Here is a 54,776-nt window from a genome sequence, read left to right on the forward strand (position 1 = left end):
GCACTGACTCGTGGTCAACTGGCCGCCGTGGCGGTGTCTGCCGTCGATCCAGGGGTGCAGGGCATAGGCGTGACCGCCGACGACGGCGACCGTACGGCCGTCGCGGGCGGGCAGCGGGGGTGCCACGGGGACGCCGAGGTCGGCCAGCCGACGGGTCGCGGTGTGCTGGCGGGCGATCGCCGCCGGGTCCGCGGTCTCGGGGTCGAAGTGGTGCTTGAGGAAGTAGCGGCCCCGGGTCGTGCGGAGCCGGTAGCCGCGGTTCAGCAGGCCCTGCTCGACGGGTTCGCAGGCGACGGCGGACCCGGCGGCGTACTGGCGGAGGAGGGCGCCCAGCGGGGGCGCGTGGGGCACGGGGGGTGGTACACGTAAGGGCGGCACGCGGCCGATGCTAGGGCACGGGACGGGGCCTTGAGCTGCGGTTTGTCACAGAAAGTCACCGCTCGGTCGTCGATGGTCGCTTTCGGTCACAGGGTGGGCCCGAAGTGCCGTTCCAGACCGCCGTCGGCCGAGTGCACGGTGCTGAGCCGGGGGTCGATGCGCAGGTACACCATCGCGTCCCGGGCCGGGCCGAACCGCTCGACCTGCTCCGCCGTCGGCTCATGCGGCTCGCACGTGCCGATCACCTGTACGGACCACAGGTCGTCGTCCGGCCCGCCCGAGTCCAGGTTGTCGGCGCCGTACGCGACGACACGGTCCACGCACGCGTGGTGGTGGCCGTGGCTCCGGGGCATCCGCAGCAGCAGCCGCTCGTCCGCCACGATGTGCCGGGCGGGGGCCAGGAAGGGGAGCGCCCCCAGGGTGGTGGCCACCCGGCCGTGGTCGGTACGCGCGAGCAGATCGACGGCGAGCCGTTCGTCGGTGGGCATGCCCTTACTGTCGGACGGGCGGGCCCTCCGGGGGAGGGGTCTTTGGTCCCTAATGACGCGGAATCGGTCCCCAGGGGCTCTCAATGACGCTGCTGCTCGGCCTGTCTCCGCGCCACATAGGCCGCCGCCTGGGAGCGCCGCTCCATACCGAGTTTGGACAGCAGACTCGACACGTAGTTCTTGATGGTCTTCTCCGCGAGGTGCAGCCGCTCGCCGATCGCGCGGTTGGTGAGCCCCTCCCCGATCAGGTCCAGGATCCTGCGCTCCTGGTCGGTGAGGGAGTCGAACTTCTCGTCCTGCTGGGGGCCGCCGTTGCGTAGCCGCTCCAGGACGCGGGCGGTCGCCACCGGGTCGAGCAGCGACTTGCCGGCCGCCACGTCCCGTACGGCACTCAGCAGCTCGTTCCCCCGGATGGCCTTCAGGACGTACCCGGAGGCGCCCGCCATGATCGCGTCGAAGAGGGCCTCGTCGTCCGAGAAGGACGTCAGCATCAGGCACTTCACGGACTCGTCCTGAGCGCGGATCTCACGGCACACCTCGACCCCGCTGCCGTCCGGGAGCCGTACGTCCAGAATCGCCACATCCGGGCGCACGGCCGGGATCCGTACCAGCGCGTCGGCCGCCGTGCCGGCCTCGCCGACGACCTCGATGTCGTCCTCGACCGAGAGCATCTCGTACACGCCCCGGCGGACCACTTCATGGTCGTCGAGGAGAAATACGGTGATTTTTCCGTCTTCAGGCACGCGGTAAGTCTCACATACGGGCTCTTCCCGTGCCCGAGGTGAGCGGGATAACGTGCCGTTGTTCCGGCCCCCTGCAAGGCTGTGACCAGGACTTGTTCCCGACTTTCGCGATTTACTTGGAAATCCAAGCAAAATCGCAGGTCAGGAGGGGTTTCACAGAATTGTGGAGCACTGGGTAACGTGCCTGTTGCAGGGCGCTCGCCGGGGCACCTGTCACGCCTGTTCCCGACGAACCGCACCCACCCTGTGCGTCCGTGGGGCGCAGGTGAGCCGCACTGGCACCCGGCGAACCCGGGGAGCCGGACCGACGGAGGAGCACACGTGACCGTGGAGAGCACTGCCCCGCGCAAGCCGCGACGCAGCGCCGGAAGCAAGGCCAAGGGCGCCGACCCGGACCTCGTCCAGCTGCTGACGCCCGAGGGCAAGCGAGTCAAGAACAGCAAGACCGCCCCGTACGACAAGTACGTCGCCGGCATCACCCCCGAAGAGCTCCGCGGCCTGTACCGCGACATGGTGCTCACCCGCCGCTTCGACGCCGAGGCCACCGCCCTGCAACGCCAGGGCGAGCTGGGCCTGTGGGCGTCGCTGCTCGGCCAGGAGGCCGCCCAGATCGGCTCCGGGCGGGCCACCAGGGAGGACGACTACGTCTTCCCGACCTACCGCGAGCACGGCGTCGCCTGGTGCCGCGGCGTCGACCCGACCAACCTGCTGGGCATGTTCCGGGGCGTCAACCACGGCGGCTGGGACCCCACCACCAACAACTTCCACCTGTACACGATCGTCATCGGCTCCCAGACGCTGCACGCCACCGGCTACGCGATGGGCGTGACCATGGACGGCGCCGACAGCGCCGTCATCGCGTACTTCGGGGACGGCGCCTCCAGCCAGGGCGACGTCGCCGAGTCGTTCACCTTCTCCGCGGTCTACAACGCGCCGGTCGTGTTCTTCTGCCAGAACAACCAGTGGGCCATCTCCGAGCCCACCGAGAAGCAGACCCGCGTCCCGCTCTACCAGCGCGCCCAGGGCTACGGCTTCCCGGGCGTCCGCGTCGACGGCAACGACGTCCTGGCCTGTCTCGCCGTCACCAAGTGGGCGCTGGAGCGGGCCCGCAACGGCGAGGGACCCACGCTCGTCGAGGCGTACACGTACCGCATGGGCGCCCACACCACCTCCGACGACCCGACCAAGTACCGGGCCGACGAGGAGCGCGAGTCCTGGGAGGCGAAGGACCCGATCCTGCGCCTGCGCACGTATCTCGAAGCCGCACATCACGCGGATGAGGGATTTTTCGCGGAACTCGAAACAGAGAGCGAAGCGTTGGGCAGGCGAGTGCGTGAAGCGGTCCGTGCCATGCCGGACCCGGACCGGTTCGCCATCTTCGAGCACGTGTACGCGGACGGGCACGCGCTCGTCGACGAGGAGAGGGCCCAGTTCGCCGCCTACCAGGCGTCGTTCGCGGACGAAGAGGGGGGTAAGTGACATGGCGGCACAGACTGCGGCACAGACCGCGACAACCAAGAACCTGCCGTTGGCCAAGGCGATCAACGAATCGCTGCGCGCCGCCCTGGAGTCCGACCCCAAGGTCCTGATCATGGGCGAGGACGTCGGCAAACTCGGCGGCGTCTTCCGTGTCACGGACGGCCTTCAGAAGGACTTCGGCGAGAGCCGGGTGGTGGACACCCCGCTCGCCGAGTCGGGCATCGTGGGCGCGGCCATCGGCCTGGCGCTGCGCGGCTACCGCCCGGTGGTGGAGATCCAGTTCGACGGCTTCGTCTTCCCGGCCTACGACCAGATCGTCACCCAGCTCGCCAAGATGCACGCGCGCTCCCTGGGCAAGGTGAAGCTCCCGGTCGTCATCCGTATCCCCTACGGGGGCGGCATCGGCGCGGTGGAGCACCACTCGGAGTCCCCGGAAGCCCTGTTCGCGCACGTGCCGGGTCTGAAGATCGTCAGCCCGTCGAACTCGTCGGACGCCTACTGGATGATGCAGCAGGCCATCCAGAGCGACGACCCCGTGATCTTCTTCGAGCCCAAGCGCCGCTACTGGGACAAGAGCGAGGTCAACACGGAGGCGATCCCCGGCCCGCTCCACAAGGCCCGCGTGGTCCGCGAGGGCACGGACCTCACCCTCGCCGCGTACGGCCCGATGGTGAAGCTCTGCCAGGAGGTTGCCGACGCGGCCGCCGAGGAGGGCAAGTCGCTGGAGATCCTGGATCTGCGTTCGGTGTCGCCGCTGGACTTCGATGCGATCCAGGTCTCGGTGGAGAAGACCCGGCGTCTGGTCGTGGTGCATGAGGCGCCGGTGTTCTTCGGCTCGGGCGGTGAGATCGCGGCGCGGATCACGGAGCGCTGCTTCTACCACCTGGAGGCTCCGGTGTTGCGGGTGGGCGGGTATCACGCGCCCTACCCGCCGGCCCGCTTGGAGGAGGAGTACCTGCCGAGTCTGGACCGGGTGCTGGATGCCGTCGATCGCGCTCTGGCGTACTGAGGAGAGGGGTCGTGACGACGATGACTGAAGTCGAGGCGTCCGTACGCGAGTTCAAGATGCCGGACGTGGGCGAGGGGCTCACGGAGGCGGAGATCCTCAAGTGGTACGTCCAGCCCGGTGACACCGTCACCGACGGCCAGGTCGTGTGCGAGGTGGAGACGGCGAAGGCGGCGGTGGAACTGCCCATCCCGTACGACGGGGTGGTGCGTGAACTCCGCTTCCCCGAGGGCACGACGGTGGACGTGGGCACGTCCATCATCTCGGTGGACGTGTCCGGGGGCGGGGCGGCTCCTGTGGAGACCCCGGCCGCGGCTGCTCCCGAGCCCCCGGCGGCGGAGAAGCCGGCGGCTCGTACACCGGTGCTGGTGGGGTACGGCGTCGCCGCGTCCTCGACGAAGCGCCGGCCGCGCAAGGGTGCGGAGATTCCGGCGCAGGACGCGTCGGTGGCGTCTGCGGTGGCGGCCGTACAGGCGGAGTTGAACGGTCACGCGACGGCGTCGCCGACGCCGTCGCCCTCGCCGAGCGAGACCGGGGCCGGGGCCGCCGTACTGCCGTCCCGGCCGTTGGCGAAGCCGCCGGTGCGAAAGCTGGCGAAGGATCTGGGGGTCGATCTGGCGACGGTGACGCCGTCGGGCCCGGACGGTGTCATCACGCGTGAGGACGTGCACGCGGCGGTGGCGGTGCCTCAGGCGCCGGCTCCCGCGCCGGTGGCGGCGCCGCAGGCTCAGGTCCAGGTGGCCGTGCCCGTCGCCCCGGTGACGTACGACACGAGCCGGGAGACGCGCATCCCGGTGAAGGGTGTGCGTAAGGCGACGGCGGCGGCGATGGTGGGTTCGGCGTTCACGGCGCCGCATGTCACGGAGTTCGTGACGGTGGACGTGACGCGGACGATGAAGCTGGTCGAGGAACTCAAGCAGGACAAGGAGTTGCAGGGCCTGCGGGTGAACCCGTTGCTCCTGATCGCCAAGGCGTTGCTGGTGGCCATCAAGCGCAACCCGGACATCAACGCGTCCTGGGACGAGACGGCTCAGGAGATCGTCCTCAAGCACTACGTCAACCTCGGCATCGCGGCGGCGACCCCGCGAGGCCTGATCGTGCCGAACATCAAGGACGCCCACGCGAAGACGCTGCCCCAACTGGCGCAGTCGCTGGGCGAGTTGGTGTCGACGGCGAGGGACGGCAAGACGTCCCCGGCGGCGATGCAGGGCGGCACGGTGACCATCACCAACGTTGGTGTCTTCGGCATCGACACCGGTACGCCGATTCTCAACCCCGGTGAGTCCGCGATTCTCGCGGTCGGCACGATCAAGCTCCAGCCGTGGGTCCACAAGGGCAAGGTGAAGCCACGTCAGGTGACGACCCTGGCCCTGTCCTTCGATCACCGGTTGGTGGACGGGGAGTTGGGCTCCAAGGTGCTGGCCGACGTGGCGGCGATCCTTGAGCAGCCGAAGCGGCTGATCACCTGGGGGTAGCGGACGGGAGCCGCGCGTCTCCGTGAGGAGGCGCGCGGCTCGGTCAACTCGTTTGCTCAGGCGGACAGTTCGGTGATGCTCGGGGCGAAGTCCAGGTTCCCCACCCCGTTGTTGGCGAGGCCCACCGTGAGCAGGCCCGCTCCTTCCAGCCAGTGCGCCATTTTCAGGCCGCCGACGTCCAGCGGGCGCAGCCCGAGGCTCTTGACGAACGCCTCCACGCTTGCCTTGGCCCGCGCGCTGTCGCCGGCGATGAAGACGTCGGGCCGCCCCTTCTCCAGCACATGCCGGAAGACGGTGTTGAACGCCTTCACCACGCCGGCGCTGGCCGGGGCCACCTTGGCGGCTTCCTGCGCGATCGAGGTCTCGTCGTGGTGGGCCAGGTGGGCCAGCCCGTCGAACGTGGCGTTGAAGGGGTTGCTGATGTCGACGATGACCTTGCCCGCGAGCGCGTCTCCGTACTGGGCGACGGCCGGCACGACACCGTCGTACAACAGGGCCACGATGACGATGTCCCCGGCCGGGGCGGTGCCCCATTCCCCCGTCGTGGTGCCGCCGCCGAGCGCCTTGGCGAGGTCGGCGGCCTTGGACTGGTCGCGGCCCATGACCTCGACGGTGTTGCCGCCCGCTATCGCTCGCGCGCCGATGGTGCGGGCCATGTTTCCGGTGCCGATGATGCTGATGCTGCTCATGAGATGTTCCGCCCTGGTTGTGTGTGGTCCGGTTCAGATGGCGGTGGTGCCGCCGTCGGCGACGAGTTCCATGCCGTTGACGTAGCTGGAGTCGTCGGACGCGAGGAAGAGGGCGGCGCTGGCGATCTCCTCGGGGCTGCCCATCAGGCCGCGCGGGATGAGGGACTCGAACTGGCGCTTGGTGGCCTCGTCGAAGAGTTCCGCCTGCTTGGCGGTGGCGACCTGGCCGGGGGTCAGGACGTTGACGCGGATGCGGCGGTCCTTGAGCTCGTTGAGCCAGACGCGGGCCCAGGCCTGCTGGACGGCCTTGCTGCCGGCGTAGACGCTCCAGCCGGGGAAGGCGCCGAGGGAGGCGTTCGAGCCGGTCATGAGGATGGAACCGCCGTCGTTGAAGAGCGGGAGGGCCTTCTGGACGGTGAAGAGGGTGCCGCGCGCGTTGAGCCCGAACCAGGTGTCGAACTGGGCCTCGGTGATCTCGCCGAGCGGCGCGGGCTCGCCCCCTCCGGCGCTGGCCCACAGCACGTCGATGCTGCCCTTCTCCCGCTTGACCGTGTCGTACAGCCGGTCCAGGTCGTCCAGGTCGGCGGCGTCGCCCTGGACGCCGGTGACGTTGCGGCCGATCTCCTTCACGGCCTCGTCCAGGGCGTCCTGGCGGCGGCCGGTGATGAAGACGTGCGCTCCCTCGTCGACGAACAGCTTCGCGCCGGCCAGCGCCATGCCGGTGGTGCCGCCGGTGATGACCGCGACCTTGCCGTCGAGCTTTCCCATAGTCGTTCCCTTGCGTCGGTGGTGCCGTGCGCACCGGGGGTGACGGCGCTATGTACACCGCCCTGTGTTCTTAACGTACGGGGCGGTGGCGCGGGACGCAACTAAGTACACCGACCGTTACCCTCCTCGGGTACGATGGAGCCATGACGGAGTTGGAGAAGGGCCCCACGGGCAGTCGCCGCGGCCGGGGTGCCCGCGAGCGCATCATCGGCGCGTCCCAGCGGTTGTTCCGCGAGCAGGGCATCAACCGCACAGGCATGGACCAGCTCTGCGCGGCGGCCCAGGTGTCCAAGCGCACGGCCTACCAGCACTTCGGCGGCAAGGACGAACTCGTCGCGGAGTACCTGCGCCGGTTCGACCCCTCCGTGCTGTCCGGTGTGTTCGACCGCCCCGACCTCACGCCCCGCGAACGGCTCCTCGCCGCGTTCGACATCGCCCCCGGCACCCCGCTGTGCCCCTATATCGCCGCCGCCGTGGAGCTCCACGACCCCGAGCACCCCGCGTCCCAGTACGCCCGCGACTACAAGAAGGCCGTCGCCGTACGCCTCGCCGACACCGCCCGCGAAGCCGGCGCGGCCGAGCCCGAACAGCTGGGCGAGCAGCTGGCGTTGCTGCTCGATGGGGCGGCGGCCCGTACGCGGGTTCTGAACGCCGACGCGTTTCCTACTGCCGCGGCGATCGCTGCCGTGCTCATCGACAACGCCGTTCCCGCGGCGGTTGGTGATGACCGGGGGCGGGAGGACGTGCCGAGTTGAGCGAAGTACTGCGCCAGTTCCCGGTCGTTCGCCGACATCGCGGGCTCAACTCTTCACGTGACGGCCGTACGACAAAAGGACCCGCCGCTGGCAGCGGCGGGTCCCTCGGTGGTATCGATCATGTAGCTGAGTGAACGTCAGCCGATCTTCGCGAAGCCGTAGTTCAGGAGCTTCGTCGCGTCCGTCGAGCGCTGGGCGACCGACGACGACGCGAGGACCGTGCCGATGACCGTCTTGCCGTTGCGGGTGGCGGCGAAGACGAGGCAGTACTTGGCCTCGGGGCCGGAGCCGGTCTTCACGCCGATCGTGCCGCTGTAGCTGCTGAGCAGGGTGTTCGTGTTGGTCCAGGCAGCCATCGTGCGGGTGCTGCCGGTCTTCGTGATCGTCTTCGCCTTGTACGACTTGGTCTTGACGACCGTCTTGAACGTGGCGTTCTTCATCACGTTGCTGGCGAGCTTCGTCAGGTCGCGCGGCGTCGAGTAGTTGTTGCCGTTGCCGATGCCGTCGAACGAGTCGAACTTCGTGTTCGTCAGGCCGAGCGTCTTCGCCGTGGAGTTCATCTTGCCGATGAACGACTTCACGCGCGCCGCCCGCGTCGAGCCCGTGCCGAACTTGTCGGCCAGCGCGTACGCCGCGTCGCAGCCCGACGGCAGCATCAGGCCGTAGAGAAGCTGGCGGACGGTGACCTTGTCGCCGACGATCAGGTGGGCGGAGGAGGCGGTGTTCGCGACGATGTAGTCGCTGTACGCCTTCTGGATGGTGACCTTGGCGTCGAGGTTGAGATTCGCCTGGGAGAGCACGACCTTCGCGGTCATGATCTTCGTGGTGGAGCCCGTGGAGCGCTTGGTGTCGGCGGCCTTCGTGTAAAGGGCCTTGCCGGTGGCGTTGTTCATCACGAACCCGCCCTTGGCCACGATCGACGGCGTCGTGACAGCCTGCGCGGGTGCCGCGGTCAGGGCGCCGGTCGCGAGCACGGCGCCTGCGGTCACGGTGACCGCGGCGGCTCTGCGGAAGCGGCTGCCCTTGATGCCGGTAATGGCAGTAATCAACTGAGGTACCCCGAATACGTTGAATGCCCCTGAGGAACGGCCCAGTTGGAGGGGGGAAAGAGAGGGCCGTACGTGTGTGACACGTAAGTAGCACAGAAGGTTGTGCGGTTGCTGCGCCGGGTTCCCCGAATGTGTGAAACGCCCCCGAGAACCGGCCGCGGAAACTCACGCCGTACACGCACCTCCGTAGACGCACCCCCGGCCCCATTCGGTTCCGTCCGCATCCTGGACCGCCCGTCCTCATGCGTACGTGTTGTATCTATGCTGTCCTCATGCCGTCCCCGTCCCCCGCTCCGTCGCTCACCTCACCCCCTGTCGTCAAGCAACCCCCCGCTGCCGACCGCGTCTACGCCCACGTCAAACAGGGTGTCCTGGACCGGCGTTACGAAGGCGGAACCCTGCTCACCGAGGGCGAGTTGGCCGAGGCTGTCGGAGTGTCACGGACGCCCGTGCGCGAGGCGCTGCTGCGGCTGGAGGTCGAGGGGCTGATCAAGCTCTACCCGAAGAAGGGCGCCCTGGTGCTGCCCGTCTCCTCGCAGGAGATCGCGGACGTGGTCGAGACCCGGATGCTGGTCGAGCAGCACGCGGTCCGCAAGGTCGTACCGGCATCCCCGACGCTCATCGCGCGCCTCGAAGAACTCCTCGACCGGCAGAAGGAACAGGCCGCCGCCGGGGACCTCGCCGGCGCCGCCGTCACCGACCGCTGCTTCCACGCCGAGATCGTCCGCAGCGGCGGCAACGAGATCCTCTCCCGCCTCTACGACCAACTCCGCGACCGGCAGCTGCGGATGGGCGTCGCGATCATGCACTCGCACCCCGACCGCATCGCCAAGACCCTCACCGAGCACGCGGCGATCCTCGACGCGCTGCGCACCGGCGACGCCGAGGCGGCCGCCGGGATCGTCCACCAGCACGTTGACTGGTTCTCCCACCTGGCACGGGGCGAGGTCCGATGAGCAGCAGCAGTGGCAGTTCCAGTTCCGCCCTCTCCCTTCCCGGTGATCCGCCCGGCGGCCGCCGCGCGCTCGCCGTGTGGGGCATCGGCGTCTCCGTCTACTTCGTCGCCGTCATCTTCCGTACGTCCCTCGGTGTCGCCGGCCTCGACGCGGCCGAGCGCTTCCACGTCAACGCCTCCGCCCTCTCCACCTTCTCGATCCTCCAACTGCTGGTCTACGCGGGCATGCAGATACCCGTCGGCCTCCTCGTCGACAGCCTCGGCACCAAGAAGGTGCTGACCATCGGCGTCCTGCTGTTCACAGCAGGCCAGTTGGGCTTCGCGTTCTCCCCCTCCTACGGCACCGCCCTCGCCTCCCGCGCGCTGCTCGGCTGCGGTGACGCGATGACGTTCATCAGCGTGCTGCGGCTCGGCACCCGCTGGTTCCCGGCCCGGCGCGGCCCGATGGTCGCCCAGCTCGCGGGCCTCGCGGGAATGGCCGGAAATCTCGTCTCCACCCTGGTCATCGCGCGCCTGCTGCACGGCATCGGCTGGACGGCCGCCTTCGCGGGCAGCGCGCTCGCGGGAGTCGTAGTCCTCGTCCTGCTTCTTCTGTTCCTGAAGGACCACCCGGACGGGCACGAACCGGAACCCTTCCCGCACCGGGGCGCGGCCTACGTCCGCCGCCAGATCGCCGCCTCCTGGCGCGAACCGGGCACCCGCCTCGGCCTCTGGGTGCACTTCACCACCCAGTTCCCGGCGATGGTGTTCCTGCTCCTGTGGGGCCTGCCGTTCCTGGTCCAGGCCCAGGGCCTGTCCCGCGCCACCGCCGGCGAACTCCTCACCCTGGTCGTCCTGTCCAACATGCTCGTCGGCCTGGTCTACGGCCAGATCGTCGCCCGGCACCACACCGCGCGGCTCCCGCTGGCGCTGGGCACGGTCGGCGCGACGGCGCTCGTGTGGGCGGTCACGCTGCTCTACCCCGGCGACCACGCGCCGATGTGGCTGCTGATCGTGCTGTGCACGGTGCTCGGTTCCTGCGGTCCCGCCTCGATGCTCGGCTTCGACTTCGCCCGCCCGGCGAACCCGCCGGAGCGTCAGGGCACCGCCTCCGGAATCACCAACATGGGTGGTTTCGTGGCCTCGATGACGACCCTGTTCCTGGTCGGCGTGCTCCTCGACGCGACCGGCGACAACTACTCGATCGCCTTCTCGGTGATCTTCGTCCTCCAGGCGGTCGGCGTCAGCCAGATCCTCCGGCTGCGCAGCCGAGCGGCCCGCCGCGAGAACGAACGCCTCGTGGCGAGCCGGGTGGAGACGGTCCACGTGCCCGCGTGAACCGCTTTCAGGCCGCTACGAGGGTGAGGCCGGGAATCCCCAACACGCCCCGGTAGCTCATCCATCGGCTACGGAGCCGAGCGGTCCGCCAGAGAGCGTTCGCCTCGTGGCAAGCCGGGTGGAGACGGTCCACGTGCTGGCCTGAACCTCTTCAGGCCGCTACGAGGGTGAGGTACGCGAGGCCCAACACGCCCCGGTAGCTCATCCATTGGGCCCGGTGCCGGTCGAGCCGTTCGCGGGTCGCGGCGGCCAGCGGATGGTCGCCGTGCCCGGCGAGCCACACCTCGGCGTCCGCCTGGTACGCCGACTCGAACTCCTCCCACTCGTCCGCGTTCGCCGTCTCGGTCCACTCGGGCCGGAACCCGGCCGCCACCGCGAGATCGACGAGCGCCCCCAGGTCGTAGTGCTCGTCGGGACGCGCCCCCGGCCACATGCCGGCCAACTCGGCCGTCGTGGGCGGCCGTTGCCAGAACCCCTCGCCCAACACCACACGTCCCCCGTCGACGACGAGCCGCCGCAACTCCCGCAGGGCTTCCGCCGTGTGCCGGGGAGACTCCGCGTCGCTGAGCGCCTGGCTCGCGCCCAGACACAGCACCAGATCGGCCGGCCCGCGCTCCGTCCCCACGGCCGACTCCTCGACGAACTCGACCCGCCCGGCAAGCCCCCGCGCCTCGGCGTCCCGCCGCCCACGCGCCAGATCCCGCGCGTTCACGTCGATCCCGACACCCCGGGCTTCCGGTACGGCGGCCAGGACCCGGAGCATCAACTCGCCCCAGCCGCAGCCGATGTCGAGCACCGTGCGCGGCCCGGCACCGGCCAGCCGCCGCACGATCCCGTCGGCCCGGGCCTCGGAGAGGGGGCTGTGAAAGGTGAGCCGGGTGAGCCGGGGAGGCCCGTCGTCGGGCTCGGTGTTCCCGGTGGCCCCGATGTTCTCGTTTTCGGACGTCACGTCAGACATGCGGCGGAGGCTAGCCGCGGACGGCCGGCCGGCGACAACGAATTTCCGCCCTGCCGCCGCAACTTGGTGACCGCTGCTTGGCGACTGCTACTTCGGGACTGCTACTTCAGGACTGCTGCTACTTCGTGACCGTGAAGTTCCGCAGTATTGAAGCCGACAGCTCCGGATCGCCGTCCGCCTTCACCTTGTCCGACACCGAGTCGACGGTGACCCGACCGCAGGCCAGCCGTACGTACGTCTCCCAGTCGAGGATCAGGGTCGCGGCGGGGCCGAGCGCGGGGGCGGTTTCGAGGGTCCCGCGGCCCTGGATGTCGACGCGGATCGTACGGAGGAACTCGATCGGGCCGTGCACGTCGAAGACGACCGCCGAACTGCGCGGGGCGCCCGAGTCGTCGGCGACGATCTTCGGGAGCGCTTCGAGGAGCACGTCACGGGCGATGTGCGCGCCGGGCGAGTCCAGATTGCCGGGGCGGCCGAGGGCGGCGCGCAGGTCCTGCTCGTGCACCCACACGTTGAAGGCGTGGTTCCGCATGGACTCTTCGAGGGTGACCTCGGTGCTGACATGGCCGCGCACCTTCGTGCCGGGGTCGCGCGACTCGTTCCGCAGCTGGCGGTTGCGGCGGATGATCGTGTATTCCAGCTCCGACGTCATCTCCGGCGCCGTGTGGTGGCGTCGTACGTCGACCTGCATCTCCATGTACCGCTGGTGCTCGTTGGTGACGTGGTAGAGGTCGCGGGGGAGGGTGTGGATGGGGCGCGGGTCGCCGAGCATCTCGTTGTCCAGCCCGATGACATGGGAGACCACGTCACGCACCGACCAGCCCGGGCACGGCGTTCGCCGGTTCCACTCTCCCTCCGCGAGCGGGGTCACCAGCTCGGATATCGCGTCGATGGAGTGGGTCCAGGCGTCGGCGTAGGGCTGGAGAGTGGGATGCAGACTCACGGAACGGGACCCCTCGGCGGTCGGTACAGGTTGGGTGGCGGGCGGCGTTGCCAGCGGGAGGTGGCTGTCGGCGGGTGTCTTGGAACGCTAAGTTACGCTGCTGTGAGGCACCCCGGCAGTGCTTTCGTGTGACGATCGTAGGCCCGTGTGAACGGCTCGAATGCCAGGACGGTGGTAGTGTGCGCGCCTCTCTCATCCAGATCGCCGTAGAAGAGGGCGAATCGGTCGAATCTCGTCGGGTCCGGGTGGGTGCTCTCGTCCGCGAACAGGCTGATGCCGATCTCGTCGTCCTGCCGGAGCTGTGGACGACGGGTGCGTTCGCCTACGAGCAGTTCGGCAGCGAGGCCGAGCCGCTGGAAGGCCCGACCTACGAGGCGATGGCCAAGGCGGCGAGCGACGCGGGCGTGTGGCTGCACGCGGGCTCGATCCCCGAACGGGACCCTGACGGCCCCCTCTACAACACGTCCCTGGTCTTCTCCCCCTCCGGTGAACTGGCCGCCGCCTACCGCAAGATCCACCGCTTCGGCTTCGACAAGGGCGAGGCCGTGCTGATGGGCGCGGGCAGTGAGCTGGTGACGGTCCGACTCCCCGACACGACTCTCGGTCTCGGCACCTGCTACGACCTCCGTTTCCCCGAACTCTTCCGCGGCCTCGTCGACGCCGGCGCCGAGACCCTCGTCCTCCCCGCGGGCTGGCCCGAGCGCCGCCGCTCCCACTGGACCCTGCTGGCCCAGGCCCGCGCGGTCGAGAACCAGTCCTTCGTCCTCGCCTGTGGAACGGCCGGTACGCACGCCGGAGTTCCCCAGGCCGGTCACTCGATCGTGGTCGACCCCTGGGGCGAGGTCCTCGCGGAGGCGGGCGCGGGCGAGGAGATCCTCACGGTGGAGTTCGACCCCGCGAAGGTCGCCGCGACGCGGGAACAGTTCCCGGCGCTGAAGGACCGGGTACTGGGTCTGGAGCGTCCGCGTCGCGCGCAGTGAGCGCCCCAACGGGCCGGACCCTGGCCGTACTCGCCGACATGTTCGTCGCGTGGGGGCCGGTGACGGTGTTCGTCTGGCTCGTGGGCAGGATTCAGGACGACCCTCCCGGCTGGACGGCCAGCGCGGTTTTCGGCGCGCTGTTCGTCGTGGGCGGCTACTTCGGGGACCGCGTGAGGGAACGCCGCCGGGCACGCGCTCGTGCCCGTACGGCAGCGGACCAGGGGAAGTGAGTCAGTCCTCCCGTTCCTTCTCCGCCAGGTGGATCACGCACACCGCCACCGCGATCAGCAGCGCCGCGTCCGCGTCCTCGCGGACGATGTCGACGCCGTACGTCTCCCGGATGTGCAGCCAGCGCCGGGAGATCTGGGCGAGCAGTTCGCCGTCGTAGTCGACGCCGAACTCGCGGTCCAGGATCTTGCCGCTGACGTCGAGTTCGGTGCCGTCGACCAGGGACACCTTGTAGTGGTTGCGCAGCAGGGAGAACCGCTTGTGCTTGATGGTCGCCAGGGGCTCACCGTCCCGCTCGATGACCATCGTGTCGCGCAGGGCGAGCATCTTCTTGTGGATGTCGATGAGCACGCGCCCGTGCGTGTCCTTCAGCTCGAAGGTGTCCCGGATGCGCATGGCCTTGCCGTCGACCAGGAACACCTTGTTGCCGTTCTGGTCCTCGATCCAGTAATCCTCACCGAAGCCGAGGATCCGATCGCGTACGAGGAATCTCATGACATGACGGCTTCCCCGGCAGCGGGTCCGAAACGCCGCCGATAGGCCGACGGGCTCAATCCGGTCTCCTTCCGTAGGCGTATCCGCAGGTTCGCCCCGGTGCCCAGACCGCACCTCGCCGCGACCACGTCCAGCCGTTCCTCACCCCGCTCGATCAACCGGCACGCCAGCGCCACCCGTTCCCCGGTCAGCCACGCCAGCGGCGTCGTCCCGAGCTGTGAACGGAAGCGCCGGTGCAGGGTCGCCGGACTGACCGCCGCCCGGCCCGCCAGCTCGGCCACCGTGAGCGGCTCCCCCAGCCGTTCCTGCGCCCACGCGAGCAACGGCGCGAGCGACTCGTCGGGCACATCGGGCAACGGCCGCTCCACGAACTGCCGCTGCCCACCGTCCCGGTGAGCCGCGAAGACCAGCCTCCTGGACACCGCGTTGGCGATCTCGGCGCCATGGTCCCGCCGTACGACATGCAGCCCCAGGTCGAGCGCGGCGGCGCTGCCCGAGGCGGTGAGGATGTCCCCGTCGTCCACGAAGAGGACGTCCGGTTCGAGCCGCACGCGCGGGTGCAGGGCGCGGAAACGGTCGGCCCACATCCAGTGCGTGGTCGCCCGGCGCCCGTCCAGCAACCCCGCCTCGGCGAGCGCGAAGCTCCCGGTGCACAGGCTCATGACCCGCGCCCCGCGCGCGTGGGTGCGCCGGATGGCGTCGAGAACGGCGGCCCCGCGCGGTACGACGTTGTCGGGCCGCCCCGGCACGACCAGCGTGTCCGCCGTATCCACCGCGTCCAGGCCGTGCGCCCCGGTGAGGGTGAAGAACCCGTGGTTCATCCGCACCTCACGCGCGGGCGTGCACACCAGCACCTCGTACAGCGGCCCCGGCAGGCCGAGTTCGGGCCGCGGCAACCCGAACAGCTCGGTGGCGACGCCCACTTCGAAGGGGTTGGTGCCCTCGTCGACGATGACGGCGACGCGATGAGGGCGGTGCGGTCGCTGAGAGGATCCTTGCGGCATGTGCGATTCCTAGCACTCGTGAGGCCGCCCCGACACCCCGCAGGCTGACCCCATGACAGCCACGGAACCCGTCTCCCTCCCCGCCGCCCTCGCCTCCTTCACCGACCGGTGGAGCCCCCGCATCGTCACCACCGTCAACGACTACGACGTCCGCGTCGCCAAGGTCGAGGGCGAACACCTCTGGCACACCCACGACCACACCGACGAGTTCTTCCTGGTCCTGGAGGGCGAACTGCACATCGCCCTAAGGGAGTCGACGGGCTCGGGCTCCGGCGAACGCACGGTCGTCCTCCCCAAGGGCAGCGTCTTCACGGTCCCGCGCGGCACGGAACACAAGCCGTACGCCCCGGTGCCGTCCGAGATCCTCGTCCTCGAACCCACCGGCACGCTCACGGTCGGCGACCACCACGAGGAGATCCCGGCCCACGTGGACGCGACGACGGGTCACGCCCTGAACCGGCCCTCCGTCCGCCAATTCCGTTGAGCCCGCACTCCGCGATCGTGTTGGCTGGCGGCACCGGACTGTCAGTACCGCAGGGAGTTGAACGTGCAGGACAGTGGTGTCGACCCCGTTGCCCACAACCGGGCGGCCTGGGACAAGTACGTCCAAGAGGGCAACGAGTGGTCGAGGCCGGTGAGTGCCGAGGATGTCGAGCGCGCCCGCACGGGCGACTGGTCGGTCGTTCTCATCGGGCATGAGCCGGTCGACCGCTCCTGGCTGCCGGCGGACCCGACCGGCAAGGACGTGTTGTGCCTGGCCTCCGGCGGTGGCCAGCAGGGTCCGATCCTCGCCGCGGCGGGGGCGCGGGTCACCGTATTCGACAACTCACCCCGCCAGCTCGGCCAGGACCGGATGGTGGCGGCGCGCGACGGACTCGAACTGCGCACCGTCCTGGGCGACATGCGCGACCTCGGCGCGTTCGGCGACGCGACGTTCGACGTCGTCTTCCATCCGGTCTCCAACGTATTCGTACCGGACCTGGCACCGGTGTGGCGCGAGTGCTTCCGCGTCCTGCGGCCGGGCGGAACCCTGCTCGCGGGCTTCCTCAATCCTGATGCGTACTTGTTCGACCACGAGGCGCTCGACGAGCGCGGCGAGTTGATCGTCGTGCACAAGCTGCCCTACAGCGATGTCACGCAGTACTCCGCCGAGGAGCGCGCGACGAAGTTCGGCGCGGATGCCCCTCTTGAATACAGCCACACCCTCACCGGCCAGATCGGCGGGCAACTCGCCGCGGGGTTCGTCCTCACCGGCTTCGCGGAAGCGCCGCACCAGTCCGACGCATCCGCTCAGTACATGTCGCACTATTTCGCGACGCTGGCGGTCAGGCCGGGCTGACCCGGTCTCACGCTCGGGTGAGCGAAGAGGCCCGGGGGACAACGGCTCATCAACCACTGACCTGGTGCTCCACGCGGTGACGGATGTACTCGTCCGGATGCGATCGGGCGATTGTCACCGCCGCCTCCACGAGGTCGTGCAGCGCGGGCGGGTACGCCGACGTCCGGAGCGGCAGTCCGGGGAGAAGGGAGCGCCGGACGTCGAGGTGCTCGTTGTTCACGAACTCACGGAGCGCGGCCTCGTGCCACTCACCCACCACGGCAGACCTGTCGTCGGCCCCCGCCCGGCGTTCGACGTCCGAGTCCTCCGCCCTGACATTGGAGAGCTGAAGCGGCAGCGCCGACCAGTACCAGGCCCGCGCGGCGCCTGCCCGCTCCTGGTCGGTGCCCGTCCGCAGACAGCCCAGCAGCGCGCGGCGGACGCGCCGGTATCCGAAGGCATTCAGAGCCGGCTCGACGAACTGGCGGTTGAAGCTCGGGTTCGGGTCATGGACCGCCGCCTTGATGAGGACCCCGAAGGACGCCTCGGGCAGAACCAACTCCTGGCGGCATGCCTTGCGCAAGGCGGCGCGCACCTGGTGTTCCCACTGCCGCTCATCACCGGCGTCCGGCTCGGGGGCGACATCGAGCCGCAGAACCCGGACCGTGTCCGCCAGGCACTTCCGGAACAGCTGCCTCCCGTCCTCCGTGCGCCCTGGCAGCGCCATGAACCCCTGCGCGGCGCTTCCCGCGCCTCTCGCCGCCGTCTCGTCTCCGTCACCGGCCAACTGTTCCTCCCCTGTCCCAGGCCCACACGGAATGCTTCCACGACCCGTGCGGTTGGATGGGGGTATGGCTTCACGTGTACGTGTCCGCACTCCCGAACTGACCGGCAAGGGCGGCTGGCTGAACACCGGCGGCGAGCATCTCTCCCTCGCCGACCTGCGGGGACGCATCGTCATCCTGGATTTCTGGACCTTCTGCTGCATCAACTGCCTGCACGTCCTGGACGAACTCCGGGAGCTGGAGGAGAAGCACCGGGACACGGTCGTGATCATCGGCGTGCACTCGCCGAAGTTCGTGCACGAGGCCGAGCACCAGGCGGTCGTGGACGCGGTCGAGCGGTACGGCGTCGAGCATCCGGTGCTGGACGACCCGGAGTTGGCGACCTGGAAGCAGTACGCCGTCCGCGCCTGGCCGACGCTCGTTGTCATCGACCCGGAGGGCTACGTCGTCGCACAGCACGCGGGCGAGGGCCACGCGCATGCCATCGAGCGCCTGGTGGAGGAGCTGGAGACCGAGCACACGGCGAAGGGCACGCTCCGGCGCGGGGACGGCCCGTACGTGGCCCCGGAGCCGGAGCCGACGGTCCTGCGCTTCCCCGGCAAGGCGCTGGCCCTGCCCTCCGGCACCTTCCTCGTCAGCGACACCACCCGGCATCAGCTGGTCGAGCTCGCGGCGGACGGCGAGACGGTCGTACGCCGGATCGGTTCCGGCGCGCGCGGCCTGCACGACGGTCCGGCCGACTCCGCGACCTTCAACGAACCGCAGGGCCTCGCCCTCCTCGACGACGGTTCCGTGGTCGTCGCCGACACCGTGAACCACGCGCTCCGACGGCTCGACCTCACCACCGGCGCCGTCACCACCCTCGCGGGCACCGGCCGCCAGTGGATGCAGGGCGAGCCCACCTCCGGCCCCGCCCGCGAGGTCAGCCTCTCGTCCCCCTGGGACGTGGCCTGGTGGCAGGGCAAGGTGTGGATCGCCATGGCCGGAGTCCACCAACTCTGGGCCTACGACCCGAACGACAACACAGTCTTCGTCACCGCCGGCACCACCAACGAAGGCCTCGTCGACGGATCCGGACCCGAGGCCTGGTTCGCGCAGCCCTCCGGACTCGCCGCGACCGCCGACCGGCTGTGGCTGGCCGACTCCGAGACGTCCGCCCTGCGCTGGGTGGACCTCGACGGCGCCGTCCACACCGCCGTCGGCACCGGACTCTTCGACTTCGGACATCGTGACGGATCCGCCGAACAGGCCCTGCTCCAGCACCCGTTGGGCGTCACCGCGCTCCCGGACGGCTCGGTCGCGATCAGCGACACGTACAACCACGCCCTGCGCCGCTACGACCCCGCGACCGGCGAAGTCACCACGCTGGCCACGGACTTGAGGGAGCCCAGCGACGCCGTCCTCGTCGGCGACGACATCCTGGTCGTCGAGTCGGCACGGCATCGGCTGACCCGGCTGCGCCTCCCGGAGGAGGCCGTACGCGTCGAGTCCGTCGCCCATCGCACCCAGCGCGCGGCCACCGAAGTCGCCCCCGGCGAGCTGAAGTTGGACGTCATCTTCCAGGCCCCGGCCGGACAGAAGCTCGACACGCGCTACGGCCCCTCGACCCGGCTCCTCGTCTCCGCGACCCCGCCCGAGCTGCTCGTCGGCGGAGAGGGCGCGGGCACGGACCTGAACCGCACCCTGGCCCTCAACCCGGCCGTGGCGGAAGGCGTGTTGCACGTCTCCGCGATGGCCGCCTCCTGCGACGACGACCCTGCCAACGAATACCCCGCCTGCCATGTCCACCAGCAGGACTGGGGCGTCCCGGTCCGCCTCACCGAGGGCGGGGCGGACCGTCTCCCCCTCGTGCTGGCCGGCATGGACGACCGAGCCGACCAGAACGCCTGAAACGGGGGACCGACAGGGACCGGCAAGGGTCCTCGTCTATTCAGCGGCGGCGCGGGCGCGGTGCCAGTTTGTACAGCGCCATCCCCGCCGCGACCAGCGTGGTCGCCGCGACCATCATCGCCATGCTGTTGAACCACAGTCCCGTCGCGGCCAGCGTGGCGCCACCGGCGCCTGTGGTGCCGGCGCCGACAACTCGTCCGTACATAAACGTGTCTCCTTGAGGTGCGTGAACGTGCGTGAGGGGTGGGCTAGGTGGCCACCCACTTCTCCTCGCTGCGGCGGGCCAGGCCCCACAGGGAGGAGAAGTAGACGGCGTGCTGGAAGAGGTCGTAGAGCATCTCCGGGACCATCAGCGCGGCCACCAGGACCGCGACGGGTCCGGCGCGGCGTACGGAGACGATCTTCTCGACCACGAAGATCACGCCGATGGCGGTCCAGAACGGGGAGAGGCCGGGGAAGCCGTAGACCGTCGTGTAGGTGGCCATGAAGGTCAGGTAGACCAGGAACGACAGGGCGCCGAAGCCCATCAGGAACTGCTGGAGGAAGTAGCGGGCGGTGACCTTGGTCCAGCCGTAGTCGCGGAGGTTCTCCAGGGCGCCGCGCTGCCAGCGGAGGCGTTGGTGCCAGAGTTTGGGGAGGCTGGTCATGACCTCGGTGGTGACCGCGCAGCCCGCGGGGGACATGGCGCGGTAGCCGAGGGTCTTGACCGCCTTGGTCATCTCGTCGTCCTCGGTGAGGGAGGCGAGGCTGTAGTAGCCGTCGCCGCCGCCGATGAGACCGTCGAGGCGGGCCTGCCGCACCTCGCGCAGGACGCGGGCGCGGAACATCGTGCCGGTGCCGGTGAGGACCTGCGCCTTGCCGCCGGTGCGGTCCAACTCCCAGGCGTAGCGCTGGAATTCCATGCGCTGGAGCAGTCCGAGGAGGCCGCCGCCCTGTTCGCCGTAGAAAACTCCTCCTACGGCGCCGACCTTGCGGTTGAAAGTGGCGATCGCGGTCTCGCTGAACCACGGGTTGAGGACGGTGTCCGCGTCCTGGACGAGGAGGAGGTCGCGTTCGTCGAGGTGGGGCAGGACCCAGTCGATGGCCTGGTTGAGGGCGCCGGCCTTCTTGTGGGTGTTGCCCTGCGTGGCGAAGACCTGGGCGCCGTGCGAGGCCGCGACGGCGGCGGTGTCGTCCGTGCAGTTGTCCGTGACGACGACGATGAGGTCGGGTTTGCGGGTCTGTCGCCACAGGCCCTCGATGGCGGCGCCGATGCGGTCCGCTTCGTTGTGGGCCGGTATGAGCACCACCAGCCGTGGATCGAGCAAGGCAGTGGCCCCCCGCAGTCATCGTGAGACGGGCCCGGGGCTGCCTCCCCCGGACCCTCAACCGCACAGAGTCTTCACGATGTTCACACAACTCCACAATGCGACTGGAGTCACGGATTGCTCACGGTTGTCTTTGGATGTCCTGTGCGGGCGATTCCGCCCGTGTGCGGGGTAAGCCCTGAATCCGCTCGGAATCAGGCGCCGTAGCCACCGCGGTAGCCGCGCGACTCGTCGTCCTCGACGACCGTCGTCTGACCCGGTATCACCACGCGGCGGCGCCGGGCCATGCTGCTGAACGTCACGACGCCGATCAGCCCGACGACCATGAGAATGACGCCGACCAGGTCGAGATTGACCCCCTGCATGTGCCAGTCGGTCGCGAACGTGAGGATCGCGCCGACGGCTATCAGGATGATGCATCCGCCCAGGCCCATGAGTGTCGCCTCCCTGTCCGGTCCGGTCGGCCCGGTCCGCCTCCGGGTACCCGGGGAAACAACACCCATGCGCCGGGCGGGAGTTGATCAGGGCGGACGGGGCCGGGCCCGTCATGCGGCCGCACGCACCGGACTCCCGCTCACCGGAAACCCGGGGTCCCCCACGACCCGACCCGCCGGACAGGCGCTACCCCTCCAGGAACGCCACCAACGCGTTGGCCAGCAGGAACGGGTCGCGGTCGCCGCAGAGTTCGCGGGCGCTGTGCATCGAGAGGATGGCCACGCCGATGTCGACGGTCTTGATGCCGTGCCGGGCCGCGGTGATCGGGCCGATCGTCGTGCCGCAGGGCATGGAGTTGTTGGAGACGAAGCTCTGGAAGGGCACGCCCGCCTTCTCGCAGGCGGCGGCGAACACCGCCCGGCCCGAACCGTCCGTGGCGTAGCGGTTGTTGACGTTGACCTTGAGGATCGGCCCGCCGTTGACCCGCGGGTGGTGCGTCGGGTCGTGCCGCTCCGCGTAGTTCGGGTGCACCGCGTGACCCGTGTCGGAGGACAGGCAGACGGTCCCGGCGAAGGCCCGCGCCCGGTCCTCGTACGACCCGCCGCGCGCGAACACCGAGCGCTCCAGAACCCCGCCGAGCAGCGGCCCGTCCGCGCCCGTGTCGGACTGCGAGCCGTTCTCCTCGTGGTCGAAACCGGCGAGCACGGGGATGTACGGCAGGTTCTCGCCGGCCGCGGCGGACGCGAGGGCCGCCAGGCCGGCGTGCACCGACAGCAGGTTGTCCATACGCGGACCGGCGACCAGCTCCTGGTCACGGCCCAGGTAGGAGGGTGCCTCCACGGAGTGCGTCATCAGGTCCCAGCCGGTGACCTCGCCCGGCGCGAGCCCCGACTCCTCCTCCAGGAAGGCGATCAGGTCGCCGTCGTGGATGTCGTCGCCCAGGCCCCAGATCGGCTGGAGGTGCCGCTGCTTGTCCAGCTTGAGCCCGTCCGTCGGCACGGAACGGTCCAGGTGGATGGCGAGTTGGGGCACCCTGAGCAGCGGCCGGTCCACGTTCATCAGCCGCGTCGAACCGTCCCGCAGGGTCAGCCGCCCGGCCAGACCGAGGTCGCGGTCGAGCCAGGAGTTGAGCAGCGGCCCGCCGTAGATCTCGACGGCGACCTGGCGAAAACCGTGCGCGCCGGTGTCGGGACGCGGCTTGACCCGCAGGTTCGGGGAGTCCGTGTGCGCGCCGACGATGCGGAAGGGGGTGTGGGGGGCCGCGCCTTCGGGGACGAACCAGGCCACGATCGCGCCACCGCGCAGCACGTACTTGCCGCCGCTCGTCCCGTCCCAGGCGTCCGTCTCGGCGACCTGCCTGAAGCCGGCCTTCTCCAGCCGCTCGGCGGTGTTCGCCACGGCGTGGTACGGCGTGGGACTCGCCGCCAGGAAGGACATCAGGTCGTCGGTGTGGCCGCGGTCGAAGCGGGAGGGTTCGCTCATGGGGTTCACCTTAACGACGTACGAGGGCCCGCTCCCGGGGGTGGGAGCGGGCCCTCACAAGGGCGATGTGGGGTTTCGCGAAGCTGTACCGGTGTTGTCCTGGAACGTGTTCGGCGGCTGCCCGGAAGGCGTCCGCGGATGGCCGGAAAACGTCCGCGGTCGTCTAGAAGGCTGCCTCGTCCAGCTCCATCAGGTCCAGTTCTACGCCCTCGGCCACCTTGCGGGCGAGGGTCAGGCCGGGCAGAACGGTGGCCGCGAAGAACTTCGCAGCCGCGATCTTGCCGGTGTAGAAGGCCTTGTCCTTGGCAGAAGCGGTCTCCAGCTTCTCGGCGGCGATGGCCGCGCCCTTGAGGAGGAGGTAGCCGACGACGACGTCGCCGGAGGCGAGCAGCAGGCGGGTGGTGTTGAGGCCCACCTTGTAGATGTTCTTGACGTCCTGCTCGGTCGCCGCGAGGTCGGTCAGCATCAGGCCGACGATGGCCTCCAGCTCGACGGCCGCCTTGGCGAGGTGCTCGCGGGCGCCCGCCAGGTCCTCGCCGCCCGTGCCCAGCGCGAGGAACTTCTTGATGTCCTCGGCGAGGGAGTTGAGGGCCGCGCCCTGGTTGCGGACGATCTTCCGGAAGAAGAAGTCCTGGCCCTGGATCGCGGTGGTGCCCTCGTACAGGGTGTCGATCTTCGCGTCCCGGATGTACTGCTCGATCGGGTACTCCTGGAGGAACCCGGAGCCGCCGAAGGTCTGCAGCGACTGGGCGAGCTGTTCGTAGCCCTTCTCGGAGCCGTAGCCCTTCACGATCGGCAGGAGCAGGTCGTTGAGGGCCTCCAGGGTGGCGGTGTCCTCGCCGGAGGCCTCCTTGACCTGGATCTCGTCCTGGATCGCGGCGGTGTACAGCACCAGGGCGCGCATGCCCTCGGCGTAGGCCTTCTGCGTCATGAGCGAGCGGCGCACGTCGGGGTGGTGCGTGATGGTGACCTTGGGCGCGGTCTTGTCCATGAAGTTCGCCAGGTCGGGGCCCTGGACGCGCTCCTTGGCGTACTCCAGCGCGTTCAGGTAGCCCGTCGACAGCGTGGAGATCGCCTTCGTGCCGACCATCATGCGGGCGAACTCGATGATGCGGAACATCTGCCGGATGCCGTCGTGCTTGTCGCCGATCAGCCAGCCCTTGGCGGGGTGCCGGTCGCCGAAGGTCATCTCGCAGGTGTTGGACGCCTTGAGGCCCATCTTGTGCTCGACGTTCGTCGCGTAGGCGCCGTTGCGCTCGCCCAGCTCGCCGGTCTCGAAGTCGAACTCGTACTTCGGGACGAGGAACAGGGACAGGCCCTTGGTGCCAGGGCCGGCGCCCTCGGGGCGGGCGAGGACGTAGTGGAGGATGTTCTCCGACATGTCGTGCTCACCGGACGTGATGAAGCGCTTCACGCCCTCGATGTGCCAGGAGCCGTCGTCCTGCTGGACGGCCTTGGTGCGGCCGGCGCCGACGTCCGAGCCCGCGTCGGGCTCGGTGAGGACCATGGTGGAGCCCCACTGCTTGTCGACGGCGATCTTCGCGATGTGCTTCTGGACCTCGTTGCCCTCCTCGAAGAGGATGCCCGCGAACGCGGGACCCGAGGAGTACATCCAGACGGCCGGGTTCGCACCGAGCACGAGCTCCGCGTAGGCCCAGATGAGGGAGCGGGGCGCGGTGGAGCCGCCGATCTCCTCGGGCAGGCCGAGACGCCAGTACTCGGAGTCCATGAACGCCTTGTACGACTTCTTGAAGGAGGCCGGCACGGGCGCGGTGTTGGTCTCGGGGTCGAAGACGGGAGGGTTGCGGTCGGCGTCCGCGAAGGACTCGGCCAGCTCGTTCTCCGAGAGGCGCGTCAGCTCCGCCAGCACGCTCTTCGCGGTGTCCGTGTCCATCTCCGCGAACGGACCGGTCCCGTACAGCTTGTCGCGCCCGAGGACCTCGAAGAGGTTGAACTCGATGTCGCGGAGATTCGACTTGTAGTGCCCCATGGCGACGACTCCGTAAGAGATGTGTGCAACGAGATGTGTACTGAGCTGCGTATAACGATGTGTACCAAGCAGTAGCTACGATGATGCTACCCGCCGGTAATAAGACGCAACCCCAAGCCGTCCATCTGTGACTCAGTACTCTTGCCGTCATGTACGGCTACGACCAGAACGTGGGCGCTCAGCAGGGGTACGTCCCGCCCCAGCAGCAGGCCGGTGGCGTGGGCGGCTACGGCCAGCAGCCACCGCTCTACCCCGAGCCGTCCCCGCCCTCGCTCGCGGACGCGGTGCGCGCGTTCACCACCGGGCAGATGGCGGCCGAGGACTTCCAGCAGGTCTTCGCGACCTCCAAGGTGTACTGCCCGCGCGGCGACAACCCGGGCTTCCTCGCCCTCCACAACACCCAGCAGCCGGTGATCCCGATGTTCACCTCGCTCAAGGAACTGCGCCGCTACGCCGGCAAGGAGTCCAAGTACTTCGTGATCACCGGCGCCGAGGTCATCGACCTGCTGCCGACGGGGTACGGCTTCGTCGTCGACATGGAGGGCGAGCACCGGATGGTGTTCGACGCGAAGGCGGTCGAGCAGATGGTGGAGTTCGCGATGCGGAGGATGTACGGCTGATCGCGACCCCGTATCGGCTGCTTTGTCCCGGTGTGAGCCCGGAGGGAATGCCCTCCGGGCTTCTTCTGTTGTGGGGTAGCAGAAAGTTCAACGCTCAACTAAACTCGACGCACAAGGAGGTCCCGACATGCCTGCAGTGACCGTAGAGAACCCGCTGACCCTGCCCCGCGTGGCCGCGCCGGCCGACGCCGTGGCACGTCCCGTGCTCGCCGTCTCGACCGCGCCGAGCGGTTTCGAGGGTGAGGGCTTCCCGGTGCGCCGCGCGTTCGCCGGGATCAACTACCGCCACCTCGACCCGTTCATCATGATGGACCAGATGGGCGAGGTGGAGTACGCCCCGGGCGAGCCCAAGGGCACGCCGTGGCACCCTCACCGCGGCTTCGAGACGGTGACGTACATCATCGACGGCGTCTTCGACCACCAGGACTCCAACGGCGGTGGCGGCACCATTACGAACGGCGACACGCAGTGGATGACGGCGGGCGCGGGCCTGCTGCACATTGAGGCGCCGCCGGAGTCGCTGGTCGTGTCCGGCGGTCTGTTCCATGGGCTTCAGCTCTGGGTCAACTTGCCTGCCAAGGACAAGATGATGCCGCCGCGGTACCAGGACATCCGTGGTGGCCAGGTCCAGCTGCTCACCACCCCCGACGGCGGCGCGCTGCTCCGGGTCATCGCCGGTGAGCTGGACGGTCACCAGGGTCCCGGTATCACGCACACGCCGATCACGATGATCCACGCGACGGTGGCGCCGGGTGCGGAGGTCACGCTGCCCTGGCGCGAGGACTTCAACGGTGTCGCCTACGTCCTGGCGGGCAAGGGTTCGGTCGGTGCGGAGCGGCGTGCGATCCACATGGGCCAGACCGCGGTCTTCGGCGCGGGTTCGTCCCTGACCGTCCGCGCGGACGAGCAGCAGGACGGCAACACCCCGGACCTGGAGGTCGCGATCCTCGGCGGCCAGCCGATCCGCGAGCCGATGGCGCACTACGGTCCGTTCGTCATGAACACCCGCGAGGAGCTGCAGCAGGCGTTCGAGGACTTCCAGAAGGGGCGGCTGGGGACGATTCCGGCGGTTCATGGGATGGGTGAGGGCGGCCTGTAAGCCCCGTAAGGCTCCATAGCGCAGTAGAGCGGTAAGTCCGAAGCCCCGTCCTTGTGTGGACGGGGCTTCGTGTGTTGTGGGCCAGGTCGAGGTGGGTGAAGCCGGCCGTGCTCAGGTCCTCGGTGAGGTGGCGGAGTAGCGCGTGACCGGGGGCTAGGTGGGCGTGGGCGGGGTGTACGGCGGGGCGCAGGGAGTAGCAGCGACGGTCGCGGTACAGGCAGAGTTGGCGGCCACGGTGATCGCGCCCAGTTCCAGCGTGGCGATGAAGGCCGTGTCCGATCCGGTGTTCTGCAGGACCGCCGTCCAGGTCTTCTCGGTGTGTGCCTGGTCCTCGTGAGGGTGCCTGAGGCCGTGCAGATCGAGTAACTCGGCGTAGGCGGTGGTCAGTTCGGTGACGGTCGCGGTGCGCCGGTAGGCCACGTGCCGTCCGGATGCCGTGAGGTTGTCCCAGTCGCGGGTACGGCGGCGGTGTTCTTTGCGGGTCGAGCGGGACATGGCGGCGTAGGCGACGGGCAGGGGGACGTTCGCGCACGGAGTGGGCTCGCACCGCCAACGGGGACTGTCGGTAAGGGACTTGGACCAGGCGCGCGTTGCCGGGATGTCCGTGACCTCGATGACGTCGCCGTCTTCGTCGGCCAGTTGTTCCAGGTGGGTGGTGAAGTGGGCGACGGTGGCGGGGTCTTGGGCTGCGGGGCCGACCGGGCCCACGTATTCCGCGTGCGGTGCGGAGAGTGGCATCAGCCGTTGCGTGCCGTCGGGTTCGGATCGGCGTACCAGTGCCAGGGCCGCTCCCGGCATGGCGAGGATCAGTGGCCGTACCGGCTGCGTCCAGGTGCGTGGCCCACGCCGACAGCCGGGTGGCCGACTGGTACGGCGTTGCCGTGGGGTCCGCCTCGTATAACCGGGGTCAGTCGCGGTCGAGGAAGTCAGGCCGCGTTGTTTCGGCGCCCATTGCGGTGAGTTCCTCTGGACAGCACGGCGGATGGTTGTCGAGAACGTGCCCCCGGCTCCGTCCCAGGGACATCAGCGGCCACCACCGCCCGTACGGGGAAGCCGTAAGGAAGTCGTACGGGAAGAAGGAGAGATCAGCATGGCGATTCAGCGGATGGACAACGTGGGCATCGTCGTCGACGACCTGGACGCCGCCGTCGCGTTCTTCGTGGAGCTCGGTATGGAGCTGGAGGGGCGGGCGGAGATCGAGGGCCCCGTCGCCGATCAGTGCACCGGGCTCGACGGCGTTCGCTGCGACATCGCGATGGTGCGGACGCCGGACGGTCACAGTCGGCTCGAACTGGCCAAGTACCGCAGCCCCGAGGCGACCAGCGACGGTCCGCGCGACCGGCCGCACAACATCCTGGGCACGCACCGCGTCATGTTCGCCGTCGACGACATCGAGGACACGGTCGCCCGCCTGCGCCCGCACGGCGCCGAACTCGTCGGCGGGATCGCCCGGTTCGAGGACAGCTATCTGCTCTGCTACGTCCGCGGTCCGGAGGGCATCATCGTCGGGCTGGCCGAGCAGTTGGGGTGAGGCTGGAGGCTTGTCAGGGGGCGGTGCGGGTTGTCTCCTCGGCCTGCACCGCGTCCTCCTGTGCCGATTCCTCCTGTACCGGCTCGCGCAAGAACGCCGACAGCAGCATCGCCAGCACCGGCACCGTGGCCAGCACGGCGAGCGCGCCCCGGGGACCGTAGTGCGTCGCGATGAGGCCCAGCAGGGGCATGAACAGGCCGCCCGCGCTCATCGCGAGGCCGAGGGTGACGCCGGCGGCGGTGCCGGGGCGGCTGGGGAGGTAGTCCTGGCCGAGCTTGATGAGGACGGCGAACGGGATGTTCGAGATCAGGCCGACCAGCAGCGCGAGGGGCAGCGCGGCGTATTTGTCGTCGCAGATCAGCATGAGCCAGAGGGTGGGCAGCATCGCCGCGTTGCCGATCTGCACGGTGCGCACCATGCCGATGCGGTCCGCCAGCCGCCCGCCGAGCAGGGTGCCGGCCACACCGCCGCCCAGTTCGAGGGTCAGGGCGAGGCCGCCGAGGCCGCTGCTCGCTCCCAGGTGCCGGATCCAGTACAGCGAGATGAAGGTGTTCAGCCCGGTCGAGATGGTGGACCGGACGATTTCGACGGCGGTCAGGGCCGCGAACCGTCCCGGGCGGTCCTTGCCCGGGCGCCGGACCGCCTTGGCCGCCGTAGCGGAGGTGCGGTTGTGGTGGCGCAGCAGGACGAAGCCCATGAGGACGGCGGGCGGGATGAAGAGCGCCGTCGCGCCCATCCCGAGGGTGTCCAGGGCCGGGGTGACCAGCGCCGGGGCGACGAAGAAGCCGACGCTGCCGCCCGCAGCGAAGTAGCTCATCGCGGTGGCGCTGCCCCCGGCCGCGCGGCGGGCGTCGCGGCCCGCCGGCGGGTGGAACATCGCGATGCCGATACCCGCCATGAGCAGGAGGGCGAAGACCAGCGGGTAGGAGGGCGTCAGGCCGGACAGGCCCGCCCCGATGCCCGCGAGGCTCACGCCCAGCGGTGACATCCAGCGCAGCCGGAAGCGGTCGGCCAGCAGTCCGATCGGGACCTGGGGCAGTGCGCTGCCGAGCGTCGCGGCGAGGGCCAGGCCCGACGCCTGTACGTAGCTGAAGTCGCGTTGCAGCACGAAGTAGGGGACCGCGGCGGGTACGAGGCCCTGGTAGAAGTCGTCGACGGCGTGGGCGCTCGCCCAGATCCGCATCCGGCGCCAGTGTCCGGGCGGACCACCCGCCGCACGGGGAGTGTCTGTTTCCTGTTCCTGGAGGGTTGTCACGCATCCACGATGGGCGGGGACACCCCGGGCGCGCTTCCCGTATTCTGCCTATCCATGTCGGAAATCCGCCACGAGCCCGTCGCACCGACCGTCACCTGGTTCCTCGGTGGCGGCGAGACCATCGACCGGCACCGCCACGACGACCACCAGCTGATCTACGTCAGCTCGGGCGTGCTCGCGATCACCACGGAACACGGCTCCTGGATCGCCTCGAACGACCGCGCCGTGTGGATCCCGGCGCACACCTGGCACGAACACCGCTTCTACGGCCGCAGCCGCTTCCACACCGTCGGCTTCCCCGCCCACGACAGAACGCCCCTGCTCGACGCCGAACGCCCCACGGTCGTCGCCGTGGACCCGCTGGTGCGCGAACTGCTCATCGCGCTCACCGGCAGCACGCTTACCGACACTCCCCTCACCCACACCGAGACCCGGCACATCGAGGCGGTGCTGCGTGACAGGCTGCGCCGTGTGACGGCCGAGCCCGTCGCGCTGCCCGCGGCCCGTGACCAACGGCTGGCCGACGCCTGCCGGCTCGTCGAGGAGGACCTGCACGAGCCCTGCACCCTCGCCGAGCTCGCCGGCCGCGTGCACACCAGCGAGCGCACCCTCTCGCGCCTCTACCGCGACGAGTTCGGCATGACGTTTCCGCAGTGGCGCACCCGGGTCCGGATCTTCACCGCGATGGTCATGCTCGCCGAGGGCGCCACCGTCACCGACACCGCCCACGCCTGCGGATGGGCGACGACCAGCGCCTTCGTCCAGACCTTCGCGCAGACGGCGGGCATCACCCCCGGCACCTACCGCGCGGGCATGGACAAGCCGCGGCGTGACGACACCGCGGGTGCTCCGTCCGGGTGACCTGGAGCCGGTCGGCGCATGAAGGTCCCGCGCACGGAAAGAGACCGGCTGAAAGTGGACACCGACCGCAAGGAAGTCACCCGTGCGCATCCGCATGAGTCTGGCCGTCGCCCTGGCCGCCACCTGTCTCGCCCTGACCGGCGCGGCCGGCCCCTCCCAGGCCCGTACCCCCTCCACCGACCAGGCGGCGAGCGCCGCACTCCACCGCGCGGACGAGAACTGCGGGGCCGGGGAGATCTGCTTCTGGCACGACAGGAACTACTCGGGCACCCCCTGGCGATGGAGCCCCGCCTCCGGGTACCGCGACATGCCGTCCAACCTCCACGACCACGTGTACTCCTTCAAGGCCAACGCCAACGGCTGCTTCATCGACTGGAGCCCGCAGGAGAAGCGGGCCGTCAACACCGGTGACTACGCCCAGGCCTACGACACCAACTTCGGCACGCGGATCGACGCGGTAGACACCCGCTGCTGACGTACTGACCTCTCGTCACTCGGGCGGGCCGTCCCCACAGGACGGCCCGCCCGATGCGTGGTCGGGTAGGACCGTGCAGCTTCTCCCCGTTCCCGTACGGCGGCTCGCCGCCTGGTGTGTCGTCCTGCTGCTCGTCTCGGGCGTCGGCTACGTCGGGATCCGGCTCTGCTCCGAGCTGCGGACCGCCGTGACGCCCGTGCTGCTCGCGCTGCTCGGCACCGCGCTGCTCGGGCCGTTGTACCGGCGGCTGGTGAAGGCGCACGTGAACCGGTCCATCGCCGCGATGGTCACCTGCGTCGCGGTCGTCGCCGTGGTCGGCGGGGCCGTGTACATCGTGGTCGCCGCGCTGATCGACACCGGGGACCAGATCGTGTCCTCGCTCAAGGACGCGGCGAACTCCGTCTCCGACCACTTCGGCGCCGCCGGCACCTCGCTGGACGACCTCGCCTCCAACGCCAAGGAACTGCTCACGAAGTTCGGCGGGACGGCCGCCTCGAACGTCATCAGCGGGGTCAGCGTCGTCGGCGAGACCATCGCGATGGCCGTGCTGGCGCTGCTGCTCGTCTTCTTCTTCCTCCGGGACTCCGACCGCGCCGCCGGGCTGCTGCGCTCGCTCGCGCCCCACGGCACCGCCGACCTCGTCGAGGCCATGGCCCGCCGTGCCTTCGAGGGCGTCGAGGGCTTCATGCGCGGGACCACCGTCATCGCCCTCATCGACGCCCTCTGCATCGGCATCGGGCTGCTCGTGCTCGACGTGCCGGGGGCGTTCGGCCTGGCCGCGCTCGTCTTCGTCGGCGCCTACATCCCCTACCTCGGCGCGTTCCTCTCCGGGGCCGTCGCGGTGCTGGTCGCGCTCGCCGACCGGGGTGTCGTCATCGCGCTGTGGGCGCTCGGGGTCGTCCTGGCCGTGCAGGTCCTTGAGGGCCACGTCCTCCAGCCGATGATCCAGAGCCGGACCGTGCAGATGCACCCGGCGGTCGTGATGATCGCGATCACCGCGGGCGCGTCCGTCGCCGGAATCCTCGGCATGCTGCTCGCGGTGCCGCTGACCGCGGCCGCCTTCGGGGTCGTCCACGAACTGCGGGAGCGTTACGCGTCCCAGGACCCGAACTCCGAGACGTCGCCGGTGACCACGCCGTCGCCCGAGCCGTCGGACTCGTAGAGCTCGAACCAGATGCTCTTGCCCTCGCCCCTCGGGTCGACGCCCCAGGTCTCGGCGAGGAGTTCGATGAGGAGCAACCCCCGCCCGGAGGACGCCAGTTCACCGGGGTGCCGCTTGTGCGGGAGGTCGTCGCCGGCGTCCGTGACCTCGATCCGCATCCGCCGCTCGCCCACCTCGCCGGTCACCTCGGCGGTCAGCAGGGCGTCGGCGTCGGTGTGCACGAGGACGTTGGTGAGCATCTCGGAGACGAGCAGGACCGCCGAGTCGACCTGGTCGGCGCCGGTCCAGTCGTGGAGGAGTTCGCGCAGCTGCTGCCGGGCCACCGCGATCCGCTCGGGCTCGGCCTGCGCGACGGTGAGCACCGTACGGCGGATCTTCGGCGGGACGGTCGTCGTGTCGCCGCAGCCGCAGGCCTCGCCCTCGCGGGAGAGCAGGAGTACGGCGATGTCGTCCTCGCGGCGGTCCGCGAGCGGGCCGGTGGTGTGGTGCGAGGAGGGTCCGTGGACCGCCTGGACGAGGGCGTCGGCGAGTTCCTCCAGGTCGCCCTTGTGCTCCTCCAGGATCGTCCGGATGCGCAGCCAGCCCGTCTCCAGGTCGTGGCCGCCGGTCTCGATCAGGCCGTCGGTGCAGATCAGCATGGTCTCGCCGGGCTCCAGGGCGAGCGTGGTCGTCGGATAGTCGGCGTCCGGGTCGATGCCGAGGGGCAGTCCGCCCGCCGTGGGCCGCATCAGCACCGTGCCGTCCGCCATGCGTATCGCCGGGTCGGGATGGCCGGCGCGGGCGATCTCCAGGACCCCGGTCGCCGGGTCGGCCTCGACGTACAGACAGGTCGCGAAGCGCGGGTCGGCCTTCTCGGCGTCGCCGTTGGTGATGCCGTGCAGGAAACGGGAGGCACGGGAGAGGACGGCGTCCGGGCGGTGCCCTTCGGAGGCGTAGGCGCGCAGGGCGATGCGGAGCTGGCCCATCAGCCCGGCGGCGCGCACGTCATGGCCCTGTACGTCACCGATGACCAGCGCGATCCTGCCGTTGGGCAGCGGGATCATGTCGTACCAGTCGCCGCCGACCTGGAGGCCGCCGCCGGTCGGGATGTAGCGGGCGGCGACGCTCATGCCCGGGATCTCCGGGCCCAGCGTGGGCAGCATCGAGCGCTGGAGCCCGTCGGTGAGCTCGCGCTCGGACTCGGCGACCCCGGCGCGGGACAGGGCCTGCGCGAGCATGCGGGCCACCGTGGTGAGGACCGAGCGCTCGTCCGGTGTGAAGGCGACCGGGTAGGTGAAGGCGGCCATCCAGGCGCCCATGGTCCGGCCCGCCACGGTCAGCGGCAGGAACGCCCAGGACTGCCGGTGGAAGGGCTGGGCCAGCGGCCAGGTGACCGGGTAACGCTCCTTGTACTGCTCGGGCGTGGACAGATAGACGGCACGGCCCGTCCGTACGACTTCGGCGGCCGGGTAGTCGGTCACCATCGACATGTGCGAGAACGGGTCCTCGTCGCCCGGCTGATGACCGTGGTGGCCGATGATCGTCAGACGGTCGCCCGATACGCCGAACACCGCGAGGCCGTCCGGTGAGAAGCCCGGCATCGACAGGCCCGCCGCGACCCGCAGCACCTCCGCCGTGGACCGCGCCTCCGCGAGCGCCCGGCCCGCGTCCAGGAGGAACGCCTCGCGGGAGCGCCGCCAGTCACCGGTGACCGCGGTCCGCCCGGCCGGGGTGCCCGGCGTGGGCTCGGTGACCTCCTGGAGCGTGCCGATCAGCTCGTACGACCGTTTCTCGGGGTTGTAGGACGGCTTGGAGCGGCTGCGGACGACGCGGATGACCCGGCCGCGCTCGTCCATGATCCGGATGCGGACCTCGGCGAGGGTGCCCTCGGCGACGGCCAGACCGACGACCCCCGTGATCTCGTTCCAGTCCACGGGGTGGAGTCGGGCCCGGGTCTGGGCCTCCGTGAGGGTGGTCTGTTCGGGGGGCAGCCCGAGCAGCCGTGCGGCCTCGGCGTCCACCGTGACCAGCTCCGAGGCGGTGTCCCAATGCCACAGACCGGTCGCGAGGGCGGCGAGTACCTCCCCCACGGCGGGCAGGGGCTCACCAGTGCGCATTGCCCCACTGTAAGAAGAGGAGATCGATAAGTGCCACTGATGGCGTCCGTGGTTAATGGTGGGGAGGCGCTCCATGGGTGGCCGGTACCCTTGGGAGGTCCGGGCTTCGGCCCCGGACGTTTCACGTGAAACACTCCCCGATCCGCGAAGGCTGGATGAACGACGATGCATCGGTACAGGTCCCACACCTGCGGCGAGCTCCGCGCCTCTGACGTCGGCACCGACGTCCGGCTGAGTGGCTGGCTGCACAATCGGCGCGACCTGGGCGGCATCCTCTTCATCGATCTGCGCGATCACTACGGCATCACGCAGCTCGTCGCCCGCCCCGGCACGCCCGCGTACGAGGCCCTCGACAAGGTGACCAAGGAGTCGACGGTCCGCGTCGACGGCAAGGTCGTCTCCCGCGGCACGGACAACGTGAACCCGGATCTGCCGACCGGTGAGATCGAGGTCGAGGTCGGCGAGGTCGAGCTGCTCGGCGCGGCCGCCCCGCTCCCCTTCACGATCAACACCGAGGACGGGGTCAACGAGGAGCGGCGCCTGGAGTACCGCTTCCTGGACCTGCGCCGCGAGCGCATGCACCGCAACATCATGCTGCGGTCCTCGGTGATCGCCTCGATCCGCTCGAAGATGGTCGCCCTCGGCTTCAACGAGATGGCCACCCCGATCCTCTCGGCGACCTCCCCCGAGGGCGCACGCGACTTCGTGGTCCCGTCCCGCCTGAACCCGGGCAAGTTCTACGCCCTTCCGCAGGCGCCGCAGCAGTTCAAGCAGCTGCTGATGATCTCCGGCTTCGACCGCTACTTCCAGATCGCGCCCTGCTTCCGGGACGAGGACGCCCGCGCGGACCGCTCGCCGGGCGAGTTCTACCAGCTCGACGTCGAGATGAGCTTCGTAGAGCAGGAAGACGTCTTCCAGCCGATCGAGAAGCTGATGACGGAGCTGTTCGAGGAGTTCGGCGGCGGCCAGCCGGTCACCTCTCCCTTCCCGCGCATCCCGTTCCGCGAGTCGATGCTGAAGTACGGCTCCGACAAGCCGGACCTGCGCGCCAAGCTCGAACTCACCGACATCACCGACGTGTTCGAGGGCTCGGAGTTCAAGGCCTTCGCCGGCAAGCACGTGCGCGCGCTGCCGGTGCCGGACGTCTCGGCGCAGCCCCGCAAGTTCTTCGACCAGCTCGGCGACTTCGCGGTCACGCTCGGCGCGAAGGGCCTGGCCTGGGTCCGCGTGACCGAGGACGGTTCGCTGACGGGCCCGATCGCGAAGTTCCTCACCGAGGAGAACATCGCCGAGCTGACCAAGCGCCTGTCGCTGGCCTCCGGCCACGCGGTGTTCTTCGGCGCGGGCGAGTTCGAAGAGGTCTCGAAGATCATGGGCGCGGTGCGGGTCGAGGCCGCCAAGCGCGCCGGCCACTTCGAAGAGGGCGTCTTCCGCTTCTGCTGGATCGTCGACTTCCCGATGTACGAGAAGGACGAGGAGACCGGGAAGATCGACTTCTCGCACAACCCGTTCTCGATGCCGCAGGGCGGTCTGGAGGCCCTGGAGACCCAGGACCCGCTGGACATCCTGGGCTGGCAGTACGACATCGTCTGCAACGGCGTGGAGCTGTCCTCCGGCGCGATCCGGAACCACGAGCCCGACATCATGCTCAAGGCCTTCGAGATCGCGGGCTACGACCGTGACACCGTCGAGGAGCAGTTCGCGGGCATGCTGCGCGCGTTCCGCTTCGGCGCCCCGCCGCACGGGGGGATCGCCCCCGGCGTCGACCGCATCGTCATGCTGCTCGCGGAGGAGCCGAACATCCGCGAGACGATCGCGTTCCCGCTCAACGGCAACGCGCAGGACCTGATGATGGGCGCGCCGACGGAGCTGGACGAGACGCGGCTGCGTGAGCTGCATCTGTCGGTGCGGAAGCCGCAGCCGAAGTAGTACGCGGCTGGCGGTAGTTGAGGCGTTTAGGCCTTGAGGCGTTGGGGCTCGGAACCGGCATCGGTTTCGAGCCCTTTCGCTTACGCACAGGATTCACAGCGCATTCTCATGTTCATGTCATGTCGGGCGCCCCTAGCGTCCCCGGCATGACGGATTCCCGAGTACCCCCCACGGATTCTCAACCCCCCACGGCTTCCGAAGTCCCGGAACCCGGAGGCCAGTTGGCCCGCCGTACGGTCCTGGTGGCCGGCGGCGCGGCGGTGACGGCGGTCGGCGTAGGCGGCGTGCTGTCGGCGAACGCCTCCGCGCAGGAGGCCACCCCGGCGCCCGCGGCGGCGACCTCGACCGAGGACACCTGCTACACGCTCACCTCGGAACTGGTCGAGGGCCCGTACTACATCGACGCCGACAAGATCCGCCGCGATGTGACCGAGGACCAGCCCGGTATCCCGCTCGCCCTGGACCTCAAGGTGATCGACGCGGACACGTGCAGACCGCTGCGCAACGCGGCCGTGGACATCTGGCACTGCAACGCGACGGGCGTCTACTCCGGCTACGAGGCGGGCGGCGGCGGTGGCGGCCCGGCCCCCACGGGCGCACCGCCGTCGGGCACCCCGACCGGCACCCCCACGGGCGGCCCGCCCGGCGGCGGCGGAGGCCACCAGGAACCGACCGACGACGACCGCTTCCTGCGCGGCACGTGGCACACGGACCACCACGGTCACGTCGGCTTCAGGACGGTCTTCCCGGGTTGGTACCAGGGCCGTTGCGTCCACATCCACGTCAAGGTCCACGTCGCCGGCGAGTGGACGGACGCGGGCTACGAGGGCGGCCACACCTGCCACACGGGCCAGCTCTTCTTCGACGAGAAGTCGGTCATCGCGACGTCGGTCCTGGAGCCGTACGTCTCGAACACGACGACCCGAACGACGCTGACGGAGGACGGCATCTATCCCCAGAACGGCCACGAGGGCGGCCTGTTGTACCTCCAGTACGACAGGCGGCACATCGGGCGGGGGGTGCGGGCGCGGCTGACGTTGGGGGTGGCGCCGGATCAGACGAACGACGGGGAGGGCGGTGGGGGGCCGGGCGGGCCGGGGGGACCGAGCGCGTCGGCGTCACCGTCACCGTCGGCTTAGACCGGCTGACGAAGGCACGGCCTATCCCGACCCCGTACGTCTTTCACGCCTCCCACGCCCCTCCCGGCTCACCGCCATGGAAACCTCGCAGCCGACGCACAGGAATATCGATGTGCCTGCACAGAGGCAGGGCGTGTCATGGACGTACGGGGTCGGATCCGCCCGGCCCGTGACCATGTGAAGGCCTGGAGGAAGCGATGGGATACGCCGTGCTGCTCGCACTGCTGTTGATAGCCGGGGCGGCGTTCGCCGTCGTCGCACAGCGTCGCTCGCGCCGGGCCCGCGGCGACTCCGACCTGTCCGACCTGGACGCGGAGGTCGAGGCCAGCGGCTGGGTACTGCGGCTCGGCGCGAGCCTGTCGGTCCCCGAGGCGCGGATCTGGGCGGGCGCGGGCGAGACGGCGACGCGAGCGCTGACCGATGCCGCCGAGTGCCACCGCGCGGCGGGCGCGCAGCTGGCCGCGGCCCACACGGCGGGCGAGTACGCGGAGGCGACGCGGGTGGCCAAGGAGGGGCTTGGCCATGTCGCTACGGCGCGGGCGGCGCTGGGGGTGGCCGCCGTAGCGGCGTAGGCGTTCGGCGGGTTCAGCTGCGGCGCTGCCACCAGCGTCGCTTGCGGGGCGGCACGACGGGCGCGGGAGCCTCGGCTCCGAGTGCGTCGAGGGCCTGCCGTATCGCGTCGAAGGTGACGACCGGGTGGTGCCCGAAGCCGTGCTCGTCGGGCGGCAGCGCGACTCCGACGCAGACCAGCTTGAAGCTGTCGTCGTCGAGCGGGACGGACATGAACACCGGGGCGCCCACGCACCCTTGGGGGAGCCGGCCGCCCCAGCGCACGGTTCCGTCGGCGGCGCGGGCGACTTTCCCGACCACCGCGACCTGATCACGGGCACCGCCGTCAGGGTCCACGTCATGACCGAGGACATACGCTACGACGGGTTCCGCGCCGATACGCGCGATGTCCCCGTCCCTGGCCGCGATGCCGTCGGTTATCTCGTCGGTGTTCCAGCGCCAGCCCTTGCGGTCGGCGTACGCGTGCAGACCGGCGGTGGGCATGATCGCGACGCCCAGATCGCCCAGGTGGGTCCAGCTCTCGGCGAAGTCGGTCATGACCAGCTTCTCGGCGCTCGGAGCCGGGTCGCACAGCGACGGCCGTATGGTCACCTCGGCGAAGTCGACCCCTCGGGTGGACTCCCCGGCCGTCACGAGGAACTGCCGGACGACGTCGCCGTCCGGTGCGCTCTCCACGAGTTCGTTGAACCAGAACAGCGTCGCGTGACCGCCCTCCCGGTGGGCTTCCTGGAGGGGCAACGTCGCGCCACCGATCCGTCCGACGATGGCGTCGACGGTGGCTTCGTGAAGGCTGGGGAGTTCGGGCATGCGCGGGAGCCTATGCGTTGACTGTCGGCTCCGACGACAGGTTATGCACCGGGCTGGGGATCTTCAGAGGTCTCGACGAACAGCTCCTCCGCCGTGGAGGCGGTCAGGGAACGGTCGAACCAGAGGGTGAGGGTGTCGAGGTCGGAGCAAGAGGTGATGCGTTCCCGGATGTCGTCGGGGACGTCGATGCCGTGCTTCTCCAGTACGCGCAGGATCAGCGAGGCGCGATCCTCGGTCTTGCCCTCCAGATACTTCTCCTCGAAGAGCGTCCCGTGGCCCGGGAAGTGGGTGATGACGTTCGACATCAGCTCTCTCCATTTCTCCTTGGCCGGAGTGTTCTCCAAGCCGACTTCCGTTACTTCGAACCAATACGCCGTGGTGTCCGGGTCGAATGACAGGAGTCCGCGGGCCAGCGTCTCCAGTATGGCGGGCGCTCGCCGGTCGTCGCTATGGACGATGGCCGAGAGCACCGCCAGGGCCGGCTGCTGAGTCACCGACGACTCGTCGTTGATCACAGGGACGGTGCCCGGCCCCAGTACGAACGGCCTCGTGACCTGGGTCGACCATGGGCCGACAGCGCACTCGAAGGGGCCGGCTGCCCATTTCGCTGTCGACCGGTCCCGGCAGACGGCCACCAGCAGCACCGGCATGTCGTACTTCGCGCTGAGGTGCGCCACGTAATAGGCCCAGCTCTTCGCCTTGTCCGGGTCCTTCTTGGTCTGGGACTCGATGGCTAGCAGGAAGCTCTCTCCCATGGCGGGTTCGAACTTGAGCACCGTGTCCACGCGGCGTTCCAAGGGCCGGATCTCGGTGGCGTCGGGTGTGATCGAGCCGAAGTCCGACTTGGCGGGCGGCGGAATGCCCAGCGACTCGAAGACGAGGGTGAGGGCCTCCGGATGTTCCTGGAAGAGCCGGTGGGTCGCCTCGTGGGTTGATGTGACCATGTGCGCAACCTAGGTGGATCAAGGACCGGGTTGTCCGGCCGATCGGGAGGGGTTCACTCTTTCGAGGGGCGAGTGAACGTTCAGGCGGCCGTGGTCAGTTCGCACCAGACGTACTTGCCCTTGCTGCCGTTCCTGGACAGCGGCTGCCAGCCCCAGAGGTCGGCGCAGGCCCTGACCAGGCCCAGACCCCGGCCCTCCTCCAGGTCCAGGTGCTTGGCCAACTCCCTTGGGGGTTCCGGGGGTTCGGGGTTCGCGTCCCAGGCGCCGATGCGGAGGGTGCCGGGTTTCCAGGAGACCCGCAGGATCACGGGACCTTGCGTGTGGCGTACGGCGTTGCCCACCAGCTCCGTTGCGAGGAGTTCGGCGGTGTCTACCAGGGCGATCAGTCCGTGCATCGTCAGGATCAGGCGGAGGGTGCGACGGCAGACGGTGACTGAGCGGAGGTCGTGGGGGATGGTGAGGGTGTATTCCCAGGGCGCGGATGGTTCTTTGGATTCGGGCATACGTGACTCCTGCTCAGGGAGGGGGAGTTGGCGTGTACTGCGGATCGGTGGGCGGTGGCTTGTCGCGGCCGGCATGGCATGGCGGGGCGGTGCGCTTCCGGGGTCCCGGGGTTCCGCAGGGTGTGCGTCGCGTCACTGACGGTAGAGAATAAAGTTAGTACGGCGCAACCTGTTGTCGTAACCTGGTCACCCAATGTGGTGGAAGCGGGAGGCGTAGGTGCCACGGAAGCAGCCGACAGCCCGACAGCGGCGGCTGGGGCGGGAGTTGCGCAGGCTGCGTGAGGCGGCGGGTCTGACGGCGCGCCAGGCGGCGGAGTCGCTGGGCACCATCTCGGTGACGATGAGCCAGATCGAGTCGGGGGTCGCCGGTGTCAGTGAGGCGCGGTTGCGGCGGATCGCGGCTCAATACACCTGTGCAGATACCCAGTTGATCGATGCGCTGGTGGAGATGGCGACGGAGCGCAGCGATGGATGGTGGGAGGAGTACCGGGACATCCTCCCGCCGTCATTTCTGGACTTGGCGGAGCTGGAGTACCACGCGACCTTCGTCCAGGAGATCGGTACCGCGCATGTGACGGGACCCCTGCAGACCGAGGAGTACGCACGTGCCGTTTTCACCTACTGGCGGCCGGAACTCCCGGCGAGCGAACTGGAGGCGAGAGTCGCGCACCGTATGCATCGTGGGGCGGTCCTGGCGAGAGACGGCGAGTCGCCGTACACGGCTGTGTTGCACGAGTCCGTCCTGCGGACACGGGTCGCCGATCGGCGCGTGGCCCGGGATCAACTCGACCAACTGCTAAGGCAGTCCGAGCGCCCTGGTGTCACCGTGCGCGTGATCCCGTTCGACGTCGACGGGTTCGGAGGTGCGAGTGCTGCGCTGTTGTACGGAGGCGGACGCGTACCGGCGCTGGACACCGTGCAGAAGGACACTCCGTCCGGAGCGGCGTTCGTGGATGCGGCCGCACAGCTTCAGGCGATGCGAACGCTCTTCCGTAAAGTGGAGTCGGCCTCGCTGGAGCCCGCCCCGTCGCGGGACTTCGTCCACCGTCTCATCAAGGAGCTGTAGCCGTGATCCAGTGGCAGAAGTCCACCTTCTCAAGCGGCTCGGACGGGTCCTCCTGCGTCGAACTCGCGCACACTGACGCCGCGTTGCTGCTCCGCGAGAGCGACGACCCGAGTCGAATACTCCCCGTTACGGCCATCAGCCTTGCCGGACTCCTGCGTCATCTTGGAGCCGACCCGCGATAGTGGAAGGATCTGCACGCCGTGATCCAGTGGCAGAAGTCCTCGTTCTCCGGCGGCGGAGACGGCAACGAGTGCGTGGAAGTCGCTTGTGGTGACGCCGAGTTGTTGCTGCGCGAGAGCGACAACCCCGGTCGAACACTCCGCGTCGCTCCCAGCAGCCTTGCTGCCGTCGTTCAGTGGCAGAAATCCAGCTTCTCCAACGGGCACGACGGAGCCAACTGCGTGGAAGTGGCGGCACTCGAAGGCGAGTTGCTCCTCCGCGAGAGCGACACCCCCGCCCGACTACTCCACCTCACCCCCACCACCCTCGCCGCGTTACTCCACCGCCTCGCCCCCATCGCAAGCGCCCGGGGGCACTGAACCCCGGGCGCTCATCGGCACTGTCCTACGACAGCGACTTGTAGCCGCCCCAGCCGGTCGCGATCTTCACCCGGGCCTCGAACGACCCCTTGCCGTCGCCGGTGATGTCGCCGGAGGACGTCAGGACTTCGTACTGGTTCCAGCCGCTCGTGCCCAGTGGTGGGTCGTACGTCGTAACTGTGCTCGGGATCAAGAAAGTTGGCGGCTCACGGCAACCTTCTTGATCCCCACGGCCACTGAGGAGTCGTAACCCCCCACACCGCACACGCACTTAAGGACTCCCCCGTGGCCGCCACCGCTTCACCCGCCCCTTCGCACCGCCGGTCCCTCCGCAAGCGCCGGACCGTCGTCGTCACCGCTGCCGCAGCCGCCGCAGGTATCGGCGCCGGCATTCTCGTGCTCAACGCGAACGCCGCCAGTACCACCGCGACCGCCGTCGACCTGTACCACCAGACGCTCGCGGCCAAGGACGGCTGGGCGTCGTCCGGGGCCGGTACCACCGGTGGGGCGAAGGCCGATGCCGCGCACACCTTCACCGTGAGCACCCGCGCGCAGCTCGTGAAGGCGTTGGGGTCCGCGAGTGACACGACGCCCCGTATCGTGAAGATCAAGGGCACGATCGACGCCAATACCGACGACTCCGGCAAGAAGCTGACGTGCGCCGACTACTCCTCCGGCACTGGCTACTCGCTGGCCGCCTATCTCAAGGCCTTCGACCCCTCCACCTATGGCCGCTCCAAGCTGCCCTCCGGTACGCAGGAGAAGGCGCGGGCGGCGGCGCAGGCCAAGCAGGGGAAGAACGTCATCTTCCGGGTGCCCGCCAACACGACCGTCGTGGGCGTGCCCGGCACCAACGCCGGGATCACCGGTGGGATGTTGCAGGTGCAGAGCGTGGACAACGTCATCGTGCGGAACCTGACCTTCGCCGCCACGCAGGACTGCTTCCCGCAGTGGGACCCGACCGACGGGGACAGCGGGAACTGGAACTCGCAGTACGACGCCGTGACCCTGCGCGGTGCCACGCATGTGTGGGCCGATCACAACACGTTCACCGATGCGCCTGGGCTCGACACCTCCGACCCGACGTACTACGGGCGTCAGTACCAGATCCATGACGGCGACCTCGACATCACCAAGGGCTCGGACCTGGTGACCGTCGAGCGGAACCAGTTCACCAACCACGACAAGACGATGCTCATCGGCTCCAGCGACACCGACAGCGTCGGCAAGCTGCGCGTCTCCATCCACCACAACGTGTGGAAGGGCATCGTGCAGCGCGCCCCGCTGGCCCGGATCGGGCAGATTCACATCTACAACAACTTCTACGACACCACGAACCTCAACGGGTACGTCCTCCAGTACAGCGTCAACTCGCGTGCCAAGGCGCAGGTCGTCGCCGAGGACAACTACTGGAAGATTCCCGCCAGTCAGAAGGTCGCCAAGCTGTTCAGCGGTGACGGGACCGGGTCCATCGCCGGTGGCGGCAACCTCGTCAACGGGACGGCGACCGACCTCGTCGCCGCCTACAACGCCGCCAACTCCAAGAAGCTGAAGACCACCGTGAACTGGACGCCGACCCTCACGGCCGGGCTGGAGACCTCCGCCAAGAACCTGCCGACGGAACTCGCCACCACGACCGGGGCCGGCATCCTCAAGTAGCCTGCGGCGAAGGGCCGTTGCCTCAGATCAGCCCGAGCAGCCCGTACCCGCCCAGGAACGTGACGCTCTTCTGGGTGAGGCCGACCGCGGGGGCGGTGAACAGCTTGGTGCCCGTGGCCGTCGGGCGGGAGGTGCCCCCGGGCACGACCCAGACGGCACCCGTGTCCAGGTTCTCGCCCGCCGCGCTCACGAACAGCTCCGGCTTGCCGTCGTTGTTGACGTCCCCGACCGAGACCGTCGTACCGAAGAAGTCGTCGGTCTCGGAGGCGCCGGGGACGCCCGCCGTGTCCTGGGTGAACGAATAGGCGCCCGCGCCGAGCGCGCCCGTGCGGCGGCCGGGGATCACGGTCACCGCTCCGGCCCTGCCCTTGCCGGCGACACCTTCGGACGGGACGCCGACGACGATGTCGGCGAGCCCGTCCCGGTTGAGGTCGGCCACGGCCAGGGCGGCGCCGAACTCGTCTTCCTTCTCGCTCGCGCCGGGCACCCCGGCGGTGTCCTGGGTGAGCTGCACGGGTTCGGCGCTCTCCGCGATACCCCTCGCCGTGCCGTAGTAGACCAGTACGCGTCCGCCCAACGCGCCGTCCACACCGGCGACATAGGGGTCGAGGGGGTCGCCGACCACGAGATCGGCGTACCCGTCGCCGTTGACGTCTCCCGAGGCGGCGATGAACCCGTTGCCCTGCTTCGGCTTCATGAGGGTGGTGGCCGGGTCGACGTAGACCTCGCCACCGCTCAGGTCGCTGAGGCCTACGGTGGTGACGGCCAGGTCGAGCACGGCGTTGCCGTCGAAGTCGCCGAGCGCGACGCTCGCCGGGGAGGCGGTGTTCTGGTCGGGTGCGGTCGAACCGAAGGTGCCGGTGCGGCTGAAGGGTCCCTTGAAGACCATGACACCGTCCGATCCGGCGACCGCGACCTGCGTCTTCGAGCCGGCGCCGATGCTCACCGCGGCCACGTCGGTGCCGTACCGCTCCAGGAAGTCCGACCGCGCCGGCAGGTCGGTCGCCGTCGTCAGCCCGTTCTTGCCGCCCCACAACACGGTGACCAGGCCCGCGTCCTTGCCGCGGGGCGTGTCCTCGTACGGTGCGGAGACCACGAGGTCGGCGTAGCCGTCGCGGTTGAGGTCGGCCGTCGCGGTGGCGGAGCCGAAGGCGTCGCCCGTCTCCGCGGTGCCCGGTACCCCGGCGGTGTTCTGGGTGATCGTCTTGCGGTGGGCGGCCGAGAGGCCCGACGAGGACCCGTACAGGACGACGACCGCGCCCGCCGCCTCCTTGCCGGCCACGTTCGCGCCCGGCGCGGGCAGGACGGCGTCGCGGTATCCGTCGCCGTTGAAGTCGCCGGGGACCGCTCCGTGCACGGCGAGTGCGGGCGCGGCGGGCAGCAGTGTCCCGCCGACCAGGGCCGCGGCGACGACCGCCACGGCCCTCCATCTTCCGCCGTACGCCTTCGAGTTGCTCATGCGAGTCCCCTCCCACCCCAGGCGCACCCCCTGTGCGCCGACACCAGGCGTGCAGTGTAAAGCCCCTGGCTGTAAGGGAGTTGGGGGTGGGGACTCAGCTGTCGTACGTCCCGTCCCAAGGCGGCCCGAAGGCGTGTCGGTCCGGGTACAGCTCGGCCCAGCTGCCGTCCTCGTCCTCCTCGACCAGCAGGCCGAACAGGACGCCGTCGACGGTGCGTTGGAAGGGGCGGACCGCGATGTCGGTGTAGCTGCGGCGGGGGAGGGCGCGGAGCAGTTTCGCCAGGTGGATGCGGGCCTGGGAGAGGACCGAACCGTCGCCGTCGGGGGCGCTCTGCTGCTGTGCCCAGGTGCCGGCGCACCAGATCTCCGAGTCGCGGTAGCGGCCCGCGGCGTCGAAGGTGTGGAGCACCGTGTAGAGACGTTTCTGCTCTTCCCAGCCGTCGCCGGGACGGAAACCCTGGGGGAACGCGTAGGTGACCGACGCCAGGAACTGACCGTCCGCGTAGCGGCCGACGGCCCCGCTGCGCTGATTCGGGTCGTAGGCGATCGGGATGACCTCGGGGACTGCCATGGCGGCACCTTACGGGTTGGCGCGAACACGTCTACGTCGGGGTCCGTCACCGAGCCCGCATAACCTCGCTGAGTTGACCCGGGGTCAATGGTGGCACCGCGATGGGATGCGCCGCACCAGCCCGCAGGCCGTCGAGGAAGAACGCCAGGCAGCGGCGCCAGGTGTCGGGCGCGGTCGCCATCGACTCACGGATCACCTGGGACATCGCCCAGATCAGCGTGACCAGGTCCTCCGGCTCGAAATCGGGGCGCAACTGCCCGCTGTCCCGGGCCCGTTGGATGAGCAGCTCCGCGAGCCGGAACCCGCGGTTGCAGGCCTGTTCGACCTCCCCCGCCGCCCGGAACCGCCGCGCCAGCGCGTCGTTGAGGCCGTGGTCCTCGGCCTGGAGCGCGAACAGTCCCTCCAGGTACGCGACGAAACCGTCCCAGGGGTCCGGGGCCGCCAGCGCCGTCTCGGTGATCTGGTCCAACGCCGCCAGCCGCGCCGGGAAGATCGCCTCCCAGAACGCCTCCCGGGTCGGGAAGTGGTTGTACAGCGTCCCGATGCTGACCCCGGCCCGCCGGGCGATCTCCTCCAGCGACGCGTCCAGACCCCGCTCACCGAACAACTCCGTCGCGGCGGCGAGGAGTTTGGCCCGGTTGCGCGCGGCGTCGGCCCGTAGGGGCTTGGGGCTGGCGGCCGTAGGGGCGGGCGCGGGCTCGTGCATGTCCTCATCATACGGAACCCGTGGCACTAAACCTGAGGCTGCCCTCATGTTCCGTGCTACGGTCGGGAGAGGTGAAGTTGAGACAACCCTCAAGTTATTCACCGGGACAAGTTGTTCACCGGAACGTGAACCCGAACCCGAATCTGAACCCGAATCTGAACCCGACCCGAAGGGCACCGTCATGTCCCCCTCCGCATCGGAAGAAACCAAGGTCGCCGTCGTCATCGGGGTCGGCCCCGGCCTCGGCATGTCCATCGCCCACCGCTTCGGCCGCGAGGGATACGCGGTGGCGCTGGTGTCCCGCAGCGACACCCGGCACGCCGGTTACGTCGCGTCGCTCGCCGCCAAGGGAATCGAGGCCGTCTCCTACGTCGCCGATGTGCGCGACGGTGAGCAGCTCGGGTCGGTTCTCGACGCCGTCGCGGAGCGGTACGGGCACATCGACACCGTCTACTACGGGCCGGGCGCCCTCGACCTCGACGCGCGCCCCAAGTCGATCACCGAGACCGACTCGGCCGACGTCCGGGAGGCGATGAGCTGGATGTATCCGGCCGTGGACGTGGTGAACAAGGTGCTGCCCGGCATGGTCGAGCGGGGCGGGGGCGCGCTGGTGTTCGCGGGCGGGCTCAGTGCCGTGGTGCCGATGCCCACGCTCGGCGCGCTCGCGGTGTCGTCCGCCGGCCTGCGCAACTACGCCCTGACCCTCAACGCCGCGCTCGCCGACCAGAAGATCTACGTCGGCAACCTGTGCATCGGCGGGCTCATCGAGCGGGGTGACATCCACCAGCTGATCACCGCGGACCCCGAGCGGTTCGGGAACGTCGGTGACCGGACGCTGGACCCCGACGAAATCGCCGACGCCGCCTGGGAGTTGGCGGCGCGGCGAGATCGGGCGGAGGAGACGTTCAGCGTGTTCGGGTGAGGAGCCGCGACCAGGTCGGCCGCGGTCCTCGTCAGCCCTGGTCGCCGCCGAAGCGCTCCTTGTACGTCTCCAGGTCCTCGTCCGTCAACTTCGCGAAGAGGACCGGGGGGACGGTGAAGGGGGTGCCTGCGGGGACGGCGGTGAGGGCGCGGGCCTCTTCGGCCGAGACCCAGGTCGCGGTGTCGTCCTTCAGGTCGAAGGCCGCTCGCATGGCCGCCGACGAGGACGGGATGAAGGGTTCCGAGACCACCGCGTAGAGGTGGATCAGGTTCATCGCGGTGCGGAGCGTGAGGGCGGCGGCCTCCGGGTCGGTCTTGATCTCCAGCCAGGGGGCCTTTTCCTCCAGGTAGGAGTTGCCCGCCGACCACAGGGCGCGGAGTGCCGCCGCGGCCTTGCGGAACTGGAGGGCCTCCATCTGGGTCTCGTACTCGGCGAGCAGGTCCGCGATCTGTTCGCCCAGCTTGGTCTCCGGCTCGCCTGCCGCCGCGCCCGCCGGGACCTCGTCGCCGAAGCGCTTCTTCGAGAAGGAGAGGACGCGGTTGACGAAGTTGCCGAGGGTGTCGGCCAGGTCCTTGTTCACCGTGGCGGTGAAGTGCTCCCAGGTGAACGACGAGTCGTCGGACTCGGGGGCGTTGGCGATGAGGAAGTAGCGCCAGTAGTCCGCCGGGAGGATGTCCAGGGCCTGGTCGGTGAAGACACCGCGCTTCTGGGACGTGGAGAACTTGCCGCCGTAGTACGTCAGCCAGTTGAAGGCCTTGACGTAGTCGACCTTCTTCCACGGCTCGCGGATGCCGAGTTCGGTGGCCGGGAACATCACCGTGTGGAACGGGACGTTGTCCTTCGCCATGAACTCCGTGTAGCGGACCGGGTTCTCGCCCTGGTCCGACTCGTACCACCAGGACTTCCAGTCGCGGTTCTCCGGGTCCTCGTCCGACCATTCCTTCGTCGCGCCGATGTACTCGATCGGGGCGTCGAACCAGACGTAGAAGACCTTGCCCTCCGCCGCCAGCTCCGGCCAGGTGTCGGCGGGGACCGGGACGCCCCAGTCCAGGTCGCGGGTGATCGCGCGGTCGTGCAGGCCCTCGGTGAGCCACTTGCGGGCGATGGAGGACGCCAGCTGCGGCCACTCCTCCTCGTGGGCCGCGACCCACTCCTCGACCTCGTTCTGGAGCTTCGACTGGAGGAGGAAGAGGTGCTTGGTCTCCCGCACCTCCAGGTCCGTGGAGCCCGAGATCGCCGAGCGCGGGTTGATCAGGTCGGTCGGGTCCAGGACGCGGGTGCAGTTCTCGCACTGGTCGCCGCGGGCCTTGTCGTAGCCGCAGTGCGGGCACGTGCCCTCGACGTAGCGGTCCGGGAGGAAACGGCCGTCGGTCGGGCTGTAGACCTGGCGGATCGCGCGCTCTTCGATGAAGCCGTTCTCGTTCAGGCGGCGGGCGAAGTGCTGGGTGATCTCGCGGTTCTGGGGGGACGAGCTGCGGCCGAAGTAGTCGAAGGCCAGCGCGAAGCCGTCGTAGACCGCCTTCTGCGCGTCGTGCGCCTGTGCGCAGAACTCGGCTACGGGGAGGCCCTGCTCCTTCGCGGCGAGCTCAGCCGGGGTGCCGTGTTCGTCCGTCGCGCAGATGTAGAGGACGTCGTGGCCGCGCTGGCGGAGGTAGCGGGAGTACACGTCCGCCGGGAGCATGGACCCCACCATGTTGCCCAGGTGCTTGATCCCGTTGATGTACGGAAGGGCGCTGGTGATGAGGTGTCGAGCCATTGGGGGGCTGCTCCCAGGTCGGTCTGGCTGGTGCGTTCCGTGTTGTGCGAACGCGTCTTGCGAACCTTGAAATCGTAGCCGACATGGGTGTGCCGCCCGCCTCCCGTTTTACGGGGTGGAAGCGGGCGGCACGTGGTCCTGCGGTACCGCTCTGTGGTTACGGGCGCCAGTCGATCAGTACGCCGTCGTAGAGCTCGGCGTCCGTGAGCTCCAAGGGGGTCGGGCCCGCGTGGAAGAAGGCCGTGTTGTCGGTCTTCAGCTTGCGGAGGTAGTCGAAGGCCTTGTTGTCGTGGTCGCCGAACGCGACGAACGAGAAGAACACGGAGGCGTGGGACTTCGCGGCGTCCGTGAGGGACTGGGTGGCCGGGGTCTTCGCGTCCGGGGCGCCGTCCGTCTGGAAGACGACGAGGGCGGGGGTGCCGGGGGTGGCGTTCTTGTCGTAGTGCGTGAGTACGGCTTCTACGGCGGCGTGGTAGCTGGTGCGGCCCATGCGGCCGAGGCCGGCGTGGGCGTCGTCGATCGCGTTCTCGGGGGAGGTGGGGGTGAGGTCTGTCGTGCCGTCGACCTCGGTGGAGAAGAAGACGACGTGGACGGTGGGGGTGGGGTCGGGGTCCAGGTGGGTCGCCAGGGCGAGGGTCTGGTCGGCGAGGGCCTGGGCGGAACCGTCCTTGTAGTACGGGCGCATGCTCGCGGAGCGGTCCAGGACGAGGTAGAGCTTCGCTCGGGTACCGGTGAGATTGGCCTTGGCGATCGCGAGCGCGGCGGAACCGGTCCCCACGGCCTCGGCTACGCCCTCGGCCCCGATGGTTTCCCCACCCGCACCGCCCGTGATGCTTTCGTCGTCGAGTGCGGGTGGCCCCTGTGGGGCGTCCCCGCCATCGGCGGCCGCGGCCCCGTCGGCGGCTGCAACGGCTACGGGTTCTGCGACCGCGGGTTCCGCGGCTGCGGCAACAGGTTCCGCTGCGGGTTCAGCAATGGGTTCAGTAACAGGTTCAGCAGCGGGCTCCGCGACGGGTTCAGCAACCGGCTCCGCCACGGATTCCGGAGCGGATTCAGCAACGGGTTCAGCGGCAGTGGCCTCGGCCACGACCGACTCCGACACCTCGTCGACCACCGGCTCGGCTACGGGCTCCGCCTCGGGGGCGCTCTCCTCAACCGCGACCGCCTCCGTCTCCGGAGCAGCGGCGGGCTCTACGACAGCCTCGACCTCCGCTTCCGGCGTGACCTCGGCAACCGCCTCCACCTCGGGCTCGACCTCCGGCGCCACCTCAGCCGCAGACTCAGGCTCACTGACCGGCTCGGCCTCCGCCACCGGCTCGACAACCGGCTCGGCCTCGGGCGTCACCTCAGCCGCAGGCGCGACCTCTACGTCAGCAACCGGCTCAGCAACCGCCTCCGCCTCCGCAACCGGCTCAACAACAGCCTCGGTCACCGGCTCGGCAACCTCTTCGGTCACGGGCTCAACAACAGCCTCAGCAGTCGGCTCGGCAACAGCCTCGGTCACCGGCTCAACCGCAACTTCAGTGGCCGGCTCAACCGCAGCCTCCGCAACCGGCTCGGCAGTCGCCGCGGCCGCAGCCTCAGTCACCGGCTCAGCCGCACCCCCGCTACCCTCCACCCCCTCCGCCGACACCGCCGGCTTGGGGACCGACACGTTGTCGAAGGCCAGGGCCACCAGCTCGTGTTCGTCGTCGTCCAGGGTGGAGGACGGACGGGGCTCCGGGACCGTGGCCGTGGCCGCAGGTGACGGGGCCGGGGTGGACGTGAGGTCGGGTTCCGGGGACGGGGACGGGACCTTCGCGTCCGGTTCCACCGTGGTCGGCTGCTCTTGCGAAGGAGTGCGTTCCGCACCCTCTGCTTCGGCGGCACGCTCCTTGCGTGACCTGCCGAATGCATTCCGCAGGAGAGTGAGAATGCCCATGTGCGCAACCCTTCGCGTGAGTTGAAGCCGTCAATCCCTGGCCAGGACGGACACGTAAGGTTAGCGGCCTCGGATGGCGATCTTAGGCAGGGGCAAGGCGCGTGAGGCGCGTCTCGTCAACACCCCCTGTTTCACCCGCCACTTCGCGCACCCGTTCGTCGGCCCGTGTTCACCCTCAGTGCGGCGACGCGATCGCCCGGGCCGCCGCGACTTCCTGGCGCAACGGCTCCAGCACACTGTCCGCCGGGCCCGTCAGATCCGTACGGACCTCCACCAGCACCTCCGACTCACGTACCCCCTGCGACAACTCCCGCAGTTGGAGCGCCACTTGGGTCACCTCGGCCGGCGACGGCACCGGTGCCCCGTGCTTCACCCGTACTCGCGCCGCCGTCGTCGCGTCGACGATCCGTTCCACGGCCACGACCAGGGGGAGCCAGCCGGCGGCGAGGCGGCCGGTGGGCGGGGGTTCGGTGAGCGCGCGCTGGAACTCCGTACGGATGACGGACAGATCGCGGTACAGGCGCCGGCGCATACGGGCGCGTACCGCCGGGTCCACCTCCTCACCGGCAGCGACAGCGCCGGCCTCCGCCGTACCGAACGCCGACTCCACATACCGCGCCGTGTCCGCCACCGCCTCCGCCAACCGGTCCCCCACCCTCGTGTGCCAGCTCTCCGGCCAGAGCAGATAGCCCGCGATCAGCGCGATCCCGCAGCCGATCAGCGAGTCCACCAGGCGGGGGAGCAGCAACGCCGTGCCCTGGTGGTTCAGGACGTCGGAGAGGAGCAGGATCACCGGGGTGATCGCGGCCGTCTGGTAGCCGTAGCCCCGTGGGGTCAGGGCCGGGATCAGCGGGGCGAGGACGAGGAGGACCAGGACCTCCCACCAGCCCCTCGGGACCACCGACAGCACCGCCGCCGCGATCACCAGTCCCGCCACCGTGCCCAGCGCGCGCAGCAGTGCCCGGGAGAACACCGAGCCGAAGTCGGGCTTCATGACGAAGGTGATCGTCAGCGCCACCCAGTACGACCGCGCCACCGGGACCGACGAGACCAACACCTGCGCCAGGCCGATGCAGACCGCCAGGCGTAGGCCGTAGCGCCAGGAGCCGGAGGACAGCAGGACGTTGCGGGCCGCTCTCGCCGTGCGGATGCGGAGGGCTGCCGGGCGGCCCAGGCGGTCGTCGATGCCCCTCGGGTCCACGTCCGGGGCCGTGACCACCTCGGCCGCGTGGCGCAGGGCGTGGTCGACCGCTCGGGTCGTCTCGCCGGTGGGGGTGGGGAGGTCGAGGCCTATCGGGCCCGTGTAGCCGGTTTCCACGGCGTGTGCGAGGTGGCGGACCGCCTCGCGGATCTGGGGTGGGAGCGGGTGGCCGGACTGGTGGACCGCCGGCGCCGCCTCCACCACCGGCGTGATCGCGTTCAACTGGGCCAGCAGGCGGGTGAGTTCGGGGCTGCGGCCGTGGTGGCGGGCTCGGCGGGCCAGGACGAGGTCGTACGACTGGTTCAGGGACTGGGTGACCGTCTGGCGGGCCGCGTCGTAGCCGGCGGTGGGGTCGTCGCCGCACGTCGCGAGGAGGTCGGCGACCGTGCGGTAGGTGTTCGCCACCGCCGATCGTTCCGGGATTCCGGAGCGCAACGGCCAGGCCAGCAGGGCCAGGAGGAGGACCAGGAGGCCGCCGCCCGACATCAGCACGGGGGCCAGCCACCATGCGCCGGGGAGGGGAAGTCCCGCGCCGATCACCGAGTTGAGGAGCAGCAGCAGGCCCGATACGGAGGCCACCGCGCCGATCGTCGAGATCATCCCGGAGACGAGCGCGATGCCGGTGAGCGCGGCGACCGCGTACCAGCCGTGGCCGTAGACCGCGGAGCCGAGCGTGACGCCGATCGCGCCGAAGAGCTGGGGGATCGCGATGTTGAGGATGCGCATGCGGTACGCGTCGGCGGTGTCGCCGATCACGCCGGAGAGCGCGCCCATGGAGGCGAGGGCACCGTAGGCCGGTTGTCCGACGGCCAGGCCGATGGTGAGGGGGAGGGCCATGGCGATCGCCGCGCGGGCGATGGCCGGCCAGTTGAGGGGGGCCTGCTGGGGTTGGAGGTTCCTCACCAGCCAGTCGGGGGGTGTGAGGCCGATGGGGAACTCGCGGGACATGCGCCCATTATGGGCGGCCCCCTCCCCTATTCGTGCTGGTGGAGTGTGATGTCGACCAGCAGCGCGCGGTGGTCGGTGTCGGCGATGTCGAGGAAGCGGGCGCTGTTCGCGGAGAAGTCCGGGGACAGGAGGACGTGGTCGATCTGGGTGCCGAAGGTGGGGGTGAACCGCTCCGGCCAGCTGGGGGTGCGGTCGTGGCCTGTCATGCGGGCGCCGTCGCGCAGGCCCGTGTCCAGGATGCGGCGGAACGCGGCATGGTCCTGGGAGGAGTTGAAGTCGCCGGCGAGGATCGTGGGGGTGGTGGGGTCGGCCGCGGCGAAGGTGCGGAGTCTGTTCAGCTCGCGGCGCCACAGCGCGACCTGGTTCGGCAACGGCGGCATGGGGTGCGCCAGTTGGAGCCGTACGGAGTGACCGTTCACGTCCGCGACCGCGCCGGGCATGCCCATCGTGCCGGTGACGCCCTTCGTGCCCTTGAGCGGGAAGCGGCTGATGATGATCGAACCGTGCGAACCGGCCGCCGCCACCGCCTGCCGGTAGGGGAACTCGGTGCCGAAGTCCCGTCGCAGCGTGGCCTGGCAGGTGTACTCGCACTCCTCCACGAACACCACGTCCGGCCGCTCCCGCCGGATCACCGGCACCAGCGCACCCGTCCCCCGCCCGAACTCGACGTTCGAGGTCAGGACACGGAACTCGGCGATCGCCGGACCGCTCGGGTCCCCGCTCTTCCCGTACGGCTCGATGAACCACGCCAGCAGGCCCAGCAGCGCCACGCCCCAGACCAGGCCCAGCCGCCAGCGGGAGAGGAGGGAGAGGAGCAGGCCGAAGGCGGTCGGCACCAGCAACCACGGGAGGAACGCCAGGAGTTGGGGGACCGGGGTGATGCCGTCGGTGTCCGCCGTACGACAGCCGACGACCACGCTCGCGCCCGCGAACAGCAACCCGGCGCACCATCGCGTGAAGCGGCGCGCGCGATGGCGTTCGGGCACGAAGTCGGCGGCGGTCCACTCGGTGGTCGCGGTGCCCAAGTGCTGGCCTTCCGCCGGTAGGGGCAGGTGTGTCCGAATCATCCCACGTGTGCCAGGAACTCCCCCAGCATCTCGTTGAACTCCCTCGGGCGTTCGAGATTCGGCAGATGTGCCGCGCCCTCGATCACCCGGAGCGTGGAGGCGGGGAGCGCCGCGTGCATCGCCTCGGCGTCCGGGACCGGGGTGTAGGTGTCGTCGGCGCCCACCACGACCAGGGTCGGGACGGTGACCCTGGTCAACAGGGCTCTGTAGTCGGGGCGTTGGGCACGGGCGCGGAGGGCGGCCGCGGCGGACTCGGGGGCGGTGTTCGTCATCATGCGGTGGACGTGTGCCTTGACCTCGGGGTCCGCGTACGGCGCCACCATCCGCTCCAGCACCTCGTCGGCGTAACCGCGCATGCCCTCCCGTAGGAGGCGGTCCGCCGTTGTGTTGCGGATGGCGGCGGCCTCCGGGGTGTCCGCCCTCGGGAAGGTGTCGGCCAGGACCAGGCCCCGGACGCGCTCGCCGAACCGGCCGTAGCAGTCCAGCGCGATCTGGCCGCCCATCGACAGCCCGGCCAGCACGAACGTCTCCACCTTCAACTCGTCCAGCAGGGCCTCGATGTCGGTGGTGAAGTCCGAGAAACGGGTGACGGCGGGGGCCGGGGGCGGGTGGTCGCCGTAGCCGCGCAGGTCTGGGGCGATGACCCTGCGGGTCGGGGAGAACGCCTCGGTCTGCGGGGTCCACATCGTGTGGTCGAAAGGGTGGCCGTGGATGAGGACAAGGGGGAGGTATGGGGAAGTATCGGGTGGCATGTGATCGACCCTAGATCCGCTCAACTCCTCGGTGCAATAAGATCTTTGCCCTCGGTGCAATGTGGGGACGTGAGGGGGAGGTGAGGGTGGATGGCGGACTACCGGGGTATCGCCGACCGCGTCGCGGGTGACATCGCCTCCGGGCGGCTCCGGCCGGGTCAACAACTGCCCCCGCAACGGGTGTTCGCCCGGCAGCGCGGGATCGCCGGGTCGACGGCCGGGCGGGTCTACGCCGAACTCGTGCGCCGGGGGCTGGTGGTGGGGGAGGTCGGCCGCGGGACCTTTGTGCGGGCCGCGGCGG

58 protein-coding genes (2 of these 58 cut by a window edge) are annotated in these 54,776 nt (G+C 69.6%); 26 read left to right on the top strand and 32 right to left on the bottom strand.

Annotated elements, in window-relative coordinates; genetic code table 11:
* The 3 genes from ACIBK4_RS47435 to ACIBK4_RS47445 form a co-directional block, all read right to left on the bottom strand.
* Positions 1-351: the beginning of a phosphotransferase gene (locus ACIBK4_RS47435; protein WP_399005862.1), read on the bottom strand. Its footprint begins 654 nt before the window's first position; only the first 351 of its 1,005 coding nucleotides appear in the window; the start codon lies at positions 349-351; the stop codon falls past the left edge of the window.
* Positions 352-464: 113 nt separating this feature from the next.
* Positions 465-866, bottom strand: coding sequence for a pyridoxamine 5'-phosphate oxidase family protein (locus ACIBK4_RS47440; protein ID WP_399005864.1), 402 nt, complete (start codon positions 864-866; stop codon positions 465-467).
* An 80-nt stretch (positions 867-946) separates the two neighbouring features.
* Entirely contained in the window at positions 947-1,609 is a 663-nt protein-coding gene (locus ACIBK4_RS47445) for a response regulator (protein WP_399005866.1), read from the bottom strand.
* 321 nt (positions 1,610-1,930) lie between these two features.
* Here ACIBK4_RS47445 and pdhA point away from each other — a divergent pair, with 321 nt between their 5' ends.
* From pdhA to ACIBK4_RS47460, 3 genes are read left to right on the top strand one after another with little or no spacing between them, the layout of a single operon-like run.
* A complete protein-coding gene (gene pdhA, locus ACIBK4_RS47450) occupies positions 1,931-3,088 on the top strand; it encodes a pyruvate dehydrogenase (acetyl-transferring) E1 component subunit alpha (protein WP_399005868.1) in 1,158 nt (385 codons plus the stop codon).
* Position 3,089: 1 nt separating this feature from the next.
* On the top strand, positions 3,090-4,097 hold the full coding sequence (locus ACIBK4_RS47455; RefSeq protein ID WP_399005870.1) for an alpha-ketoacid dehydrogenase subunit beta: 1,008 nt from the start codon (positions 3,090-3,092) through the stop codon (positions 4,095-4,097).
* An 11-nt stretch (positions 4,098-4,108) separates the two neighbouring features.
* On the top strand, positions 4,109-5,569 hold the full coding sequence (locus ACIBK4_RS47460) for a dihydrolipoamide acetyltransferase family protein (RefSeq protein WP_399005872.1): 1,461 nt from the start codon (positions 4,109-4,111) through the stop codon (positions 5,567-5,569).
* A gap of 56 nt (positions 5,570-5,625) precedes the next feature.
* On the opposite strand, the gene ACIBK4_RS47465 is transcribed toward ACIBK4_RS47460, so the two are convergent.
* Complete coding sequence (locus ACIBK4_RS47465) at positions 5,626-6,258, bottom strand: NADPH-dependent F420 reductase (protein WP_399005875.1); 633 nt, start codon at positions 6,256-6,258, stop codon at positions 5,626-5,628.
* 33 nt (positions 6,259-6,291) lie between these two features.
* Positions 6,292-7,026, bottom strand: a complete 735-nt coding sequence (locus tag ACIBK4_RS47470; RefSeq protein ID WP_399005877.1) for an SDR family NAD(P)-dependent oxidoreductase — start codon at positions 7,024-7,026, stop codon at positions 6,292-6,294.
* A 143-nt stretch (positions 7,027-7,169) separates the two neighbouring features.
* Here ACIBK4_RS47470 and ACIBK4_RS47475 point away from each other — a divergent pair, with 143 nt between their 5' ends.
* A complete protein-coding gene (locus ACIBK4_RS47475; RefSeq protein WP_399005879.1) occupies positions 7,170-7,781 on the top strand; it encodes a TetR/AcrR family transcriptional regulator in 612 nt (203 codons plus the stop codon).
* Between the two features lie 137 nt (positions 7,782-7,918).
* Here the strand turns inward: ACIBK4_RS47475 and ACIBK4_RS47480 are convergent, their stop codons facing one another.
* The gene (locus ACIBK4_RS47480) at positions 7,919-8,830 is read right to left on the bottom strand and encodes a D-alanyl-D-alanine carboxypeptidase family protein (protein WP_399005881.1); all 912 of its coding nucleotides are present in this window, start codon (positions 8,828-8,830) and stop codon (positions 7,919-7,921) included.
* Positions 8,831-9,102: 272 nt separating this feature from the next.
* On the opposite strand from ACIBK4_RS47480, the gene ACIBK4_RS47485 reads away from it, so the two are divergent.
* A complete protein-coding gene (locus tag ACIBK4_RS47485; protein ID WP_399005883.1) occupies positions 9,103-9,786 on the top strand; it encodes a GntR family transcriptional regulator in 684 nt (227 codons plus the stop codon).
* Complete coding sequence (locus ACIBK4_RS47490) at positions 9,783-11,102, top strand: nitrate/nitrite transporter (protein ID WP_399005885.1); 1,320 nt, start codon at positions 9,783-9,785, stop codon at positions 11,100-11,102. Before ACIBK4_RS47485 ends, ACIBK4_RS47490 begins: the two co-directional genes overlap by 4 nt.
* Positions 11,103-11,253: 151 nt before the next feature.
* Here ACIBK4_RS47490 and ACIBK4_RS47495 read toward each other — a convergent pair whose 3' ends face one another.
* Together ACIBK4_RS47495 and ACIBK4_RS47500 are read right to left on the bottom strand one after the other, a co-directional pair.
* Positions 11,254-12,060 (bottom strand): SAM-dependent methyltransferase, encoded by an 807-nt coding sequence (locus tag ACIBK4_RS47495; RefSeq protein WP_399005887.1) that lies wholly within the window; start codon positions 12,058-12,060, stop codon positions 11,254-11,256.
* A 118-nt stretch (positions 12,061-12,178) separates the two neighbouring features.
* The gene (locus ACIBK4_RS47500) at positions 12,179-13,003 is read right to left on the bottom strand and encodes a maleylpyruvate isomerase family mycothiol-dependent enzyme (protein ID WP_399005889.1); all 825 of its coding nucleotides are present in this window, start codon (positions 13,001-13,003) and stop codon (positions 12,179-12,181) included.
* A gap of 179 nt (positions 13,004-13,182) precedes the next feature.
* Between ACIBK4_RS47500 and ACIBK4_RS47505 the strand changes: the two genes are divergently transcribed.
* Both ACIBK4_RS47505 and ACIBK4_RS47510 read left to right on the top strand, forming a co-directional pair.
* Positions 13,183-13,983, top strand: coding sequence for a carbon-nitrogen family hydrolase (locus ACIBK4_RS47505; RefSeq protein WP_399005891.1), 801 nt, complete (start codon positions 13,183-13,185; stop codon positions 13,981-13,983).
* Positions 13,980-14,213, top strand: coding sequence for a hypothetical protein (locus ACIBK4_RS47510; protein WP_399005893.1), 234 nt, complete (start codon positions 13,980-13,982; stop codon positions 14,211-14,213). The genes ACIBK4_RS47505 and ACIBK4_RS47510 overlap by 4 nt, the downstream gene beginning before the upstream one ends.
* A gap of 1 nt (position 14,214) precedes the next feature.
* Here ACIBK4_RS47510 and ACIBK4_RS47515 read toward each other — a convergent pair whose 3' ends face one another.
* Positions 14,215-14,706, bottom strand: a complete 492-nt coding sequence (locus ACIBK4_RS47515) for an LURP-one-related family protein (protein WP_317770539.1) — start codon at positions 14,704-14,706, stop codon at positions 14,215-14,217.
* Positions 14,703-15,710, bottom strand: coding sequence for a GlxA family transcriptional regulator (locus ACIBK4_RS47520; protein ID WP_399005895.1), 1,008 nt, complete (start codon positions 15,708-15,710; stop codon positions 14,703-14,705). The genes ACIBK4_RS47515 and ACIBK4_RS47520 overlap by 4 nt, the downstream gene beginning before the upstream one ends.
* Positions 15,711-15,762: 52 nt before the next feature.
* On the opposite strand from ACIBK4_RS47520, the gene ACIBK4_RS47525 reads away from it, so the two are divergent.
* Positions 15,763-16,194, top strand: coding sequence for a cupin domain-containing protein (locus ACIBK4_RS47525; RefSeq protein WP_399005897.1), 432 nt, complete (start codon positions 15,763-15,765; stop codon positions 16,192-16,194).
* A 63-nt stretch (positions 16,195-16,257) separates the two neighbouring features.
* Complete coding sequence (locus ACIBK4_RS47530) at positions 16,258-17,049, top strand: class I SAM-dependent methyltransferase (protein ID WP_399005899.1); 792 nt, start codon at positions 16,258-16,260, stop codon at positions 17,047-17,049.
* A gap of 49 nt (positions 17,050-17,098) precedes the next feature.
* Here ACIBK4_RS47530 and ACIBK4_RS47535 read toward each other — a convergent pair whose 3' ends face one another.
* Entirely contained in the window at positions 17,099-17,815 is a 717-nt protein-coding gene (locus ACIBK4_RS47535; RefSeq protein WP_399005901.1) for a hypothetical protein, read from the bottom strand.
* A gap of 31 nt (positions 17,816-17,846) precedes the next feature.
* Here ACIBK4_RS47535 and ACIBK4_RS47540 point away from each other — a divergent pair, with 31 nt between their 5' ends.
* Positions 17,847-19,703 carry a thioredoxin-like domain-containing protein gene (locus ACIBK4_RS47540; protein ID WP_399005903.1) on the top strand — a complete coding sequence of 619 codons (1,857 nt, stop codon included), beginning with the start codon at positions 17,847-17,849 and terminating at the stop codon, positions 19,701-19,703.
* A 40-nt stretch (positions 19,704-19,743) separates the two neighbouring features.
* Here the strand turns inward: ACIBK4_RS47540 and ACIBK4_RS47545 are convergent, their stop codons facing one another.
* From ACIBK4_RS47545 to ACIBK4_RS47565, 5 genes are all read right to left on the bottom strand, one after another.
* Positions 19,744-19,908, bottom strand: coding sequence for a hypothetical protein (locus ACIBK4_RS47545; RefSeq protein WP_366095946.1), 165 nt, complete (start codon positions 19,906-19,908; stop codon positions 19,744-19,746).
* A gap of 43 nt (positions 19,909-19,951) precedes the next feature.
* Positions 19,952-20,992, bottom strand: a complete 1,041-nt coding sequence (locus ACIBK4_RS47550) for a glycosyltransferase (RefSeq protein WP_399005906.1) — start codon at positions 20,990-20,992, stop codon at positions 19,952-19,954.
* Positions 20,993-21,204: 212 nt separating this feature from the next.
* Positions 21,205-21,444: a DUF6458 family protein gene (locus ACIBK4_RS47555; RefSeq protein ID WP_266859456.1), complete on the bottom strand. Its 240-nt coding sequence runs from the start codon at positions 21,442-21,444 to the stop codon at positions 21,205-21,207.
* A gap of 187 nt (positions 21,445-21,631) precedes the next feature.
* Positions 21,632-22,927, bottom strand: coding sequence for a M18 family aminopeptidase (locus ACIBK4_RS47560; RefSeq protein WP_399005909.1), 1,296 nt, complete (start codon positions 22,925-22,927; stop codon positions 21,632-21,634).
* A gap of 163 nt (positions 22,928-23,090) precedes the next feature.
* Positions 23,091-24,917 carry an acyl-CoA dehydrogenase gene (locus tag ACIBK4_RS47565; RefSeq protein WP_399005911.1) on the bottom strand — a complete coding sequence of 609 codons (1,827 nt, stop codon included), beginning with the start codon at positions 24,915-24,917 and terminating at the stop codon, positions 23,091-23,093.
* Between the two features lie 149 nt (positions 24,918-25,066).
* Between ACIBK4_RS47565 and ACIBK4_RS47570 the strand changes: the two genes are divergently transcribed.
* Complete coding sequence (locus ACIBK4_RS47570; protein WP_366433167.1) at positions 25,067-25,537, top strand: SseB family protein; 471 nt, start codon at positions 25,067-25,069, stop codon at positions 25,535-25,537.
* 127 nt (positions 25,538-25,664) lie between these two features.
* The gene (locus tag ACIBK4_RS47575) at positions 25,665-26,636 is read left to right on the top strand and encodes a pirin family protein (RefSeq protein ID WP_078622785.1); all 972 of its coding nucleotides are present in this window, start codon (positions 25,665-25,667) and stop codon (positions 26,634-26,636) included.
* Here the strand turns inward: ACIBK4_RS47575 and ACIBK4_RS47580 are convergent.
* The gene (locus tag ACIBK4_RS47580; RefSeq protein WP_399006011.1) at positions 26,533-26,853 is read right to left on the bottom strand and encodes a GNAT family N-acetyltransferase; all 321 of its coding nucleotides are present in this window, start codon (positions 26,851-26,853) and stop codon (positions 26,533-26,535) included. The genes ACIBK4_RS47575 and ACIBK4_RS47580 overlap by 104 nt on opposite strands.
* Positions 26,790-27,374, bottom strand: a complete 585-nt coding sequence (locus ACIBK4_RS47585; protein WP_399005914.1) for a hypothetical protein — start codon at positions 27,372-27,374, stop codon at positions 26,790-26,792. Before ACIBK4_RS47585 ends, ACIBK4_RS47580 begins: the two co-directional genes overlap by 64 nt.
* Before the next feature lie 352 nt (positions 27,375-27,726).
* On the opposite strand from ACIBK4_RS47585, the gene ACIBK4_RS47590 reads away from it, so the two are divergent.
* Entirely contained in the window at positions 27,727-28,167 is a 441-nt protein-coding gene (locus tag ACIBK4_RS47590) for a VOC family protein (protein ID WP_399005916.1), read from the top strand.
* A 13-nt stretch (positions 28,168-28,180) separates the two neighbouring features.
* Here ACIBK4_RS47590 and ACIBK4_RS47595 read toward each other — a convergent pair whose 3' ends face one another.
* The gene (locus ACIBK4_RS47595) at positions 28,181-29,350 is read right to left on the bottom strand and encodes an MFS transporter (protein ID WP_399006013.1); all 1,170 of its coding nucleotides are present in this window, start codon (positions 29,348-29,350) and stop codon (positions 28,181-28,183) included.
* Positions 29,351-29,476: 126 nt separating this feature from the next.
* Between ACIBK4_RS47595 and ACIBK4_RS47600 the strand changes: the two genes are divergently transcribed.
* The 3 genes from ACIBK4_RS47600 (at position 29,477) to ACIBK4_RS47610 (ending at position 31,920) form a co-directional block, all read left to right on the top strand.
* Complete coding sequence (locus tag ACIBK4_RS47600; protein ID WP_399005918.1) at positions 29,477-30,283, top strand: AraC family transcriptional regulator; 807 nt, start codon at positions 29,477-29,479, stop codon at positions 30,281-30,283.
* Between the two features lie 82 nt (positions 30,284-30,365).
* Positions 30,366-30,758 carry a peptidase inhibitor family I36 protein gene (locus tag ACIBK4_RS47605; protein ID WP_399005920.1) on the top strand — a complete coding sequence of 131 codons (393 nt, stop codon included), beginning with the start codon at positions 30,366-30,368 and terminating at the stop codon, positions 30,756-30,758.
* A 73-nt stretch (positions 30,759-30,831) separates the two neighbouring features.
* On the top strand, positions 30,832-31,920 hold the full coding sequence (locus tag ACIBK4_RS47610) for an AI-2E family transporter (RefSeq protein WP_399005922.1): 1,089 nt from the start codon (positions 30,832-30,834) through the stop codon (positions 31,918-31,920).
* On the opposite strand, the gene ACIBK4_RS47615 is transcribed toward ACIBK4_RS47610, so the two are convergent.
* Positions 31,848-34,016 (bottom strand): SpoIIE family protein phosphatase, encoded by a 2,169-nt coding sequence (locus ACIBK4_RS47615; RefSeq protein WP_399005925.1) that lies wholly within the window; start codon positions 34,014-34,016, stop codon positions 31,848-31,850. The two genes, ACIBK4_RS47610 and ACIBK4_RS47615, sit on opposite strands and share 73 nt — an antisense overlap.
* Before the next feature lie 165 nt (positions 34,017-34,181).
* Here ACIBK4_RS47615 and aspS point away from each other — a divergent pair, with 165 nt between their 5' ends.
* The 3 genes from aspS to ACIBK4_RS47630 all read left to right on the top strand — a co-directional run bounded on the left by aspS (position 34,182) and on the right by ACIBK4_RS47630 (position 37,656).
* Positions 34,182-35,945, top strand: coding sequence for an aspartate--tRNA ligase (gene aspS / locus ACIBK4_RS47620; protein WP_399005927.1), 1,764 nt, complete (start codon positions 34,182-34,184; stop codon positions 35,943-35,945).
* Positions 35,946-36,091: 146 nt separating this feature from the next.
* Positions 36,092-37,084: an intradiol ring-cleavage dioxygenase gene (locus ACIBK4_RS47625; protein ID WP_399005929.1), complete on the top strand. Its 993-nt coding sequence runs from the start codon at positions 36,092-36,094 to the stop codon at positions 37,082-37,084.
* A gap of 197 nt (positions 37,085-37,281) precedes the next feature.
* Positions 37,282-37,656: a hypothetical protein gene (locus ACIBK4_RS47630; protein WP_399005931.1), complete on the top strand. Its 375-nt coding sequence runs from the start codon at positions 37,282-37,284 to the stop codon at positions 37,654-37,656.
* A 13-nt stretch (positions 37,657-37,669) separates the two neighbouring features.
* Here ACIBK4_RS47630 and ACIBK4_RS47635 read toward each other — a convergent pair whose 3' ends face one another.
* The 3 genes from ACIBK4_RS47635 to ACIBK4_RS47645 form a co-directional block, all read right to left on the bottom strand.
* Positions 37,670-38,461, bottom strand: a complete 792-nt coding sequence (locus ACIBK4_RS47635; protein WP_399005933.1) for a hypothetical protein — start codon at positions 38,459-38,461, stop codon at positions 37,670-37,672.
* A gap of 41 nt (positions 38,462-38,502) precedes the next feature.
* A complete protein-coding gene (locus tag ACIBK4_RS47640) occupies positions 38,503-39,405 on the bottom strand; it encodes a hypothetical protein (protein WP_399005935.1) in 903 nt (300 codons plus the stop codon).
* An 80-nt stretch (positions 39,406-39,485) separates the two neighbouring features.
* Positions 39,486-39,908 (bottom strand): ATP-binding protein, encoded by a 423-nt coding sequence (locus ACIBK4_RS47645; RefSeq protein ID WP_399005937.1) that lies wholly within the window; start codon positions 39,906-39,908, stop codon positions 39,486-39,488.
* Between the two features lie 217 nt (positions 39,909-40,125).
* Between ACIBK4_RS47645 and ACIBK4_RS47650 the strand changes: the two genes are divergently transcribed.
* From ACIBK4_RS47650 to ACIBK4_RS47660, 3 genes are read left to right on the top strand one after another with little or no spacing between them, the layout of a single operon-like run.
* Positions 40,126-40,974 (top strand): helix-turn-helix domain-containing protein, encoded by an 849-nt coding sequence (locus ACIBK4_RS47650; protein WP_399005939.1) that lies wholly within the window; start codon positions 40,126-40,128, stop codon positions 40,972-40,974.
* A gap of 2 nt (positions 40,975-40,976) precedes the next feature.
* Entirely contained in the window at positions 40,977-41,156 is a 180-nt protein-coding gene (locus tag ACIBK4_RS47655; protein WP_399005941.1) for a DUF397 domain-containing protein, read from the top strand.
* Positions 41,157-41,174: 18 nt separating this feature from the next.
* A complete protein-coding gene (locus tag ACIBK4_RS47660) occupies positions 41,175-41,513 on the top strand; it encodes a DUF397 domain-containing protein (RefSeq protein WP_399005943.1) in 339 nt (112 codons plus the stop codon).
* Between the two features lie 25 nt (positions 41,514-41,538).
* Here the strand turns inward: ACIBK4_RS47660 and ACIBK4_RS47665 are convergent, their stop codons facing one another.
* Positions 41,539-41,706, bottom strand: coding sequence for a hypothetical protein (locus ACIBK4_RS47665; RefSeq protein WP_399005945.1), 168 nt, complete (start codon positions 41,704-41,706; stop codon positions 41,539-41,541).
* 92 nt (positions 41,707-41,798) lie between these two features.
* Here ACIBK4_RS47665 and ACIBK4_RS47670 point away from each other — a divergent pair, with 92 nt between their 5' ends.
* Entirely contained in the window at positions 41,799-43,172 is a 1,374-nt protein-coding gene (locus ACIBK4_RS47670) for a polysaccharide lyase family 1 protein (protein ID WP_399005947.1), read from the top strand.
* Positions 43,173-43,194: 22 nt separating this feature from the next.
* Here ACIBK4_RS47670 and ACIBK4_RS47675 read toward each other — a convergent pair whose 3' ends face one another.
* The 3 genes from ACIBK4_RS47675 to ACIBK4_RS47685 all read right to left on the bottom strand — a co-directional run bounded on the left by ACIBK4_RS47675 (position 43,195) and on the right by ACIBK4_RS47685 (position 45,908).
* Positions 43,195-44,631, bottom strand: coding sequence for a VCBS repeat-containing protein (locus ACIBK4_RS47675; RefSeq protein ID WP_399005949.1), 1,437 nt, complete (start codon positions 44,629-44,631; stop codon positions 43,195-43,197).
* Positions 44,632-44,725: 94 nt separating this feature from the next.
* On the bottom strand, positions 44,726-45,202 hold the full coding sequence (locus ACIBK4_RS47680) for a hypothetical protein (protein WP_399005951.1): 477 nt from the start codon (positions 45,200-45,202) through the stop codon (positions 44,726-44,728).
* A 46-nt stretch (positions 45,203-45,248) separates the two neighbouring features.
* Complete coding sequence (locus ACIBK4_RS47685; protein ID WP_399005953.1) at positions 45,249-45,908, bottom strand: TetR/AcrR family transcriptional regulator; 660 nt, start codon at positions 45,906-45,908, stop codon at positions 45,249-45,251.
* A 181-nt stretch (positions 45,909-46,089) separates the two neighbouring features.
* Between ACIBK4_RS47685 and ACIBK4_RS47690 the strand changes: the two genes are divergently transcribed.
* Positions 46,090-46,830 (top strand): SDR family NAD(P)-dependent oxidoreductase, encoded by a 741-nt coding sequence (locus ACIBK4_RS47690; RefSeq protein WP_399005955.1) that lies wholly within the window; start codon positions 46,090-46,092, stop codon positions 46,828-46,830.
* A gap of 31 nt (positions 46,831-46,861) precedes the next feature.
* On the opposite strand, the gene metG is transcribed toward ACIBK4_RS47690, so the two are convergent.
* The 5 genes from metG to ACIBK4_RS47715 form a co-directional block, all read right to left on the bottom strand.
* A complete protein-coding gene (metG, locus tag ACIBK4_RS47695; protein WP_399005957.1) occupies positions 46,862-48,586 on the bottom strand; it encodes a methionine--tRNA ligase in 1,725 nt (574 codons plus the stop codon).
* A 157-nt stretch (positions 48,587-48,743) separates the two neighbouring features.
* Positions 48,744-50,507: a VWA domain-containing protein gene (locus ACIBK4_RS47700; protein WP_399005959.1), complete on the bottom strand. Its 1,764-nt coding sequence runs from the start codon at positions 50,505-50,507 to the stop codon at positions 48,744-48,746.
* A gap of 175 nt (positions 50,508-50,682) precedes the next feature.
* Positions 50,683-52,656, bottom strand: coding sequence for an FUSC family protein (locus tag ACIBK4_RS47705; RefSeq protein ID WP_399005961.1), 1,974 nt, complete (start codon positions 52,654-52,656; stop codon positions 50,683-50,685).
* Positions 52,657-52,682: 26 nt separating this feature from the next.
* On the bottom strand, positions 52,683-53,681 hold the full coding sequence (locus tag ACIBK4_RS47710) for an endonuclease/exonuclease/phosphatase family protein (protein ID WP_399005963.1): 999 nt from the start codon (positions 53,679-53,681) through the stop codon (positions 52,683-52,685).
* Between the two features lie 38 nt (positions 53,682-53,719).
* Positions 53,720-54,475, bottom strand: a complete 756-nt coding sequence (locus tag ACIBK4_RS47715; protein ID WP_399005964.1) for an alpha/beta fold hydrolase — start codon at positions 54,473-54,475, stop codon at positions 53,720-53,722.
* Between the two features lie 90 nt (positions 54,476-54,565).
* Between ACIBK4_RS47715 and ACIBK4_RS47720 the strand changes: the two genes are divergently transcribed.
* Positions 54,566-54,776: the beginning of a PLP-dependent aminotransferase family protein gene (locus ACIBK4_RS47720; protein ID WP_399005966.1), read on the top strand. The gene runs 1,124 nt beyond the window's last position; 211 of the gene's 1,335 nt are visible here — the first part of the coding sequence; the start codon lies at positions 54,566-54,568; the stop codon falls past the right edge of the window.

Origin of the sequence: Streptomyces sp. NPDC050528, from assembly GCF_044457795.1 — a bacterium.
Taxonomy (GTDB): Bacteria; Actinomycetota; Actinomycetes; order Streptomycetales; family Streptomycetaceae; genus Streptomyces.

Excerpts from the sequence above, each read along its gene's own strand:
- ACIBK4_RS47440 (WP_399005864.1), bottom strand. The coding sequence starts at position 866 with ATGCCCACCGACGAACGGCTCGCCGTCGATCTGCTCGCGCGTACCGAC.
- ACIBK4_RS47455 (WP_399005870.1), top strand. The coding sequence starts at position 3,090 with ATGGCGGCACAGACTGCGGCACAGACCGCGACAACCAAGAACCTGCCG.
- ACIBK4_RS47465 (WP_399005875.1), bottom strand. The coding sequence starts at position 6,258 with ATGAGCAGCATCAGCATCATCGGCACCGGAAACATGGCCCGCACCATC.
- ACIBK4_RS47470 (WP_399005877.1), bottom strand. The coding sequence starts at position 7,026 with ATGGGAAAGCTCGACGGCAAGGTCGCGGTCATCACCGGCGGCACCACC.
- ACIBK4_RS47475 (WP_399005879.1), top strand. The coding sequence starts at position 7,170 with ATGACGGAGTTGGAGAAGGGCCCCACGGGCAGTCGCCGCGGCCGGGGT.
- ACIBK4_RS47485 (WP_399005883.1), top strand. The coding sequence starts at position 9,103 with ATGCCGTCCCCGTCCCCCGCTCCGTCGCTCACCTCACCCCCTGTCGTC.
- ACIBK4_RS47490 (WP_399005885.1), top strand. The coding sequence starts at position 9,783 with ATGAGCAGCAGCAGTGGCAGTTCCAGTTCCGCCCTCTCCCTTCCCGGT.
- ACIBK4_RS47495 (WP_399005887.1), bottom strand. The coding sequence starts at position 12,060 with ATGTCTGACGTGACGTCCGAAAACGAGAACATCGGGGCCACCGGGAAC.
- ACIBK4_RS47515 (WP_317770539.1), bottom strand. The coding sequence starts at position 14,706 with ATGAGATTCCTCGTACGCGATCGGATCCTCGGCTTCGGTGAGGATTAC.
- ACIBK4_RS47520 (WP_399005895.1), bottom strand. The coding sequence starts at position 15,710 with ATGCCGCAAGGATCCTCTCAGCGACCGCACCGCCCTCATCGCGTCGCC.
- ACIBK4_RS47525 (WP_399005897.1), top strand. The coding sequence starts at position 15,763 with ATGACAGCCACGGAACCCGTCTCCCTCCCCGCCGCCCTCGCCTCCTTC.
- ACIBK4_RS47540 (WP_399005903.1), top strand. The coding sequence starts at position 17,847 with ATGCTTCCACGACCCGTGCGGTTGGATGGGGGTATGGCTTCACGTGTA.
- ACIBK4_RS47545 (WP_366095946.1), bottom strand. The coding sequence starts at position 19,908 with ATGTACGGACGAGTTGTCGGCGCCGGCACCACAGGCGCCGGTGGCGCC.
- ACIBK4_RS47555 (WP_266859456.1), bottom strand. The coding sequence starts at position 21,444 with ATGGGCCTGGGCGGATGCATCATCCTGATAGCCGTCGGCGCGATCCTC.
- ACIBK4_RS47560 (WP_399005909.1), bottom strand. The coding sequence starts at position 22,927 with ATGAGCGAACCCTCCCGCTTCGACCGCGGCCACACCGACGACCTGATG.
- ACIBK4_RS47565 (WP_399005911.1), bottom strand. The coding sequence starts at position 24,917 with ATGGGGCACTACAAGTCGAATCTCCGCGACATCGAGTTCAACCTCTTC.
- ACIBK4_RS47570 (WP_366433167.1), top strand. The coding sequence starts at position 25,067 with ATGTACGGCTACGACCAGAACGTGGGCGCTCAGCAGGGGTACGTCCCG.
- ACIBK4_RS47575 (WP_078622785.1), top strand. The coding sequence starts at position 25,665 with ATGCCTGCAGTGACCGTAGAGAACCCGCTGACCCTGCCCCGCGTGGCC.
- ACIBK4_RS47585 (WP_399005914.1), bottom strand. The coding sequence starts at position 27,374 with ATGCCACTCTCCGCACCGCACGCGGAATACGTGGGCCCGGTCGGCCCC.
- ACIBK4_RS47590 (WP_399005916.1), top strand. The coding sequence starts at position 27,727 with ATGGCGATTCAGCGGATGGACAACGTGGGCATCGTCGTCGACGACCTG.
- ACIBK4_RS47595 (WP_399006013.1), bottom strand. The coding sequence starts at position 29,350 with ATGCGGATCTGGGCGAGCGCCCACGCCGTCGACGACTTCTACCAGGGC.
- ACIBK4_RS47600 (WP_399005918.1), top strand. The coding sequence starts at position 29,477 with ATGTCGGAAATCCGCCACGAGCCCGTCGCACCGACCGTCACCTGGTTC.
- ACIBK4_RS47615 (WP_399005925.1), bottom strand. The coding sequence starts at position 34,016 with ATGCGCACTGGTGAGCCCCTGCCCGCCGTGGGGGAGGTACTCGCCGCC.
- aspS (WP_399005927.1), top strand. The coding sequence starts at position 34,182 with ATGCATCGGTACAGGTCCCACACCTGCGGCGAGCTCCGCGCCTCTGAC.
- ACIBK4_RS47625 (WP_399005929.1), top strand. The coding sequence starts at position 36,092 with ATGACGGATTCCCGAGTACCCCCCACGGATTCTCAACCCCCCACGGCT.
- ACIBK4_RS47630 (WP_399005931.1), top strand. The coding sequence starts at position 37,282 with ATGGGATACGCCGTGCTGCTCGCACTGCTGTTGATAGCCGGGGCGGCG.
- ACIBK4_RS47635 (WP_399005933.1), bottom strand. The coding sequence starts at position 38,461 with ATGCCCGAACTCCCCAGCCTTCACGAAGCCACCGTCGACGCCATCGTC.
- ACIBK4_RS47640 (WP_399005935.1), bottom strand. The coding sequence starts at position 39,405 with ATGGTCACATCAACCCACGAGGCGACCCACCGGCTCTTCCAGGAACAT.
- ACIBK4_RS47645 (WP_399005937.1), bottom strand. The coding sequence starts at position 39,908 with ATGCCCGAATCCAAAGAACCATCCGCGCCCTGGGAATACACCCTCACC.
- ACIBK4_RS47675 (WP_399005949.1), bottom strand. The coding sequence starts at position 44,631 with ATGAGCAACTCGAAGGCGTACGGCGGAAGATGGAGGGCCGTGGCGGTC.
- ACIBK4_RS47680 (WP_399005951.1), bottom strand. The coding sequence starts at position 45,202 with ATGGCAGTCCCCGAGGTCATCCCGATCGCCTACGACCCGAATCAGCGC.
- ACIBK4_RS47685 (WP_399005953.1), bottom strand. The coding sequence starts at position 45,908 with ATGCACGAGCCCGCGCCCGCCCCTACGGCCGCCAGCCCCAAGCCCCTA.
- ACIBK4_RS47690 (WP_399005955.1), top strand. The coding sequence starts at position 46,090 with ATGTCCCCCTCCGCATCGGAAGAAACCAAGGTCGCCGTCGTCATCGGG.
- metG (WP_399005957.1), bottom strand. The coding sequence starts at position 48,586 with ATGGCTCGACACCTCATCACCAGCGCCCTTCCGTACATCAACGGGATC.
- ACIBK4_RS47700 (WP_399005959.1), bottom strand. The coding sequence starts at position 50,507 with ATGGGCATTCTCACTCTCCTGCGGAATGCATTCGGCAGGTCACGCAAG.
- ACIBK4_RS47705 (WP_399005961.1), bottom strand. The coding sequence starts at position 52,656 with ATGTCCCGCGAGTTCCCCATCGGCCTCACACCCCCCGACTGGCTGGTG.
- ACIBK4_RS47715 (WP_399005964.1), bottom strand. The coding sequence starts at position 54,475 with ATGCCACCCGATACTTCCCCATACCTCCCCCTTGTCCTCATCCACGGC.